We start from the raw sequence: 57,671 nt of genomic DNA, 5'->3' as shown, positions 1-57,671 counted from the left end.
CCCTCGCCCGCTGCATTGCGCGGCTGGAACGGCCCACCGCCGGCCAGATCCTGCTGGACGGAAACGACGTCCTGAAACGGGACCGGTTCCAGGCATCCAAGGAATACCGGGCACAGGTGCAAATGGTGTTCCAGGACCCCTTCGGCTCGCTTAACCCGGTCCACCGGATCGAACACTTCCTGACGCGTTCCCTCACCCTGCACGGAAAAGCCGGGACCCCGGACCAGCTGCGGACCAGGCTGGACGAACTGATGACCACCGTGGGACTCACCCCGGACATGCTCAATTCCTACCCGCATGAGCTCTCCGGCGGCCAGCGCCAGCGCGTGGCCATCGCCCGGGCGCTGGCCGTGGAACCCGAGGTGATTTTGGCCGATGAGCCCACCTCCATGCTGGATGTCTCGGTCCGGATCGGCATCCTCAACCTGCTGCGCGGGCTCCGGGACGAGAAGGGCATCTCCATGCTCTACATCACCCACGACCTAGCCTCAGCGCGGTACCTCGCGGACCGCATCGCCGTGATGTTTGCCGGCGAACTCGTGGAGGAAGGCGAATCGCTGGAACTCCTGGCGAACCCGGCCCACCCCTACACCCGGCTGCTGGTATCGGCTGTTCCGGACCCTGCCCGCACCGGATCCTACGATCCGTCCGAGCGGGCCGAGCTGCGGGCGGCGGTGATGGAACCGACGTCGTGCGCTTACGACGGCGACCCCCAGCAGCTGTGCTCCGCCGCCGAACCCGTGCGGCACCAGGTGGGCGATCCTGCCCACAGGCACTGGGTCCGCTGCCATCTCTACCGCCCGCCAGCCGCTGCATCCAGCCACGCGTTGGCCACCGACCCCCTGGAAGAGATGGCTTCCGCATGACCGGCCTGGCCCATCCACTGGCCACCGTGCCGCAGGACGAACTCGTGATCCGCGCCGAGGCAGACCCGCACCGGCCCCGCTTTCACTTCGTCTCGCCCGCGGGCTGGCTCAACGATCCCAACGGGGTCAGCCAGTGGAACGGCACTTTCCACCTCTTCTACCAGTACAACCCGGAGGGCGCCTTCCACCACCGCATCCTCTGGGGCCACGCCACCAGCACCGACCTGGTCACGTGGACGGATCAGCCGGTCGCGCTGGAACCCACGGACGGGCCGGACTCTCCGGACGCTGACGGCTGCTGGTCCGGCGTGCTGGTGAACGACGCCGGCACGCCCACCCTGGTGTATTCGGGCCGGCGCGGCGAACGCGAACTGCCGTGTGTGGCGGTCGGCTCGCCGGACCTGCTCACCTGGACCAAAGCGCCGGAAAACCCGGTGATCGCCGCCCCGCCGGCCGGGGTGGACGTCACCGCCTACCGTGACCATTGCGTGTGGCGCGAGGGTTCCCGCTGGCGCCAGCTGGTGGGCTCGGGCATCCGGGGCCGCGGCGGCACGGCGTTCCTGTATGAGTCGGCGGACCTCCGGACCTGGAACTACATCGGGCCGCTGTTGATCGGCGACGCGTCCGCCGGTGATCCCGCGGCGACGGACTGGGAGGGCACCATGTGGGAGTGTGTGGACCTGTTCCGTGCCGGCCCCGGGTCGCTGGGGGATGCAGCGGCGCCGCTGGGGGACGGTGGCCCGGCCGACGACGTGCTCGTCTTCTCCGCCTGGGACGACGGCGACACCCGGCACCCGCTGTACTGGACCGGGCGCTATTCCGGAGACTCCTTCGAGCCCGCCGCGCTGCGCCGCCTCGATTACGGTGGGCGGTATTTCTACGCACCCCAGTCGTTCGCCGACCACGCCGGCCGCCGTGTGATGTTCGGCTGGCTGCAGGAGGGCCGGACGGACGAGGCCATGGTGGAGGCCGGCTGGTCCGGCGTGATGAGCCTGCCGCGCGTGACGACGCTGGATGCAGACGGGGAACTGGCCTTCACCCCCGTGCCGGAGATCGAGTCGCTCCGCCGGGACCACGTCAGGATCGGGCCCCGGGAAGTCGCCGGCAGCAGTGTTCTCGCCGGCGTGTCCGGCAACCAGCTGGACCTGGAACTGGACGTTGAACTGGAGCCGGGGAGTGTCTTCCGGCTCGGGATTCTGGCTTCCGGCGTCACTCCGGCCGGAACCCGCCCCTGCCCGGCCGAGGAGACGGTCATCGAGGTGGGCCGCGCCGCCGGAAGCAGCGGGGAGTCCTGGCTGCGGTTGGACCGTTCGGGCAGCAGCCTGGACCGCTCTGTGGACGCGGAGGAGCGGTCGGGGCCGGTATGGCTCCCCGCCGGCAAGCTTCACCTTCGAGTCCTCGTGGACCGCTCGGCGTTGGAGATCTTCGCCAACGGCAAGCCCCTGACCGCTCGCGTCTATCCCACCCTGGGCGGGACTGCCGTGCGGCTGTCCGCCGACGGGAACGTGCGCCTGCGGCAGCTCGACGCCTGGCGGATGGAAGGGATCTTCGGCGAACCGCGCCCCCTGTTCCCCTAGATACCGCTGCAACCTATTTCCATGATCAAAGGTGATCTGAATGTCAAAGAGACTCGTTGCAGGAATCACTGCCGCCGCCCTTGGGCTCGGCACGCTCGCCGCCGGGGCCGTGCTGGCACCGGCAATCCTCGCCGGTCCAGCGCAGGCTTCCGCTGGCGCGCCCATCACGGTGAACAGCACCACCAGTCCTATTCCCGATGCCGTGGGGCTTGGCGGATCCTGGACGCGGAATGTCCAAGGCGGCTACACCGCCGTGGTGCCGTCGGGGCAGAATGCCGCCGCCGTCAGCGAACAACTGATCAATGGGACCGGCCGGTACACGGCCGAAGTGTCCGTGGACCCCGGCAGTCCCCACGGTGTGGGCGCACTGCTCTTCCGGGCCGCCGCTGATGCCAGCAGTGGCTATGCGGCGACGATTGACCCCAATCTTGACCGGGTCAGGCTCTTTGACCTTGCCACCGGCGAAGACGTGGTTCCGCCGGCCGCCCTGCCCCTGGACACGGGACAGAACTACTCGGTTGACGTCCACGTGGACGGTCCGCGCATCAACGTTGTGGTGGACGGAGTGGAACGCCTGGATGCGATGGACCAGCGGTATGAAAGCGGACACTTGGGCCTGCACGCCTACAACGGCGAGGTGCACTTCGGGCAACCGTCCGCCCGCTCCATCGAGGCGAACGTCACGGGCTGGACCGCCTCCGGCGCCGGCTGGCAGGCATCCGCCACAGGCCTCCGGGGCGTGGCGGCTGCCGGTGCGAATCTCACGGCCATTGCTGGTGACCAGAGCCCGCAGGTCACGGATTTCACCACGGATGTCCAGATAACTTCCGCCCATGCCGTGGGAGCCGTCCTGTTCCGTAGCAACAGTGCAGGCAGTGCGGGCTATGCCGCGGAGGTGGATCCGAATGCGGGGCGGCTGCGACTGTACCGGATTGAAGACAACGCCACGCTCGGCGTCTTCACCACCCCTATCGCCGCCAACCAGGTCTACCGGCTCCGGGTGACGGCCGACGGCGGCCGGCTCGCCGTCCACTGGCAGACCGACTTCCTGGACCCGGACGGCTTCGCCCCGGTCATCACCGCGGAGGACGCAGCCCATGGCTCCGGGCACGTGGGAGTCCTCTCCTACAACGGGGAGTCCGTCTTTCAGAGCCTCACGCTCAAGGGGCTGGAAAGCTCCCTCCAGGGCTGGCGGACTGCCTCCGGCGGCTGGGAACCCGACGCGAGAGGCCTGCGCGGCGCCGCGGATGGGGCGGAAGCCGCGCGCTTCATCCCGGCAGTGGCGTCCGACGTCGTGGCGTCCCTGGACCTGGACGTCGCCGCCCCGGCGACAGCCGCCGTCGTGGTCCGCAGCGGTGCCGACGGCAGCGGCGGTACAGAACTGAGGATCGACCCCGGGGCACGGACCGCGGTCCTGAAGGAGCGGACCACCGGAACGGTGCTCGCAAGCGGCCCCCTGCCGCTGGACAGCTTCGCCGTCGGCCAGCTGAACCGCATCCAGCTCACCGTCCGGGGGACGGAGGCCACCGCCCTGATCAACGGCATCCAGGTTGTCAGCGGGCCGGCCGGGAGCGCCGCGGGCAGTGGCTTCGGGCTGCGTGTCAGCGGTGGCGGCGCCTATTTCCAGAACGTCCGCGCCGATGACGTCGTCGCCTACATGAACGGCCTGTACCAGCCCGGATACCACTACAGCCAGAACTCCGGCAACAGCTCGGATCCCAACGGCCTGGTCTATTTCGACGGCGAATACCACTTGTTCCACCAGGACCGCGGCCGCTGGGCCCACGCCGTGAGCACGGACCTGTTGCACTGGAAACAGTTGCCCATCGCGCTGCCGCACCTGGCGGCCGGGGAATCCTGGTCCGGTTCGGCCGTGGTGGACACCACCGACGCCAGCGGGCTCTTCGGCGGGGGACAGGGCCTGGTGGCCTTCTACACCAGCTTCAACCACGACGCCCCCAACGGAAACCAGTCGGTGCGGGCTGCGTACAGCAAGGACCGCGGGCGGACCTGGGCGGTTGTCCAGGATGCGCCAGCGGTGGAGAATCCCGGCGGGCCCGACGGCGGCTGGGACTTCCGGGACCCGAAGGTCACCTGGGACGCTGTGGCGGGACAGTGGATCATGGTGGTGGCCGCCGGCGACCACCTGCGGTTCTACACCTCCGCCAACCTGCTGGAATGGACCTTCGCCAGCACGTTCGGCTATGGCCAGTGGGTGCGCGGCGGAGTGTGGGAATGCCCCGACTTCTTTGAACTTCCCGTCGACGGCCAGCCCGGCGTGAAGCGCTGGGTGCTCTGGTGGAGTACCGGGGCTGTGCGGTCCACTAACGGTTCGGCGGCCCAGTATGTCACCGGTGCCTGGAACGGGACGGCGTTCACTCCCGATACCGGCCCGGAGCAGGTGCTGCAGGCCGATGCGGGCCGCGACTACTACGCGGCGATGAGCTTTTTTGGTGCTCCGGACGGCCGCCGCATCATGCTGGGCTGGATGAGCAACTGGGACTACGCCTTCAGCCCGCCCACAGGCCGCTGGAACGGCCAGCTGAGCGTTCCCCGCGAAGTCAGCCTCAAGGACGTGCCGGGACGTGGGTTCAGACTCGCCCAGGAACCCGTACCGGAACTCACCAGCCTGCGGACCTCCACCTGGCAGGCCACAGATGTCACGGTCACTCCCGCGTCGGCCAACCCGCTGGCAGCCGCTGCCGGGCGGTCCTTTGAGCTTGATGCAGAGGTGGGCATCCCCTCGGCCGGCGGCGCGTCGGCATTCTCCTTCGGACTCCGCAAGGGGACCGGCGGGAGTGCCGCACAGGAGACCCTCCTTCGCTACGACGCCGGCGCCGGAACACTGACCGTGGACCGCGCCGCGTCCGGCCAAAAGGACTTCACAAAGTATTTTGCCGGGAATCCGGCTGATAACTCCGGCACGCTGTGGCATTCCTCCACTGTTGCGTTGGCCGGCGGCGGTACAGAACGCCGGATCAAAGTGCGGGTCCTCGTGGATTCGTCCTCCGTGGAAGTCTTCGGGGGTGACGGCACAGAGGCACTGACCTCGCTGATCTTCCCCGACCCGACCGCCACGGGGTTGTCCTTCAGAGCCAGCGGCGGCACGGCCCGGCTGGTATCGGCGAAGGTCCACCAGCTCGCGGACACGTCCCGCCTGACCACAGCACCGCCGTCGCAGGTTTTGCCGGCACCAGCAGGCGCGGCACGCCACAACCTGGGTTCCTACTCCGTGGTTCCAGGGGGCCGCTGGGAAAGTACGGGAGCCGGGCTGGCAGGAACGTTTGACAAAGATTCCACAGTGCTGAGCGCTGGAACGTACGCCAACGTGAAAGTCGAGGCGACAGTCCGTTTCGGCGGCCAGCCATATGGCGGAACACTGCTCAACCGCGACAGGGCACCCGAACGCGGCTATGGGGGTGCCGGCTCAGTCCTGCTCAGGTCGTCAGCCGATGCCTCCACCGCCTACTACGTCAACCTGGATCCGAACCTGCGCCTGGCCCGCATTTTCAAGCTGGAGAACGGCTCCTTCAACCCCACCACGAGTGTCCTGGCGAGCGTTCCACTGCTCCTCACGCACGGGGTGAGCTACCGGCTGGAAGCGCAGGCAGAGGACGGCCAGCTTACCGTGAGCCTCGACGGCGCCCGGCTGATCAACGTGGTTGATACCGCTGTAGCTTCGGGAAAAGTAGGGCTGAACGTTTTCGACGGTCGTGCCGCGTACCAGGACGTCAAGGTCACCGCTCTTCCCTGATGCCTGCGCCGGCGCCGCGGCCGGTGCAGGGCGAGCAGCAGGCAAACGGCGCGTGAATCTTGTCACTAAGACAGATTCGAAACTGCAACATTTGACGCAGCCACGCCGATATGAAACGCGCGCGTACTGAGAAATGTAAGCGCTTGCACAAATCGGCGCCCGCAGCGGTTAATGGCTACTGAAACACGGTTTGGCAGGCCCCCGCAGGGTGCATAGCGTAGAGGTTGGCCAGACAGCAGATATCGTTCCTGGCCACGCACGGGGCCCTACCCAGCCCCGTATCCCCTCGATACAACGACGTCCTCGATGACGCCTGTTGTGTCTTCGGGTCGCCGGAGTTTCGGGGAACAGGGCATTAGCCCGTCTTCCACGAATAGTTACAACTCCGCGAGAAGAGCAAAAAATGCACAAGCACCCCCAATCACCCCGGATGCTGCGGTGGCGCTCTGTCGCCGCAGCACTGGCGGCAGCTGTGGCAGCCTCGGTCTTCCTGACCGTTCCCTCAGCACAGGCCAACGAGCCGTCGGATCCTCCGGCCGTGCAGCAGATGCCCGCCCCAACACCAGGGTTCCCCCTGCCCACCCCGCACAGCCAGCAGGCATATGACCCGGCGTCGGACTTCACCTCGAAGTGGACCCGTGCGGACGCCAAGCAGATCATGGCGCAAAGCGATTCCACGGTTGCTCCCGGCACGAACTCCATGAGCCCGGACGTCACCATGCCGGAGATCCCCGAAGACTTCCCCACCATGAATGACGACGTCTGGGTCTGGGACACCTGGTCGCTCACGGACGAAAACGCGAACCAGATCAGCTACAAGGGCTGGGACGTCATCTTCTCCCTCGTCGCCGACCGCAAGGCGGGCTACGGCTTCGACCAGCGCCACTGGAACGCCCGGATCGGCTACTTCTTCCGGAAGACCAACGCTGACCCGGCCAAGGACAAGTGGAACTACGGCGGCCATGTCTTCGCCGACGGCGCCTCGATCGGCAACACCGAGTGGTCCGGTTCCACCCGCCTGATGCAGGGCAACAAGGTCAACATGTTCTACACGGCCACCACGTTTTACGACGTGGCCGAGCGGAACGCGGGCGGCGGCGGCATCGCCCCCGACGCTGCCATCGCCAAGGCCCTTGGCAACATCCACGCCGACAAAAACGGCGTCAGCTTCGATGGCTTCACGCACACCAAGCTCCTTGAGCCGGACGGCAAGATGTACCAGAACAAGGCGCAGAACCCCGGCTTCGCTTTCCGCGATCCGTACACGTTCGAGGACCCGGCACACCCCGGCAAGACCTACATGGTCTTCGAAGGCAACACCGGCGGTACCCGTGGAGAATACGAGTGCAAGGCCGAGGACCTCGGCTACCAGCCGGGAGATCCCAACGCCGAGAACCTCGACGAGGTCAACAGCATCGGGGCCTACTACCAGACCGCCAACGTTGGCCTGGCAGTGGCGGACAACAAGGACCTCACCAAGTGGTCCTTCCTGCCTCCCCTCCTTTCGGCCAACTGCGTGAACGACCAGACGGAACGCCCGCAGATCTTCATCCAGAACGAAGGCGGCAAGAACAAGTACTACCTGTTCACCATCAGCCACCAGTTCACCTACGCGGCCGGAATGCGCGGCCCCGACGGCGTCTACGGCTTCGTGGGCGACGGCGTGCGCTCGGACTACCAGCCGATGAACAACAGCGGCCTGTCCCTTGCCTCACCGACGGACTTGAACCTGCCGTCCGAATCCCCGGAGCGGCCAACCCCCAGCCAGAATGGGCGCCAGTTCCAGGCCTATTCGCACTACGTGCAGCCGGGCGGCCTGGTGCAGTCCTTCATCGACAACGTGAACGGTGTCCGCGGCGGATCCCTGTCACCCACCGTGAAGATCAACTTCCGCGACGGAATTTCACAGGTTGACCGCACGTTCGGCCAGAACGGCCTTGGCCCGTTCGGCTACCTGCCCACCAACCTCAACGTTGGCGGTGCTGGCCACTACAAGTGACCTGCACCATCGCTAGCGAGCACCATGGCTAGCCAGCACCGCCCCTGATCGGGGCGAAGTCAGTAAACGGGGACGTCCGTGACATTCACGGGCGTCCCCGCCTCAATTTTTAGGAACCCCGTGTTCTTCTTCGCCGCTTCCCGGCCGCACCAGAGCAGCCCGGGCAGACGCAGGTCCGGCAGGCCGGCGCTGGCCGCCGCCGCCCTGCTCCTGGCAGTGGCTGCTGTTGGCTGCACCGCTGATTCGCGCAGAATCAGGGCGGGAATCCCGACGCCGCCCGGGTGAGGGTTCCGGCCAAAGTGCCGGAACGTCGTCGGCCAATGACCCGTGGCGACTGGCCGCGCACCTGGGGCACTGACAACACCTCGGGGCTGGGCAGCAAGGCCCAGCCGGCCATGGTGGCCTTATATACGAGCGCCTAAAAGGACAATGCCCCGCTACCCAAAGGCTCCCAGGCCCAGTCCGCCGCGTATAGCCAGCCGCTGGGGGAGGACTTCGCCTCACGGTCCCAGCTCCTCGATGTTGAACTGACGCCGGGCAGTGCCCTGGATGCAGGCATCGAACTGCGCGGGCTCACGATCAGTTACCAGGCGCAGTCCGGCACGCTGACGGTTGACCGGTCAGCGGCAGGGAACTCCAAATTTTCCGACACGGACGCTTCGGTGTTCAGCGAAACCGGTAAAGCCGGATTTTCGCTGATCGGCCGGAAGCTGTCCTGACTCGCCGCAGATTCCCGTGCGTTCCACAAGCAGGGGATAGGGTTGGGAACAACAGAAGGGGAAGTGTCTGATGGAATACCAGAACCCACAACCCGATGCGGGCGTCGAGCGCCGGCTCGCTACCAGCCAGGTTGCTACCAGCCACCATGCCGCCAGCCTGGCGCCCGTGCCCGGACACGGCCGCACCGTGATCGCTGAGACCGCCGTGGCAAAGGTAGCCGGCATCGCTGCCCGTGCCGTGCCCGGCGTCTACTCGTTGGGCTCGGCCCCGTCACGGGCGCTGGGAGCCATCCGGGACGCCGTCGGCAGTTCGGACCATGCTGCCGGTGTCCGCGCCGAGGTCGGCGAGACGCAGGTGGCGGTGGACATCAGCCTGGTGGCCTCCTACGGCACGCCCCTGCATTCCCTGGCCGATCAGGTCAGATCAGCCGTTTACCGCGCGGTCGAGGAACTCGTCGGCCTGCAGGTCATTGAAGTGAATGTCGAAATAACCGATGTCTACGTGGCGCCGCCGGCGAAGGCCGGAGCCCCTGCCGTCGCCGAGAGGGAGGCACTGCTGTGAATCTGACCGTTGTGGGCATCGCCATGGGCGCGTTCGTAGCGTTTATGTCTTTCCAGTTCGGGCTGTGGGGCTTCCTGGTCTCGCTTCTCTTTATGGCCATCGGCGCCCTCCTGGGCCGCGCTGCGGAAGGGAAACTGGACCTGCGCGGCGTCCTGGATGCCATCATCGGCCGGCGCTCCTCGTCATGACGTCAGCGCCACCATCCATCCAAGGGCGGGTCCAGAGCGGACACAACCGCATCAGCACGCAGGCCCTGACCAGCCTTGCCAAGACAGCGGCCGCGGAAGCCCTCGGTGTGGAGCCCCACGATGTCCGGGCGGAATGGGCGGACGACGACGGCCTGCTGGCGTTGTCGCTGGTGTCACCTATCAGGATCCCGCCGCTGGCCACCGTGCTCAGGGACGCAGGCCGGGTCGCCGCGTTCGGTGGATCCATTTGGGACCGGACGGTCGATGCCAAAGCCAGGATCCTTTCGACGGTAACGGCCCTCAGCGGCGCCCGTCTGAGCAGGGTGGATATCCGTATCAGCGGGGTCAAGCCGATTGAGGGAGGCAGGGTTCAGTGAGCGGCGGAACAGTGGACGGAGACGTGGCGGATTCGAGGCCAACAAGCCGCGCCCGGGCCCGGCCGGAACCCAACATGCGCCGGGTCGTTTACCGGGAAACACATTCCTCGCGGGCTGCGGTGGCAACGGTGGCGGCCGTCCTGGTGATGGGGCTGGCTGGCTACGGTCTCCTCGAGGCGGCCGTGCACGCCATTGGGCAGCCGGCATGGCTGATCGAACCCCAGTTGGCGGCGGAGCGCATCGTTGCCCTGCCGGCGGGTATCCCGCCGTTGCTGCTCGGGGCCAGCGGCGCCGTACTAGCCATGGTGGGGCTGTTTTTCCTGCTCAACGCCGTCCTGCCGGGAAGTCGTGCCCGGCACGTGCTGAACGGCACCGGAAGTTCGTCCGCCGTGGTGGTCGATGACGAGGTCATCGCCTCCGCCCTGGCGCGCAGCGCCCGGCTCGCCGCCAATGTCACCCCGGAACAGGTCATGGTGGTGGTGTCCCGGCGGCAGGTCATCGTGAACGTGCGCCCCACGTCAGGTGTTCCAGTGGCCGAAGCAGCGGTGCTGTCCGCGGTCCAGGAAGAGCTCGGCGGGATGTCGCTTGTCCCGGTGCCTGACGTCCGCGTCAACATTTCCACCGTAGGAGTGATTGGCGCATGACGGCCACACCCTCGCTCCTCAACAGGATCCTGCTGGGTATCCTCGGACTGAAGCTGCTCGCGGTGGGCATCCTGCTCGTCCTGCTGGCAACCGTTCCGCCCCTGGGCACCTGGTGGCATGCCTGGTCCGGCGCGGCCTGGCGCAGCGTCAACCAGTCCTTCGACAACACCCGCTTTCCGGGACGTCCGGAAAGCTGGCTCTGGATTGTGATGGCGGTTGCCCTGGTGGTTCTGATCGGCCTGATGGTCGCCTGGATCGCCCAGCAGGGCAAAGGCCGGAGCAACCTGCTGGTGGCCGAGTACGATCCCGGGACAGTAGCCGGAGACGTGCGAATCAGTGGGGGAGTGGCGGAGCAGGCATTGAAGCACGCCTTGGCTGAACGGCCCGATCTGGCAGGTGCCACGGTCGCAACTTACGATGTGCAGGGCAGCCCCGCCTTGAAAATCCGGCTCCAGCCGCGTCAGGGCGTGGCGCCGCATCTCCTGGCGGCCGAGGTCTCGGCCTTGGTGGATGCGCTGGACCAAGTGGTGGGAAAACGGACGCCCGTCCTGATCCACATCGGTGCCGGTGCCAGGACACGGTTCAGCCGGGCCGAACGCGTCCGTTAGTGTGATGCGGGAGATATCTGATTGTGCCGATGCCGGCGGACATCGCCTGGTAATAGGCCACCACTACTGTCCGGATGGAATAACCGGGGAATCTAGGAGAACACCATGGGCGAGCACGTAACTGGCAGCGGAGCGGCAAACGAAGGCGTCGAAGGCGCGGCAGCAAAGGCCAAGGAGTTCGCGGGCGAAGCTACGGAAAACGTGAAGGAGTTCACGGGCGAAGCTACGGAAAACGTGAAGGAGTTCGCCGGCGAAGCTGCGGAGAACGTGAAGGAGTTCTTCGACGGTGACGTGGCTGAGAACGCCAAGGAGCTCGCCGCTGACGTGGCCGAAAACGCGAAGGAACTCGCTGGCGATGTTGCTGGGAACGCGAAGGAACTGGCGGGCAATGTGACCGAGAACGTCAAGGGGTTTGGCGCCAAGATCGCCGGTCTGTTCAAGGGCGGCAAATAGGACCATCCCTGGGGCATGCCCCACGATGCCTACACGGGCGCCGCGATCCCTCGGGAGCGCGGCGCCCTTCCGTCGTGCGGCCGTGGCAGCATAGCCGCACGTCCAAGGCTCCCCGCCGGTTGGGACAACAGCGCCGCCGCGCCCAACCCTCCCGGGCCGGGGCCTAGATCTCCTTTCGGACACAACCGTGTGTAAACGCTTGCATTTCTTGCCGGGGCCTGATTAGTGTGTGGTGCATACCACGTGAAGATGTCGGTCACCTTTGTCTCACCTGTTGAAGTTCTGTAACTCATCGAGGAGTCCTCAGCATGAAAAACCGCAAATACCTGCTTCCGGTAGCTGCCACCGGAATTCTGGCACTGTCCCTGACGGCATGTAGTTCCGGCGGGGGCGGTGGCGGCACCACCACCACTAGCGATTGCTCCGCCTACTCGAGCTACGGCAAGCTCGACGGCAAGACCATCTCCGTCTACTCCACCATCGTGGACACGGAAGCCACGAACCTGGAAACCGCGTTCAAGCCCTTTGAGGACTGCACCGGAGCCACCATCAAGTACGAGGGCAGCAAGGAATTCGAGACCCAGATCGGGGTCCGGGCCAAGGCCGGAAACGCCCCGGACGTCGCGATCTTCCCGCAGCCCGGGCTCATGGCCGACCAGGCCAAGGCCGGGAACCTGAAACCGGCTCCCAAGGCGGTCTCGGACCTGGTGGACAAGAACTGGTCCGCTGACTGGAAGAAGTACGGCACAGTTGACGGGGTTTTCTACACCGCGCCGATGCTGGCAAATGTTAAGGGCTACATCTGGTACGCCCCGAAGACCTTCAAGGACAAGGGCTGGGAAGTTCCCAAGACCTGGGACGAGATGCTGACGCTATCCAACAAGGTTGCCGATGACGGCGCCATGAAGCCGTGGTGTGCAGGCTTTGAATCCGGCGAAGCAACCGGCTGGCCGGGCACCGACTGGGTCGAGGATGTTGTGCTCCGTGCCCAAGGCCCCGAAGTCTACGACCAGTGGGTGACCCATCAGATCCCCTTCAACGATCCCAAAATCGTTGATGCGTTCAACAAGACCGGCGAGATCCTTCTTGACTCCAAGTACGTCAACGGCGGCTTTGGCGATGTGCGCTCCATCCTGACAACCGGCTTCGCGCAGGCAGGACAGCCAGTCCTTGACGGCCAGTGCGCCATGCACCACCAGGCCAACTTCCAGGCCGCCAACTGGCCGGAAGGCACCAACGTTTCCCCTGACGGCGATGTGTGGGCCTTCATGGCGCCGCCAATTGACGCCAGCAAGGGCCAGGCCATCACTGGCGGCGGCGAGATGGTGGGCGCTTACAAGGACACCCCCGAAGTCCAGGCGTTCCTGACCTACATGGCCAGTGCCGACTTCGCCAACAACCGTGTCAAGCTCGGTGGGGCGATCAGCGCCAACAAGGGACTGGACCCGGCCAGCGCCCAGACGGAACTCGACAAGCAGTCGATCGCCCTGTTGCAGGATCCGAAGACGGTCTTCCGCTTCGACGGCTCTGACCTGATGCCCGGTGCTGTAGGTTCCAACTCCTTCTGGAAGGGCATCGTTGCATGGATCAACGGCGCTCCCGCCCAGCAGGTTGCCGACAGCATCGAAGGCAGCTGGCCTAAGAGCTAACCTCCTCACATTGCGCCCTTGGGACTCCGAGTCCCAAGGGCGCAATGTTGACCCTGAACGAATTGATCCACGCACACCACGGAGGTTGGGCAATGGAGTTTCTTGGAGGAAAGTTTCTTCAAGTTTTTATCGCCTTAGCGGTTTTTGCCGCACTAATTGGGCTGATCATGCTGATTGTGGACAGGGCTCCCAAATCAGTCAAAGACAAACTAACGATCGTTGGCTTTTTGGCGCCGGCGGTAATCCTGATGCTCGTCGGCCTGGTTTATCCAGCCGTGCAGACATCGATCCTGGCGTTCACGAATGCCTCCGGACAACCAAACGGAGTCGATAACTTCGTTTGGATGTTTACCCAGCCCGAGGCGCTGGTGACGCTGCGCAACACCGTCATATGGACGGTGCTGGTGCCGTTGCTTTCCACCGGTTTCGGCCTCGCTTACGCGGTGTTCATCGATAAAGCCCGTGGCGAAAAAGTACTTAAGGCCCTGGTCTTTATGCCGATGGCCATCTCATTCGTTGGCGCCGGCATTATCTGGAAGCTCGTCTACGACTACCGTGGCCCGGGCATCGAACAGACCGGCGTTATTAACGCCCTGCGCGTCATGCTGGGAATGGATCCCAAGCAGTTCCTCCTGGATGCCCCGGAAAACACCATCTTCCTGATCATCGTGATGGTTTGGATCCAAACAGGCTTTGCCATGGTGATCCTTTCTGCTGCCATCAAGGGTGTTCCCATGGAACTGGTTGAGGCAGCTCGCCTCGACGGCGCCAACGCCTGGGAGCAGTTCCGCAACGTGACCGTTCCCGGCATCCGGGGCTCTTTGGTTGTGGTGCTAACAACCATCACCATAGCCACGCTGAAGGTCTTCGACATTGTCCGCACCATGACGGCGGGCAACTACGACACCTCAGTGGTCGCCAACGAGATGTACACGCAGGCCTTCCGTGCCGGCGAACCGGGCAGGGGCGCAGCACTGGCCCTCATCCTGTTCCTCCTCGTCCTGCCAATCGTGGTCTACAACGCCCGCGTACTCCGTCAGCAAAGGGAAATCCGATGACCGTCATGCCAGCGCCGGATGAGGCGGCCAACGCTTCCCGGACCCAGACGCGCAAAGACAAGGCCCGCCCCGCGACGCCGGAGGATTCTGCGCCGATAATGCGGCGGGTCAAGACCAAGCTGACCTCACGGTGGGCCACCGCGGCCGCCGTGATCATTGCGACGATCTGGACCGTGCCTACGTTCGGTCTCCTGGTATCCTCCATCCGTCCGGCGGCCAAACAGGTGGGCCCGCGTTCGGATGGCTGGTGGAACTTTTTCGCGGACTGGGATTTCACCTTCAAGAACTACGTCGATGTCACGGCCGCGGCAGGATCGCAGTCTGCGAACCTTTCGCAGTACTTCGTCAACTCCCTGGCAATCGTCATCCCCGTCACCGTGTTTGTCCTGGTGCTCGCGTCCATGGCGGCCTACATGTTCGCATGGGGCAATTTCAAGGGCCGCGAGTGGGCGTTCATCATCGTTTTCGCGTTGCAGATCATCCCGCTGCAGATGGCCCTTATTCCGCTGCTGACGCTTTTCACCCAGGTGCTTCAGATTCCGCCCGGATCCTATACCCAGCTCTGGATCGCCCACACCATGTTCGGGCTCCCATTGGGTATCTTCCTGCTGCATAACTTCATCTCGGAGATCCCGGGCGAAGTTATCGAGGCCGCGAAGGTGGACGGGGCAGGCCACACCACCATTTTCTGGCGGATCATCCTGCCGTTGTCCGTGCCGGCCTTGGCGTCGTTGGCCATCTTCCAGTTCCTGTGGGTCTGGAATGACCTGCTCGTGGCGCTGGTGTTCTCCGGTGGAACAGCAGACGTAGCGCCCATCACCCAGCGGCTCGCCGAGATCTCAGGTACCCGTGGAAACAGGGACTACCTGAACCCTGCGGCTGCGTTCGTGTCGATCATTGTGCCGCTCGCTGTGTTCTTCGGGCTGCAGCGCTACTTCGTCCGTGGCCTCCTGGCCGGCGGCCTCAAGGGCTGACTGCTCGCCAGGCTGACCCGCATACGGGCTGGTCAGACGCAAGGTGGCGGGCAGACAGGTAACACTGTGACGCCGGGCGGCCCGCCACCTAGCATGGCTTGGGGGCAATTGCATAGCGGATATAAAGTTTGAGCCCATGAGGGGAACGGTGGCGCGGATGGCTGAGAGGTCTCAACGGGGTGGCCACAGCGGCGTCAGCATTGAGGACGTGGCAGCGGCCGCCGGCGTATCCACCGCCACCGTTTCCCGGGCCGTGCGCGGGCTGCCCAGGGTTTCGCCCGCAACCCGGGAGAAGATCCTTGAGGTGGCGAGTGCCCTGGGCTACGTGGCATCATCGTCGGCGTCAGGACTGGCCACCGGCCGCACCAAGACCATCGGCGTCCTGGCGCCGTTCGTGAGCCGCTGGTTTTTCTCCAAGGCCATCGAGGGAGCGGACCGCGAACTTCACGCCCGCCACTACAACCTTTCCCTTTTCAACCTGGGAGGTCACGGCAGCAACCGTGAGCGCCTGTTCAGCAAGACCATGGTGTACAAACAGATTGACGCCCTGCTTGTCCTTTGTATGGCGCTCAGCCACGAGGAACTGGACCATCTCCAGAAGATTGATATCCCGCTGATCGTGGTGGGCGGCCATGTGGAGGAGTGCGCGTACATCGGCATCGACGACTACGCCGCTGCATCCGCCGCCGTCCGGCACCTGATCGACCTCGGTCACCGCGACATCGCCCTCCTGCACGGCGACGACGAAACAGACCTTAACTTCGACGTTCCCCGAGTGCGGATCCTGGCTTTCAAGGACGTCATGGCAGGAGCAGGGCTGCCCACCCGCCCCGAGTGGGACGAATGGGGCGATTTCACGGTCCGCAGCGGACAAGAAGCCTTCCGGCGCCTCTGGGCCCTGTCAGGCCCCAAGCCAACCGCCATCTTCTGCGCCTCCGACGAAATGGCCATGGGCGTCATCTTCGAAGCCGCACGCGTAGGCGTGCGGGTCCCTGAGGACCTTTCGGTGGTGGGGATCGATGACCACGATTTCGCCGACGCGATGGGCCTGACCACGGTGGGACAACGGCCCGACGAACAGGCCGAGCTGGCCACCAAGATGCTCATCGATGAGCTGGACGGCACCGTCGGAGCGGTCCAGTCCGCCGTCGCGCCCCATCAGCTCATTGTCAGGCGTACGACGGCGCCGCCTCCTTCCTGAGGAGGCGCTGCGTCGCATACGGTCCAGGAAGCCTGGGTCAGGACGCGCGGGCGAGTTGCCGGATGGGAATCCAGCGGGAGGCCAGCCTGCGGTAGGCCGCCGCGGCGCCCGTCATGTCGCCCTCTGCCAGGCATTCGATGCCCAGCCGGATGTCCATGGGCGACTCGTCCGGGTAGACCTTGTCCGCCACGGCGCCGTAGTCGAGTTCCACCATGGAATTGACGTGGAACAGCTCCAGCCATTCGGTCAGCTGCGCGAGGTCGTCCAGCATGTCCAGGTCCGGGGCGGCCAGCGCAAGGTGGGCCACAGCGTACCGTGCGCGTTCCATGGCTTCGGTGATGGGAGCCCACACCCTCACGGTGAGGATGCGGCCGCCTGATTCCACCACGTCCTTATGGTCGCCTTCCATAAACAGCGAGAACCAGCTGAAGGGGATGCCCCAGGTGGAGGCACGCGTATGCACGCGGATGGTGCCGTCACGTGCCTTGACCTGGTCAATGCGTTCCTGGTGTTTGTCCCGCTGCTCCTCCGGAATCAGCATCTCGGCCAGCGGGCCGTGGATGCCTTCCATGAGGGCATTGGCGGCGAGGCCGGCGCGCAGGACCAGCTGGCTGGGGCAGTACAGCAGGGTGCGCCCGGCTCCAGCGTCCCGCGCGCCGTCGCCCCCAGTGTCGGGCCCAAGGCGGGTACCGTCGCCTATCTCGGTACCCAGGCCGGACTCGGCACCCGGGCCGGCGGCAGCACCGGCGTCGGGCGTTCCTGCCTCCGGGGTCCGGCCCGGGGGTACACCGGGAATGCTGGTGACCCGGACCAGGTCCGTCCGCCCGGTGGGGAAGGGGTCCCCGCCGGAGCGGGTGATCCGGCCCAGCGAGGCCAGCAGTTCGGCGTTTTCGACGGCGGCCCGGGAGGCCGTGCGGGCCCCGGCGGTCCGGATGGCGTCCCGTTGTCCTTCCGGGAAGGCATCCAGCGGTTCGTAGACGCGCAGGGTAGAGGAGAACGGCAGGCCGGCTTGGCCCCGGTAGAGGTTTCCCGTCATTACAGTCTCCCTTCCTGGGCCCCGGCTGCAGCCATCAGTCCGCCAGATCCACCAGGACGGGGGCGTGGTCCGAGGCGCCCTTGCCCTTGCGTTCCTCGCGGTCGATCGAGGCGCCGGTGACACGGGCAGCCAAGGCCGGGGAGCCAAGGACAAAGTCAATACGCATCCCCTCCTTTTTGGGGAAGCGCAGCTGGGTGTAATCCCAGTAGGTGTACACGCCGGGACCGGGTGTGTACTGGCGTGCCACGTCGCTGAAGCCGGCTTCTTCGAAAGCGTGGAAAGCCGCGCGCTCCGGCGGGCTGACGTGCGTATGGCCTTGGGACAGGAAGAGGTCGATGTCCCAGACGTCCTCATCCAGGGGCGCGATGTTCCAGTCGCCCATGAGGGCAACCTGTGCGTCCGGGTTCGCGGCAACCAGGCTCTGGGCGTGGTCCTTGAGGGATTCGAGCCATTTGATCTTGTACGGCATGTGTTCGTCATCCAGGGATCGGCCGTTGGGCACGTAGAGGCTCCAGACCCGGACGCCGCCGCACGTGGCGGCCATGGCGCGGGCCTCCTGGACGGGGTCCTTGCCTTCCTTGCCGAATGCGGGCTGGTCCAGGAAGGTGCGCTCCACGTCCTCGAGGCCAACCCGGGACGCGATGGCCACGCCGTTCCACTGGCTGACGCCGAAGTGCGCCACCTCGTAGCCCATGCGTTCGAACAGCTCCCAGGGGAAGTTTTCGTCTTTGCATTTGGTCTCCTGGATCGCCAGGACATCGCAGTCGCTGCGCTGCAGCCAGGCCTCCACACGGTCAGCGCGGGCACGGAGGGAGTTCACATTCCAGGTAGCAATCTTCACAGTCCCTAACTTACCGAACTTGTTGCCCTGAGGTGTTGCCGCGGCGGGAAGGTGCCCGTAGAAACGGGGCGCCATGGCGCGGACACGCCGTTGAATCGTGTTGCTGCGCCCCGGATGCGGGTCAAAGTGCCCCGGGGCGGTTGCCGTTACAAAATGACGGGCGACGGCGACTGCGTGCGCCACGAGCGTTCGCGGCAGTATGGAATTTAGTAGGAAGTCCGAGTATATTCGCTTGCAGAGATGACCTGGATCACATGCGAAGGAGCATTGCATCATGGTGCGCGAACTATCCCATTACGTAGACGGCCAACGGGCGACCGGGACCTCCGGCCGGTTCAGTGACGTTTTTGACCCCTGCACGGGCCAGGTCCAGGCGCGCCTGCCGCTGGCCAGCGGGGAGGAAGTCCGGAACGTGGTGGCCGCCGCGGAGAAGGCGCAGGTCCAGTGGGGCGCCATGAACCCGCAGCGCCGCGGCCGGATCCTCCTGAAGTTCGTTGACCTCGTCAACGAGAACATGGATGAACTCGCCACGCTGTTGTCCTCCGAGCACGGGAAGACGTTCGCCGATTCCAAGGGCGATATCCAGCGAGGCATTGAAGTGGTGGAGTTCGCGGCCGGTGCCCCGCACCTGCTCAAAGGCGAGTTCTCCGACGACGCCGGTGCAGGCATCGACGTCCACTCGCTTCGCCAGCCACTCGGGGTGGTCGCGGGCATCACCCCGTTCAACTTCCCGGCCATGATCCCGCTGTGGAAGTCCGGACCCGCCCTCGCCGCCGGCAATGCCTTCATCCTCAAGCCCTCCGAACGGGACCCCTCGGTTCCGTTGCGCCTGGCCGAACTGTTCACCGAGGCCGGGCTGCCGGACGGGGTGTTCAACGTGGTCAACGGGGACAAGGAAGCCGTTGACGCGCTGCTCGAGGACCCACGTGTGAAGGCCATCGGCTTTGTGGGTTCCACGCCCATCGCACAATACATCTACGCCACCGCCGCTGCCCACGGGAAGCGCGCCCAGTGCTTCGGCGGGGCCAAGAACCACATGGTGATCATGCCCGACGCGGACCTGGACATGGCAGCCGACGCCCTCATCGGCGCCGGCTTCGGCTCCGCCGGCGAGCGCTGCATGGCCATTTCCGTGGCCGTCCCCGTGGGGGAGAAGACCGCGGACGCGCTGGTAGCCAAGCTGACCGAACGCGTCAAACACCTCAGGGTGGGCCACAGCCTGGACAAGGACTCGGACTTCGGGCCGGTAGTGGCGGCGAGTGCCAAGGAACGGATCGAAGGCTACATCCAGTCCGGCGTCGACGAAGGCGCCAGCCTGCTGGCCGACGGGCGCGGCCTCACGGTGGATGGCTACGATGACGGCTTCTGGGTGGGACCCACGCTCTTCGACCACGTCACCAAGGATATGAAGATCTACAAGGAGGAGATCTTCGGACCCGTCCTCAGTGTGCTCCGTGCCGCCGATTACGACGAAGCCCTCCGGCTGTGCTCCGAGCACGAATTCGGCAACGGCGTGGCCATCTTCACCCGCGACGGCGACGCCGCCAGGGACTTCGCCAGCCGGGTGGAGGTGGGAATGGTTGGCATCAACGTGCCCATCCCGGTGCCCATCGCCTATTACACGTTTGGCGGCTGGAAAGCGTCCGGGTTCGGTGACCTGAACCAGCACGGCGCCGATGCGTTCCGTTTCTACACCAAGACCAAGACAGTCACCACACGCTGGCCGTCCGGGATCCGCCAAGGCGCCAGCTTCATCATGCCGGAAGGCAGCTGATGACGGAGGTTCTGTTCGAGAAGCGCGGCCACCTGGGCGTCATCACGCTCAACCGGCCCAAGGCAGTCAACGCGCTGAACGCCGGCATGGTGGACGCCATGCTGGAACAGCTCACCGCCTGGGTGCACGACGACGGCGTGGCCACCGTCCTGGTGCACGGCGCCGGCGAGCGTGGCCTCTGCGCGGGGGGCGACATTGTGGCGATCTACCGGGACATTCTGGGCGGCGGCACGGAAACGGCTGACTTCTGGCAGGACGAATACCGGTTGAACTCCCTGATTGCCGCGTACCCCAAGCCGTATGTGGCCTTTATGGACGGCCTGGTGCTGGGCGGCGGCGTGGGAATCTCCGCGCACGGCTCGGTGCGGGTAGTCACCGAACGGACTCGGACGGGAATGCCGGAGACCACCATCGGGTTTGTGCCCGACGTCGGCGGGACCTGGTTGCTGGCGAAGTCACCTGGAGAGACCGGCACCCATGCCGCGCTGACCGGAGCCCACCTGACCGGGGCGGATGCGCTGTTCTTGGGCCTCGCGGACCACTTTGTCCCGTCGGAGAGCCTGCCGGAGCTGGCGGCGGTGCTCGAACACGAAAGTGCGGAAGCCGCCGTCGTACGTTTTGCCCAGGGCCCGCCGCCCTCCGGGCTGGAGGCGCAGCGCGACTGGATCGATGCCGCCTACGCCAGCGATGACGTGGAGGACATTGTCCGTCGGCTGCGGACTGCGGAGGGGGAATCGGGGGGCGCCCCGGGCGCGGAGCTTGCAACCGAGGCAACCGAGGCTGCCACGACCATAGAGGCGAAGTCGCCCACGGCCGTGAAGGTGACCCTGGAGTCGCTCCGCCGGGCCAAGGGACTGACGCTGGACGAAGCGCTGGCGCAGGAATACCGGGTGGGGCTTCGGTTCCTGGTTGCGCCGGACTTCCGCGAAGGGATCCGTGCGCAGGTAGTGGACAAGGACCGGACGCCGCAATGGAAGCCGGCCACGCTGCACGAGGTGCAGGCGGCGGACGTGGAACGGTTCTTCGCGCTGCTGGGGGACCGGGAGCTCAACCTGCACACAAAGGAGCCGGACAATGCCTGAACAAACCACCATCGCTTTCCTGGGCCTGGGCCACATGGGCGGGCCCATGGCGGTGAACCTGGTCCGTGCCGGCTACGCCGTGGCGGGCTTCGACGTGGTCCCCGCCGCCCTGGACGCCGCCCAAACACACGGCGTCCCCACGGCGGCAAGCCCGCTGGACGCCATCGCCGGTGCCGACGTCGTGCTGACCATGTTCCCCAGCGGCCAGCACGTGCTGGACGCCTACCGCGGCGCGGAGGGACAGCCGGGCCTGCTGGCCGAAGCCAAGCCGGGCACTATGTTCCTGGACTGCTCCACCATCAACGTTGACGAGGCACGGGAAGCCTCCGCGCTCGCCATCGCGGCCGGCCACCGTGCCGTGGATGCGCCTGTCTCCGGCGGCGTGGTGGGCGCGGAAGCCGGCACGCTGACCTTTATGGTGGGCGGCGAGACGGAGGACTTCGAGGCCGTCCGGCCGCTGCTCGAGGTGATGGGCAAACGCGTGGTCCACTGCGGCGCGCACGGCGGCGGCCAGGCTGCGAAGATCTGCAACAACCTCATCCTGGGCGTCTCCATGATCGCGGTCAGCGAGGCCTTTGTGCTGGGTGAGAAGCTGGGCCTGACGCACCAGGCGCTGTTCGACGTCGCCTCCAACGCCTCCGGGCAATGCTGGGCCCTGACCACCAACTGCCCTGTCCCGGGTCCCGTCCCCACCAGCCCCGCCAACCGCGACTACCAGCCCGGCTTCGCCGGAGCGCTGATGGCGAAGGACCTGCGGCTCGCGCTGAATGCACTCGAAAGCACAGGGGTGGCCGCAAGGCTGGGACCGCTCGCCTCTGAAATTTACGATACGTTTGCCGCTGAAGGCGGAGCCGGCCGGGACTTCTCCGGAATCATCACGGATATCCGCGACAGATCGCAGCATTGAGCACTATCTGCGGCACGCAACACCCGCAGGACGCAACATCCACGAACAGCTGAAAGGTCGGGCATGACGGAGTACACGAACATCCTGGTGGAACAGCGCGGCCGGGTAGGGCTGGTCACGCTCAACCGCCCTGAGGCGCTCAACGCCCTGGACAAGGCCACCATGGACCAGCTCGTGGCAGCCGTCACCGCCATGGACGCCGACCCCGGCGTGGGCGCGGTGGTGGTCACGGGCTCGGGCAAGGCGTTTGCCGCAGGTGCCGATATCAAGGAAATGGCGTCGCAGGGCTACATGGACATGTATGCCGCCGACTGGTTCCGGGGCTGGGAGGACTTCACCCGGCTGCGGATCCCTGTCATCGCGGCGGTATCCGGCTTCGCCCTGGGCGGCGGCTGCGAGTTGGCCATGATGTGCGATTTCATCATCGCAGGGGACAACGCCAAGTTCGGCCAGCCGGAGATCAACCTCGGTGTGCTGCCGGGCATGGGGGGTTCGCAGCGGCTCACCCGCGCCGTGGGCAAGGCCAAGGCCATGGACATGATCCTCACCGGGCGCTTCATCGGCGCCGAGGAGGCTGAACGCTCCGGCCTCGTCTCGCGCGTGGTGCCCGCGGAGGATGTGGTGGAGGAGGCGCTGAAGGCCGCGGAGGTCATCGCGTCCAAGTCCAAGCCGGTGGCCATGCTCGCGAAGGAAGCCGTCAACGCAGCCTTTGAAACGGGACTCGCCCAGGGGGTCCTGTTCGAGCGCCGGATCTTCCACTCACTCTTCGCCAGCGAGGACCAGAAGGAAGGCATGGCCGCCTTTACGGAGAAGCGCCAGCCCGGGTTTAACCACCGCTGACCCGCCGTATCGATAGGTTTCCCTGTGGGCGGTGACGTCTGCCGCCAGTTCCTCCGCCACCGGATGGTCTCCTAGACTCGTAGGGCGGGAGCATGGGAATCGGCACGGACGTGGCTACGCAGTGGAACGGGGACAGGCAGATGTGGGAAACGGCCGTTGCGGCAGCAGGCTCAACTGACAACCTGGGCGGCCTGGTGGGCGTCGCGGCGCGGGGGATTGAAAATCTCGGCGAGTGGGGCGTGGGACTGTTCACCCTCGCTGAGACGCTCCTTCCGCCCATTCCCAGCGAAGTGATCCTCCCACTGGCCGGGTACCTGGCCAAGCAGGGATCCTTGAACCTGGTCCTCGTTTTCGTCACCAGCACGCTGGGCGCCTACCTCGGTGCGCTCCTGCTGTATTGGCTCGGAGCCAAGCTGGGGCTCGAACGTTCCATCCGGGGCTTGTCGAAGCTTCCGCTGCTGGACCGGGAGGATTTTGAGAATGCCGCGGACTGGTTCCGCCACCACGGCCGGTCATCGATCTTCTTTGGCCGGCTGCTCCCCGGTGTGCGGAGCCTCATCTCCCTGCCCGCCGGAGCATCCGACATGCATCTGGCCACCTTCAGCCTCTACACCCTCGCCGGGAGCGGACTGTGGAACGGCGCCCTCATTGGCCTGGGCTACGCGCTGGGCTCGCAGTACCAGGTGATCGAACAGTATTCACGTTTCCTCAATTACGCCGTCTACGCCACGCTGGTGCTGACCGTGGGGTGGCTCGTTGCCAGAAGTGTCCGGCGCAGCAACGCCGCCAAACGCTAAGGGCTTCAGTCCGCAAAGTCCCCGGCATTCCGGCGGAAGGTGCCCAGGATGCCGATCAGCTGGTCCACGTCGGCCGCGTCGAAACCTGACTGGCCAAACACCTCGGTGTTGAGTACCGCCGTCGCGCGTTTAGCCACGGTGCGCCCCTCCGCGGTGAGCTCGATCAGGGTGGTGCGGCCGTCCGTAGGATGCGGCGAACGGGCCACGAGTCCCGAGCCTTCCAACCGGTCGACGGCGTTGGTCACCGAGGTGGGATGGACCTGGAGCAGGGCGCTCGCCTTGTTCATGGGCAGCGCGCCGCTGCGGGCGAAGCTGAGGAGTGCGAGCAGCTCGTACCGGGCGAAGGTCAAGCCGAACGGCTTCAGCGCTCCCTCGATCCGGGCGAGCAGGATCTGCTGGGTGCGCATGATCGCGGTGATCGCCGCCATGGGCGCGGCGACGTCGGCCCAGCCGTGCTCCTCCCAGTTCCGTTGGGCGTCGGCGATGGGGTCCCGGGGCAGTGGAGCGGCCATCCTCAGCCCTTCAGCCCGGGGAAATCCGCCTCGGAGTACTCCACACCGAAGCTGTCGGGATGCGTGCCCCCGCCGTGCCGGAGCTCCTCATGGTGCCGCAGCTCCACACGGCGGATTTTGCCCGAGATGGTCTTGGGCAGCGCCGCGAATTCCAGCCGCCGGATCCGCTTGAACGGCGCCAGGTGCTCGCGGCAGTACCGCAGGATGTCCTCCGCCAGCTCGGGCCCCGGCTCCAGTCCGGACGCCAGGACAACGTAGGCCTTGGGGACGGAGAGCTTCAGCGCATCCGGCGACGGAACCACAGCAGCTTCAGCCACGGCCGGGTGCTCCAACAGCACGCTCTCCAGTTCGAACGGCGAGAGCCGGTAATCGGAGGATTTGAAGACGTCGTCGTCGCGGCCCACGTAGGTGATGACGCCGGACGTGTCCCGGCTGGCCATGTCGCCCGTGTGGTAGTAACCGCCGCGGAACGCCTCGGCGGTCCGCTCCGCGTCCCCGTAGTAGCCCTTCATCAGCCCCACCGGCCGGGGGTCCAGGCGGAGGCACAGCTCGCCGTCGTCGGCTTCTTCCCCGGTGTTCGGGTCCACCAGCACCACGTCGTAGCCGGGAAGCGGCCGCCCCATGGCGCCGATGGTGACCGGCTGGCTGGGCGTGTTGGCCACCTGGACCGTGGTTTCGGTCTGGCCGAAGCCGTCCCGGATGGTCTGGCCCCAGGCGCGGTGCACCTGGTCAATCACTTCGGCGTTCAGCGGCTCGCCCGCGGAGACCACCTTGGTGGGCGGGGTTTTCAGCACCTTCAGGTCTGCCTGGATCAGCATCCGCCAGACGGTGGGCGGGGCGCAGAAGCTGGTGACGTGCTCCCGGTCCATCTGCTCCATCAGGGCACGGGCGTCGAACCGTTCGTAGTTGTAGACAAAAACGCAGGCCTCCGCGATCCACGGGGCGAAGAAATTGGACCAGGCGTGTTTTCCCCAGCCCGGCGAGGCCACATTCAGGTGGACATCGCCTGGTTCCAGGCCAATCCAGTACATCGTGGAGAGGTGCCCGACCGGGTACGACGTGTGCGTATGCTCCACCAGCTTGGCCTTGGACGTGGTTCCGGAGGTGAAATACAGAAGCAGCGTCTCGTCAGCCTGGGTGGGGGCGTCGGCCGTGAAGGTGGCTGCCGCCGTCGTCGAATCCGTGTACTGGAGGGCGCCGGGGGTTCCCGCTGAACCGTCACCGGCGCCGATTTCAATCAGGCGGTAATCGCCGGGGACGCCGGCAAACTTACCGATGTTGGAACGCCCGACGGCGGCCCAGCCCGCCTCGCCGCGCTCCACGCGTTCGGCCAGGTCCTCGGGACCCATCAGGGTGGTGGTGGGGATCAGGACAATGCCGAGCTTGATGCCGGCCAGCATCAGCTCCCAGAGCTCCACCTGGTTGCCCAGCATAACGATCATGCGGTCGCCGCGGCGCATGCCCTGGCTTCGCAGCCAGTTGGCCACCTGGTTGGACCGGGCGGCCAGGTCCGCAAAGCTCCGGCGGGTGGCCGAGCCGTCCTGCTCCACGATGACCAGGGCCGGGTTGTTGGCCCTCTCAGGATCGGCGGCGATCTGATCGAACCAGTCGAGGGCAAAGTTGAATTCCGTGAAGCGCGGCCACACGAACTCGCGCCTGGCCTGGTGGTAGTCGGAGTGGAGGGCCAGCAGGCGGTCGCGTGCGGCGCGGAAGTCATCGGTGACTGACAAGGGGACACCTTTCGTCCAGTGATGCGCATCACTAAAGATCCATCCTGTGCAATATACTAGGACATCCAAGGGTTTGGAAGACCGAAGGGATATGAAGCGTGCAGCCACAAGGACGTGAGCGTGTTGTGACCGAAGCCCCGCCCTTTCCCGAGGCGGACCTGATGCACATCGTGGATCTCCTGCCCGCGGCGGAGCGTGTGCGCTATCTGGAGATCCGGGAATTCCTGCAGTCCAGGGTGCGGCAGGCATCCATCGACTACTGGAACCGCGAGGAATTCCCGTTCGGGCTGCTGGCGGAGATGGGCAAGCACGGGCTTGGCGCCTTGCAGACGGACGGCACGTCCAAGCTCTTCAAAGGCCTGATGTACGTCGAAGTTGCCAGGGCGGACGTTTCGCTGTCGGCCCTGGTAGGGATCCACAACGAACTGATCGTGGGGATGATCGACGCCCTCGGTTCCGAGGAGCAGAAGCAGCGGTGGCTGCCCGGCCTGAAGAACTTTACCCAGCTTGGCGCCTTCGCCCTGACCGAACCGGAGCACGGCTCGGACATTGCGGGCGGGCTGGAAACATCCGCGCGGCTCGAGGACGGTGAGTGGGTGATCAACGGCGCCAAACGCTGGATCGGATCCGGGACCATCGCGGACTTTGCCATGGTGTGGGCACGCGACGAAGCGGACAGGCACATCAAGGGCTTCATTGTGGAGACGGACCGCCCGGGCTACCGGGCCACCAAGATAGCCAACAAGATCGGCCTGCGGATCATGCAGAACGCGGACATCGTGCTGGACAACGTCAGGATTCCGGCGTCCAACATGCTGCCGGGCGCCACCGATTTCTCCAAAGCCAACGACCTGCTGCGGGACTCGCGAGCCTGGGTTGGCTGGCAAGGTGCCGGGATCCAGCTGGCCGCGTTCGACGTCGCCCGTTCCTACTCCCTGGAACGCAGGCAATTCGGCAAGCAGCTGGCATGCTTCCAGCTGGTCCAGCAGCAACTGGCGGAAATACTCGGCAACGCATCCGCGTCACTGGCGCTGATGGCCCAGCTCGCCCGGATCCAGACGGACGGCAAGCTGGAGATGGCGCAGGCGGCCATGGCAAAGTCCACGTGCACCCGGCTGGCCCGCGCGTCGGTGGCGATGGGACGGTCGCTGCTGGGCGGCAACGGGATCAGCTCGGACTATGAGATGGGCAAGCTGTTTGGTGATGCCGAAATCCTCTACACCTATGAAGGCAGCTACGAAATCAATTCGCTGATTGTGGGCCGGGCCGTCACCGGAAAATCGGCCTTCGTATAGACATTCACGGGTACTACGGAACTTAACAAAAAACTGCCCTGGCCATGCTTTGCAGCACGGCCAGGGCAGTTGATCAGAACCTTAGAGCGGGCGAATGTTCTCTGCCTGCGGGCCCTTGGGACCTTGGGTCACATCGAATTCGACTTTCTGGTTCTCGTCCAGTGAGCGGTAGCCGCTGCTGGAGATTGCGGAGTAGTGCGCGAAAACATCGGCGGATCCGTCGTCCGGAGCGATGAAGCCAAAGCCCTTTTCAGCGTTGAACCATTTAACTGTGCCTGTTGCCATTGCTAACTTCCTTTGTAACCCTTTTCTGGTCCTGCTCGGACGGCAGGCAGACGCGGAGTCTGTAGTCCGCTGTCTCAAACCTAGGGGCTGCGCGGTGGGCGTGCAATAGCTACAGTCATCAAGTGTCACCCCTGTTACAGAAGTGGTACACGGGAATTGGTCCTATTCGGGCCGCCGAAGTCAGCTGCCACCGGCTCCGGGGCCGTGTTTCCCGGCTGCCCAGGGCTACCGCATACCTTCCCGGCGGATGGCTGTGGCGATGGCCGCGGCGCGTGTCTCCACCCCGAGTTTGGCGTAGATGTGCGCCAGATGGGTCTTGACCGTAGCCTCGGAGATGAAGAGCCGCTGGCCCAGCTCGCGGTTGCTCAGCCCCTCGGTCAGCAGGCTCAGCAACTCCGCTTCCCGGGGCGTCAGGACCTCGTCCGGGTTGCGCAGCTGCTGGAAGAGCCGGGAGGCCACGGGGGCGCTCATCACGCTTTTCCCTTGGATGGCACCGCGGATGGCGGCGAAGATTTCGTCCGGGGCGGCGTCCTTGAGGAGGTAGCCCATGGCGCCGGCGTCCACCGCCCGGACAATGTCGGCGTCCGAATCGTATGTGGTGAACACCAGGATTGCCTGCCGGTTGTTGCGCTGGCGCAGCTGCTTGATGGCTTCGATCCCGTCCATCCCGGCGCCCATGGCCAGGTCCATCACCACCACTGCCGGGGAGTGCTGTTCCACCAGCTCCAGGGCCTCCTCGCCGGAGGCGGCCTCGGCCACCACGTCAAAGTCGGGCTGCGTGCCCAGCAGTGCCTTGAGTCCGCTCCGGACCACCAGGTGGTCGTCCACCAGGAGGACGGTGATGCCGGTCATGCGTCATCCTGCGTGCTCTGCTGCGCAGCGGGCGCTGACTGCATCCGAACCGGCACTTGTGCGGCCACGATGGTCCCTTCGCCGGGGGTGCTTTCCACCGAGAATACGCCGCCCAGCTGCTCCACACGCTGGCGCATGGCCCGCAGCCCGTATCCTCCGGCGTCCGACGGCGGTGCTGCCGCCAACGGGTCAAAGCCCGTTCCGTCGTCGTAGATGTCAAGCGTGACCGAGCCAGGAAGGAACCCCAGCGTCACGGTGGTGGTGCTGGCGCGCGCGTGCTGCTGGATGTTCGCGGCCGCGCTCTGGACCACACGCAACAGGGTGTGCCGGACTTCGGCCGGGACGTCCCTCGGTTCTCCGGTGACCAGGAGCCGGGCATGCGGGACGTACTGGGTGGCCGCCTGGTGCAGGGCCTCGGGAAGCGGTGACGCGTCCAGGCCCGGGGCGGCGAGCTCGTGGACCAGGCTGCGGGTCTCGGAGAGGTTCCGGCGCAGCAGCTCCGTCGCCTGGCTGAGCTCCTGGCGCGATGCCTGGCCTGGCCACGAACGGTCAGCGGCCTCCAGGAGGAGCAGGCTGCTGGCCAGGCCCTGCGTCACGGTGTCGTGGATCTCGCGCGATACCCGTTCGCGTTCGGCGATGGTGCCGGCCCGGCGCTCGCTGGCCGCCAGCTGACCCTGTGCCAGCGATACCTCGGCATGGAGACGGCGCTGTTCCGTGGCGTCGTGCTCGATCCGGTCATAAATCAGGGTCAGCATCACGCCGACAGCGAGCGGCCCCAGCAGCATCGCGAGGTCCGTGCCGTCGCTGAGCCGGAACAGACCGACGGCGGTGGCGGCCGCCGTCGCGCCCGCCGCCACGTAGCCCACGGCGCCGGTGAAAGCCGTGCGGCAGAGGAAGAAGATCGCAAAGGAACACCACGCAAAGCTGGGTGCGGCAACGACCAGCACAGCCCAGACGGCCACAAACACCAGCATCCAGACTGCCCACGGGCGTCGCTGCCGGGCCAGTACAGCGATCACGGCGTACAGGGCGCACACCGCTGCTGCCAGGCCGAGGACCAGCAGGTTGTCCGGCAGGCTGTGCCGCATGACGTAGCGGACGGCCGACGCGACAAGCAGGAGAGCGAAGCCCAGATGGACGGCGGCGTCGATCCGGCCGAACCGGCCAGTTGCCGGAGCAGGGTCGGCAGGCAGCGCGGACCCGGTGGTCAGTGGGGATCCGGCTGTCAGGGTTTCACGGGGAGTGGCAGGGGAAGGCATGGGGTCCGGTTCAGGTCAGGGAGAGTTCCTCTCCCATGCTATTGCCCGCGCCGTTGCTGGTCTCTCAGCCTTTTGGCTGATGCTGCTGGCTTTCCGGGGGAGTGAGGCGCAGCCGAAGGCCCGATGTTTGTTCCGGCTGGCCTGGACAGGATAGAGGGAGCCAACGCCCATCAGAATCAACCCAAGGAGATCACCATGAAGAAGTCCAACAAGATTGCCGCCGCCGCTGCCGCCGGGGCATTGCTGCTGACCGGAGGGCTGACCGTTGCAGCCAATGCCGGTACCCGCCAGGCTGCCGCCTCTGCCGCCGTGCCCGCCCTTGCCGCCGCCCCGGCTGCGGTACCCGCCGTCGATATCCCGCAGGCGCCGGAGACTGTGGTGGCACAGAACCGCATCACCGTAGGCGCCTCGTCTGACGCTGTCAGCGCAGCGCTCGCCAAATGCCAGGCGGACAAACTGCCGTTCGTCACGGTCGCCCTGGTGGACAGGTTCGGCACCGTCCAGGCACTCCTGCGCGGCGACAACGCCGCCGAGCACACGATCGAGGCAGCCAAGCAGAAGGCCTACACCGCGGCCGCGTTCGGTGCACCCACCAGTGAGCTGGCCAAGCGCGTCAACGGCAACGGGCCCAGCATTGCGGACCTCCCCGGCACCCTGTTCCTTGCCGGTGGCGTCCCGCTCAAGGTGAACGGTGTCTCCGTGGCAGGCATCGGCGTGGGCGGTGCCCCCGACGGCAACCTGGACGAGGCCTGCGCCACCGCCGGGGCCGAGGCCATTGCCGCGCTGGCAGCCAGCCCGGCCAAGTAGGCTCGGCTCCATGAGGCGTTTCAGGAGTTGGCGGGTGAAGAGCCGGCTCCGGGCACGCGGGGCAGCAGCCATGGTCATCGTGGCGACTGCAGTGGCAGGTTCCCTGACTGCGTGCCAGGCGGGTCCCGGTGAGCCGCAGCGGCAGGAGTCGCCGTCGTCGTCCTCGTCCGAACCGACACCGCCCACTACAAGTGCGCCGGTTACTGCCGCGCCGGTCACCTCTGCGCCGGTGACTGGTACACCGGCGGCCACTAAGCCGCCAGCCATGTCAGCGGAAGCCGAAGGCAGGCTCAACCAGGAGCTGATCGCCGCCGCGAAGGCGAACAACGTGGCGCTGGTAGGTGAACTCATCGGCCGCGGCGGCAACGTGAACGCCAAGGACGCCATCCAGGATTCCGCGTTCCTTTACGCCGGAGCCGAGGGATTCAACGAGGTGCTCCGGCTGACGCTGGCCGCCGGTGCGGACGTTGCCAGCACCAACCGGTACGGCGGGACGGCACTGATACCCGCCAGCGAGCACGGCCATGTGGAGACGGTCCGCATCCTCCTGGCCGCCGGGGTGCCCGTGAACCACGTCAACAACCTGGGCTGGACCGCCATGCAGGAGGCCATCCTGCTCAACAACGGCGGGCCCAAGCAGCAGGAAGTGGTCCGGCTGCTGCTCGAGGCACGCGGGGACCCCAACATCCGGGATCCCCAGGGGCGGACCGCCTTGGAGAACGCCGAACGCCTGGGCTTTGTGGAGATCGCAGCGCTGATCCGCGGCCGGTAACTGCCCGGAAAATCCAACGTGGGGTCAGATACGGCCCGATAATCCTGTCCGGAACGGCAATATCTGACCCCGCGTTGGTTTACTAGACGGCCTCGAGGACGCTGACGTAGTTGGCGATGCCCACGCCGCCCATGTTCTGGACGGCGGCACGTCGCGGATTCGCCAGCTGCATGCCACCCGCGGTGCCGGTGAGCTGCATCGCGGCGATGACGTGCTGGGACACGCCGGTGGCACCGACGGGGTGGCCCTTGGCCTTGAGTCCGCCGGAGACGTTGATGGGCAGCTTCCCGTCCTTGAACACCCAGCCTTCCTGCACGGCGCGGGCGCCCTGGCCCGGTTCGGTCAGTCCCATGGCCTCGTACATCAGCAATTCGGCGATGGTGAAGCAGTCGTGGACTTCGGCGAAGTCCAGGCCTTCAAGCCCGACGCCGGCCATCGCCAGGGCGCGCTGCCAGGACACTCGGGTGGCTTCGAAAGCCGTGGGGTCCCGGCGTTCGGCAGGGAAGAAGTCGTTGGCGTGGCCGAACCCGGCGAGCCGGACCGGCGCAGTGGCCCCTCCGGTCGGTGAGACGGACAGCACGACGGCGGCGGCGCCGTCGGACACGGGGGAGCAGTCGGTGCGGCGCAGCGGATCGGCCACCATGGGGTTCTTGTCCGAGATGGTGCGGCAGAACTCCTCGCCGAGGTCCTTGCGGAGCTGGGCGTAAGGGTTGTCCACGCCGTTGCGGTGGTTCTTGGCCGCGATGGAGCCCAGCACGTCGCCCAGCTGTCCGTCGCCGCGACCGTAGCGCTTTTCGTAGTGCTTGGCGACGTCGGCGAACAGGCCTGTAAAGCCGGTGGTGGACGTCTGGCCGGCCATGTCGTAGTCGGCGCCCAGCAGGGCGGCCCCCACAACGTCGGCGCCGGCGTGGGTCATCTTCTCGGCGCCGATCACCAGGACGGTTTTCGCGGTGCCGGCCAGCAGCGACTTGGTGCCCTGCTGGAAAGCGGCCGAACCGGAGGCGCAGGCGTTCTCGACGCGGGTGGCCGGGACGTTGGCCAGGTCCGGTGAGACCTGCAGCGCCAGGGACGACGGGAAGGCCAGCGGCATCATGCCGGAGTTGAACTGGCCCAGGTAGATCTCGTCGATCTGGCCGGGCTCGATCCCGGCGTTGCTGATGGCCTCGGTGGCCACCTGGACGATCAGGGACTCGAGGGTCTCATCGGTCAGTTTGCCGAACCGGCTGTGGCCCCAGCCGGTGAGCAGGACGTCCTTGCCGAATTGTTCCTTGAGGCTCATGCCGTGGCTCCTTCCAGGGTTGCGTCGTTCAGGACTGCTTCGTCCAGGGCTGATTCCAGGGCGACAGTGAACACAGCGTCGGTTTTTTCACGGATTTCCTCCTCGGTGACCCCCGGCGCCAGGCGGGTCAGCGTGAGCTGCCGCCCGCCGTCGTCGTCCGCTTTTTGTTCGGTCTTGACGATGTCAAAAACCGCGAGGTCGCTGATGATCCGGTCCACGCAGCGCAGGCCCGTGAGCGGCAGGGTGCATTCGGTGACGATCTTGGCAGTGCCATCCTTGGCGTTGTGCTCGGTCAGGACCACCACACGTGGCGTTCCAGCCACGAGGTCCATGGCGCCGCCCATGCCCTTGACCATTTTTCCGGGGATGGTCCAGTTGGCGAGGTCGCCGTTGCCGGAAACCTGCATGGCGCCCAGGATGGCGACCTTCACGTGCCCGCCGCGGATCATGCCGAAGGACGTGGCGGAGTCGAAGATGCTGCCGCCGGGCAGGACCGTGACGGTCTGCTTGCCGGCGTTGATGAGGTCCGCGTCCTCGTCTCCGTCATAAGGGAACGGGCCCATGCCGAGCAGGCCGTTTTCGCTCTGCAGGACCACCCGGACGCCGTCGGGCAGGTTGTTGGCCACCAGCGTGGGGATGCCGATTCCCAGGTTCACGTAGTCGCCGTCGTTCAGTTCCTCGGCCGCGATGGCAGCCATTTCATCCCTGGTCCAGGCCATGGGGTTCTCCTTGGGGTTCAAAGTTTGGGGGGGGGCTTAAGTGTTCGTTCGCGCTGCGGAGTGCGGGGTCGGGCCGTAGTGCGCGTTCAGGCGGGGACCGGTGCCGCTTCCCGGGTGCGGACGGTGCGCTGTTCGATGTCCTTCACCCGGCCGATCGCCTGGACCAGGTGCTGGACGTACACGCCCGGCGTGACGATGTGGTTCGGATCCAGTGCGCCCGGCTCCACAATGACTTCAGCTTCGGCGATGGTCACCACGCCGGCGGTGGCCACCACGGGGTTGAAGTTCCGGGCCGTGAAGCGGTAGATCAGGTTCCCGTCCGTGTCCGCGGTGTGCGCGTGGACCAGTGCGACGTCGGCGCGGATGGCGCGCTCCTGGACGTACGTTTCGCCGTCGAACTCTGCCAGCGGTTTGCCTTCGGCGACCAGTGTTCCCACACCGGTCTTCGTGTAGAAGGCGGGGATGCCGGCACCGCCGGCGCGGAGGCGCTCGGCCAGGGTGCCCTGCGGCGTGAACTCCACCTCGAGCAGGCCCGCGAGGTACTGCTCGGCGAAAAGTTTGTTCTCGCCGACATAGGAGGCAATGACCTTGCGGACCTGGCCGGCTTCGATCAGCACACCCAGGCCTTTCCCGTCCACGCCCATGTTGTTGGACACCACGGTCAGGTCGCGCACACCGGAATCGCGCACGGCCTCGATGAGGTCCGCAGGGATGCCGCTCAGACCAAAGCCGCCGACGGCGAGCGTCATGCCGTCCCGGAGCACTTCCGCCAGGGTAGCGGCTGCGTTGGATTTCAGTTTGGACATCCCGTCTCCTCGTCATCGAGCATGCAAAGCGTTTCGGATTATCCACGTTGTGGACAACCGGCCTGATATTGGAGCCTAGGGCGCTTGCGAAAGCTGGTCAACGTCGCAATCCGCCCCATAGGGCAGATATTTCACAGCGTGGACGGTAGGCTTTGCGGTGTCCACATTGTGGAGGATTTTTTGAGAGTTGGTGGTCTGAATGGCAAATCCAGTCCAAGGAACGCAGGTCGTGGGGCGCGTGGCCTCACTGCTCCGGCTCGTCGGCCGGAAGCCCGAGGGCAGCTCGATTTCCGGCCTGGTCCGGGAGTCGGGGCTGACCCGTCCCACCGTCCACCGGCTCCTGGCCTCCCTTGCCGCGGAGGGCCTCCTGGACCACGATGCCCGCAGCGGAAACTGGATCCTGGGCCCGGAGATCTTCCTGCTGGGATCCGTGGCCGCGGCCCGCTTCCCGCTCGAGGACCTGGCGCGGCCAAGCCTTCGCCGGCTGGCGGAGGAGACCGGCGAGAGCGCCTTCTATTCCATCCGCAGGGGCCAGGAGACAGTCTGCGTGCTGCGGGAAGAGGGAAGCTTCCCGGTACGCTCGTTTGTGCTGCACGAGGGAGTCCGTTTTCCGCTGGGCGTGGCCTCGGCCGGGACTGCGATCATGGCCTTCCTCCCGGACGAGGAACAGGACGCCATCCTGTCCGGCTGGGACCAGCACGCCGGTGGTTTCGCAGCAGGCCACGGACTGGACGTGGTCCGCCGAAATCTGGAACGGACCCGGCTGCATGGCTTCGCGGTGAATCCCGGCCTGGTGCTTGAGGGCAGCTGGGGAATGGGGGCTGCCGTGTTCGACCAGCTGGGCAGACCGGTCGGCGCGCTGTCACTCACCGGCATCGAACCCCGGTTCCGGCCGGAACGGCAGGAGTTCCTCGGCAAACTGCTCATGGAGGAAGCGCACCGGATCACATCCACACTGGGCGGGAGCGGTTCGACGCGCGGGCGCTGAGTCTCCCCGGTTTAGGGAAGGTACGCCGACGGCGCGCCGCCCGTTCGCGGCGACGCGCCGTCGTCGTGCCCCAAAGGTGGGGAATTCCAGCGATGGGCGGCGCCTATTTCCACCACGTATCGAAGATGGTGACCGGGACGGTGCGCTTGTGGCGGGTGCGGAGGTACTTCTGCTCGATCTGCTCGGCGGCCGCCTCGGGGATTTCCCGGCCTTCCAGGTAATCGTCGATCTGGTCATAGGTCAGTCCCAGTTCGTCCTCGTCGGTGCGTCCGGGCTTGCCGTCCAGGAGATCGGCGGTGGGAACCTTTTCCCAGACCCGGGCAGGGGCGCCCAATTCGCCGAGCAGTTCGCGGTTCTGGCGCTTGTTCAGGCCGAACAGCGGCAGGATGTCCGCGCCGCCGTCGCCGAACTTGGTGAAGAACCCGGTGACGGACTCGGCGCCATGATCCGTGCCGATCACCAGGTAGTTGTGTTCCCCGGCCAGCGCGTACTGGGCGATCATCCGCGTGCGGGCCTTGGTGTTTCCCTTATGGAAATCGGAGATCTCGTTTCCAACGGTCTTCTCGAACTCGTCCTCGAAGCCATCCACAGCGGCGGAAATGTTGAAGGTCCACTCCGTCTTGGCCTGGATGAAGTCAAGGGCGGCCTGGGCATCTTCCTCGTCGTGCTGGACGCCGTACGGAAGGCGGACCGCTACGAAGTTGGCCTCCACACCCTCGGCCTCAAGCTCCTCCACAGCCAGCTGGGCCAGCCTGCCGGCGAGCGAGGAATCCAGTCCGCCCGAGATGCCCAGGACAAAGCCCTTCGTTTGGGTAGCCCGGAGGTAATCCTTGAGGAAATCCACCCGTTTGCGCACCTCCCCGACGGGGTCGATCCGGGGCTGCACGCCCATTTCTTCGATGATGGTGGCCTGGAGTTCGCGCATGTGATCCAGCCTAGTCAGCGCTGTCAACAACGCTCAACTATGTCCACGCGAACCACGAACGTTTCGGCGCGAACGGACACTTCAGCACCTCAGCACGAACGGACACCTCGGGCCCGGGGCTACCGCGTTCCCGGTGCCGCTCCGGTTGAACCGCGGACCGTGAGATGCGTGGGCATCAGTGAACGGCTGCGGCTGCCTCCGCCCGCCAGCGGGTTGAGCTGGGCCAGGAGCATGGACACGGCGACGCGGCCTGCCTGTTCGATCGGGGAAGCCATGGTGGTCAGCGGGGGATTGCAGAAGTCCGCGCCGAAGATGTCGTCGCAGCCCACCACGCTCATGTCCTCCGGGACCCGAATGCCGCGTTCGCGCAGCCGCTGGAGCATGCCGATGGCGATGAGGTCGTTAAAGGCAATGCACGCGGTGACGCCGGAGTGCACGGCGGCGTCTGCTGCGGCGGCACCCGATTGCGTCTTGGGGGCGAACGGGCCCAGCCTGCGCACGTCCACGCCGCGGTCCTCGGCGGCGGCGGCCAGGGCTGTCCAGCGAAGAGTGCTGGATTGGGACGTGAGCGGGCCGGCCATGTAGGCGATGCGGGTGTGGCCCAAAGAAATCAGGTGGTCCAATGCCTGGCTGGTGGCGGACGGCGTGTCAATGACGACGGCAGGAACGCCGGCTACGTCGCGGTTGACGGTCACCATGGGGATCTTGGCAGCAGCGGCCAGCAGCGCCTCATCAGTGAGCCTGGATGCGGCGACGATGATTCCGTCAGCGCTCTTGCGCAGCTGCTCCATGCTGGAGGCCTCCACCTCGTCGGATTCTTCGGTGTCCACGAGCAGCTGGGTGTAGCCCGCTGCCTTGAGCTGCAGCTGGGTACCCCGGATGAGGTCGAAGTAGAAGGGGTTGGTGATGTCAGGCACCAGGACGCCGACAGCACCGGTGCGGCCGGAGCTCAGTGCTTTCGCCTGGCTGTTCGGCGTGTAGTTCAGCTCGGCTGCCGCCGCTTCGATCCGTGCACGGGTGCGGATGTTGACCCGGTCCGGAGTGGATAGTGCGCGGGATACGGTGGAGGCGGCCACGCCACAGATCGCGGCGATGTCGTGGATGGTGGCAGGGCGGTCTGTTCCGGCTGCTTGCATCGCCATGGCGCGCTCCTCACTGAACGGGATGACAGGGGGCTTGTGACGGTTGCCACAGCCCTGTAGCTCCTAGATTGCCACAGAATGCAATCAATTGGCAATCGGTTGTCATTGACGGTTGACGTGTCTAGACTTAGGGCAGCACTTTTTTGTGAACTGAGTCACCCGCGCGCCGGAGCGGCACCAAGGCTGTCCCGTCGCGGGCATACCCAAGGAGATTCCCGTGACCGAAGCAACAACTGAAACAGCAACCGCCGTCTGGACGCTCTCAGGATTCGGCGACGAGGTGGATACGGACCCCGCCATCCAGGCCGCTGTCATGCTGGCACTCGGCGCGAGCTACATCGAAGTACGCAGCGCCTGGGGTGTGAACGTCTCCGAGCTGACGCCTGGGCAGGTCTCCGAGCTCAAGGAACTCCTGGACGCCAAGGGCCTGAAGGTCTCAGCCGTCGCAAGCCCCATCGGCAAAGTGGACATCAGTCTGCCCGTGGAGCACGAGGTGGAGCGCCTCCGCCAGATCATTTCCGTGGCCAAGGGCCTGGATACCAAGTACATCCGGATTTTCTCCTTCTACCGGAGTGAAACCCAGACGCCGGAGGGAATCCGCGACGACGTCATCACGCGCATGCGGGCACTGGCCGCTGAAGCGGAAAGCGCCGGCGTCGTACTCCTGCACGAGAACGAAAAAGACATCTACGGCGATACGCCGCAGCGCGTCCTGGACATCATGGAGTCCGTGGACTCTCCCGCATTGCGCGTCGCCTGGGACAACGCCAACTTCGTCCAGGTCGGCGTCCGGCCCTACACCGACGGCTACGCCATGCTCCGCCCCTACCTCGAATACCTCCAGGTCAAGGACGCCATCATGGCCACGGGTGAGGTTGTGCCTTCCGGCCACGGCGACGGCGAACTGGACGCCACCATTGCCGCCCTGAAGGCGGACGGTTACGCAGGCTTTGCCTCACTCGAACCGCACCTCGCCAGCCACCACGAGCTGGGTGGTTTCTCCGGGCCGGTTGCCTTCGGCACGGCTGCGCGCGCCTTCGCGGTCCTTGCTGCCAAGAACGGAATCGAACTTTCGTGACCGGCCTCAAGGCCGCAGTTATTGGCTGCGGTGATGTGTCGGCAGTTCACTTTGAGGCCATTGCAAAGCTCGACGGCGCGCGGTTGGCTGGGGTCTGCGACTCAGATCCCGGCCGCCTTGCGGCTGCTGTGGCTGCCTATGGCGTCCCGGGGTTCCCCGATCACCTCAGCCTGATCGAGGCTATCGGCCCGGATGTTGTACACATTACGACGCCGCACAACATGCATGCCTCCATCGCGGCGGACTGCCTTGAGCACGGCGTGAACGTGATTGTGGAAAAGCCGCTGGCGCACACGCTCGAGGAGGGCCGCCGTCTCGTGGAGGCTGCCGCAGCGTCCGCTGCCAAGATCGCCGTCTGCTTCCAGAACCGCTACAACGCCACCGCGCAGGCGATGCATGCACTGCTTTCCTCCGGCGAACTGGGCGCGGTAGTCGGGGCTTCGGCCACGGTGCTGTGGCACCGCGACGCCGACTATTACCGCAGCCGGCCGTGGCGCGGCACCTGGGCAGGTGGTGGCGGCGGGCTCATGATGAACCAGGCCATCCACACCGTTGACCTGTTGCAGTGGCTGGTGGGCGACGTCGTTTCGTTGTCCGGCAACGCCGCAACCAGGTTCCTGGGCGAAGCCATCGAGGTGGAGGATACGGCGGAATTTGTTGCCGAGCACGCCAACGGTGCCCGCAGCGCCTTCTACGCCACCCTGGCCAACGCCGTCAACGCGCCGGTCACTTTGGACATTGTCACGGAAAAAGCGACTCTCAGCCTTCGCGGGGATTTGACCGTCACGTATGCGGACGGCCGCGTGGACGTGGTCCCGGAGCGAGTGGTGGAGTCCGGCGGCCGCGCCTACTGGGGTGTCTCGCACGAACTGCTGATCGCCGACTTCTATGCGCGGCTGGGTGACGAGGGCCCGTTCTGGATCAATCCTGATGAAGCCGAGAAATCCCTGAGGATCGTCAAGGAGATTTACCGCCAGAGCTACCCGGACACGGCGGCGACTGTTTCCTGACCGCCTCATGGCAACCGGTTGATAGCCATTAGAACTTCTTATTAGCGGCCATTTCCGCCAACATTGCAACAATTCTGACAATCGGTTGCCAAAGTTGGCAATCCTGCGTATTGTGAATCTCACAAGCCGGTGTGGCCCACGCCACACCGGCACACGAAACAGTCCCGTTCCACGTATCAAGGAGCCAACAATGAAGTTAGGTCCCAAGGCGGCAGCAGCCGCCCTTATCACCAGCGCGGCCCTCGCGCTGACAGCCTGCGGCGGCGGTGGCAGTGCGGGCACCAGCAATTCCGGTGCCCCTAAGACAACGTCCCTCACCCTTGGCACCGTCAGGGACCTGGCTTCGTGGGACCCTGCGCAAGCGCATGTGGGCCACGTCCTGCAGCCCTATCAGGTGGCCTATGACTCTCTGCTCCTGCGGGAACCGAATGGCAAGCTGAGCCCCATGCTCGCCACCGAGTGGAAGTACAACGAGGCGGAGACCAAGCTCACCGTAGACCTCCGCACAGACGTCACGTTCAGCGATGGCGCCAAGTTCGACGCCGAGGCAGCCAAGGCAAACTTGGACCACTTCAAAAAGGCCAACGGCCCGCAGATGGCCCAGCTCACCGCAGTTGCAGACGTGGCCGTGGTTGATGCGGACACCATCGAGCTCAACCTGTCAGCTCCCGACCCCTCCCTGGAGTTCTACCTCAGCCAGGCAGCCGGCCTGATGGGCAGCCCCAAGGCGCTGGGTACTGAAGGCATTAAGACCGAGCCGGTGGGCAGCGGCCCGTACGTCATGGACAAGGCCGCTACGGTCAAGGATTCACAGTCGGCGTTCACAGCCCGGAAGGACTACTGGAACAAGGATCTCCAGAAGTTCGAGAAAGTCACCTTGAAGATCCTGACTGACCCGACTGCCCGGACCAACGCTTTGGTGTCGGGGCAGGTGGACGGCACGCTGCTGGATCCCAAGACCGGCAGGCAGGCTGAGGGCGCGAAGATGAAGTTGGTCACCAACCAGGTGGACTGGCAGGGGCTGTTGCTCCTGGACCGCGACGGCACAAAGAACCCCGCACTCCAGGACGTGAGGGTCCGCCAGGCAATCAACCATGCTTTTGACCGCAAGACGATCCTCGACCAGGTATTGCTGGGTCAGGGAACGCCCACGTCCCAGCCCTTCGGCAAGGAGAGCGGCGCTTGGGTAGACGAACTTGAAGACAAGTACCCGTATGACCCGGCAAAGGCGAAGGCCCTGCTGAAGGAAGCCGGCCACGAAACCGACGTGGTCCTTGAGGTCCCCTCGGTTCCGGGCTTCGAAACCCAGCTCGCGGTGCTCAAGCAGCAGCTGGCAGATGTGGGAGTAACCTTGAACGTCGGCGCAGCGATCACCAGCACGTTCACGAGCGACGTCGCGGCCCAGAAATTCACCAGCATGTACTTCTCACTCTTCCAGGGTGAGCCCTGGGTGGCTATCAACCAGATCGTCTCCACCAAGGCGCTGTACAACCCGTTCAAGAACACCACCCCTGAACTGCAGGCCAAGATCGAGGCTGTGCAGAACGGCGGCACGGACGCAGGCAAGCTGGCCCAGGAAGTGAACAAGTTCGTGGTGGAACAGGCATGGTTCGCTCCGCTGTTCCGGGTCAACCAGATGTACTACCACAACGACAAGATCACCGTAACGCCCCAGATTCAGCAGGCAGTTCCGTCGATCTACAACTACTCGCCCGCCAAATAAGGCTCGGGTCAGCCAGCACCATAAACCGGCGCAGGTCCGGCAGCCCGACCACCACGGTGGCGGGCTGCCGGCCCGGGCTGCCGGACCAGGCAGTCAAACCATGTCAGTTCAACGGAGCCAGCCATGATCAGATTCATCCTTAAACGCCTCGGCAACGAACTAGTGGTCCTGTTCGTTGTTTCGGCCCTGACGTTCTTCCTGCTCTACCTCTCCAGCGGCAGCGTCGCCCGGAACATCGTCGGCGACCAAGCCACCCCGGAGCAGGTGGCGCTGAAGCAGGCAGAGCTCGGGCTGGACCAGCCCATTCTCACCCGCTATTTCGACTGGGTCATCAATGCGCTGCAGGGTGACCTGGGGAGCTCCTGGTTCACTTCCGAACCCGTGGCCGCCGCGCTTTCCACGCGGATCCCCGTCACCATGACCATGGTGTTCGCGGCCATGATCCTGATTGCCATCATCGCCACCGTCATCGGTGTTGCCGCAGCAGTGAAGCGTGGCTGGGTGGACCGGGTGGTCCAGATTGGCGCCATTATCGGCGACTCTATTCCCGGCTTTGTCATCGGCATCATCCTGGTCACCATCCTGGCCATCCAGATGGGCCTGTTCCCTGCCACCAGCACCATTTTCCCCGGTGCAGGAGCAGAGGCCTGGGTGCTCTCGCTGACCTTGCCCGTCATAGCACTCCTGATCAACGGCGTGACCGGCGGTGCGCAGCAGATCCGCAGCGCCGTGATCAAGCAGTTGGAACGCGACTACGTGCGGACTCTCCGCAGCCGCGGGATCCAGGAGCGGGAAATCCTTTTCAAGCACGTCCTGCGGAGCGCCGCCCCGGCAGGCCTGACAGTCCTGAGCCTGCAGCTGATCGGCATGCTCGGCGGCGTGGTCATCATCGAGACGATCTTTGCCCTTCCCGGCATGGGCCCCCTCGCCGTGGCCGCCACCAGCCAGAGCGACCAGCCCGTGGTAATGGGCATCGTTATGTACACCGTCGCCGTTGTCATTGTGGTCAACCTCATCGTTGACCTGCTCAACGGCTGGCTCAACCCGAAGGTGCGTGCCTCGTGACCGAGTCCGTCGAAACCTCAGCCCTGACGCCCCTTCCTGGTACCTCCGGCCAGACCGGAACCGTTGTCCGGTCCACAGCGCTCAAGCGCCTGTTCAAGAACCCCCTTGGCATTCTATCGATGGTCATCCTGGTGGCCATGGGTCTCCTGGCCGCGTTCGCCGGTGTCCTGGCGCCGTTCGAGGAGAACTTCGCCAATATCTCCAAGACACTCGCAGCCCCGGACTCGGTCAACATCCTGGGGACCGACAGCTCGGGACGCGACGTCTGGAGCCGGCTTCTCTACGGTGCCCAGCTGACGCTTCTTTCCGCACTGCTATGTGCCGCCGTCGCCATCGCGATTGGCCTGCCCGCAGGCCTGATTGCCGGGTACTACGGCGGCAAATTCGAGGCCGTCTCCAACTGGATAGTCGGGATCCTCATGAGCCTCCCGGGCCTCATCGTCCTGCTGACCATCCGCTCGTCCTTCGGGCCGTCGGTCTGGATAGCCATGATTGCCTTCGGCGTCCTCATCAGCCCGTCCTATTTCCGCCTAACCCGTTCAGCAGTGCAGTCAGTCCGCAACGAACTCTATGTCGACGCAGCGCGGGTATCAGGCCTGTCTGACCTCAGCATCATCACCCGCCACATCTTCTCGGTGGTGCGAGCGCCGATCATTATCCAGACGGCAGCCATCGCGGGCGTTGCAATCGCCATCCAGTCAGGCCTTGAGTTCCTCGGCTTGGGTGATCCGGCCAAGGCATCCTGGGGCGTGATGCTCAGCGAGGGATTCAAAAACGTCTACCTCACGCCCAGCCTGCTCTTCTGGCCGGCATTTGCCATGGCGCTCACCATCGGTGCGCTGGTGCTCCTGGGGAACGCCATCCGCGATGCTTTGGAAGACCAGGAGAAGGTCAAGCACAGCAGGAAGAAAGTACATGAGGCCGAAGACGCTGCCTCAGCCAGCGCCGCCAAGGCAGCACGCAGGACCGTCGCCGCCGTCGAAGCCGGGACAGAACATCACCTGGTCAAGGTGACCAACCTCGGCGTCGGCTATCCCCAGTCCGATGGATCGGTCAAGAAAGTGGTCGACGACGTCTCGTTCCATGTTGACCGTGGCGAGATCCTTGGCATCGTGGGCGAATCCGGCTCCGGCAAGTCCCAGACGGCATTCTCGACCCTCGGCCTGTTGCCCGACACTGCGCGGATTGTTGCCGGTGCCATCCAGTTCGATGGCAACTACACCGTGGCACCGGGTGAGGACAAGGTGAACCAGGACCGGCTCTCCAAGCTCCGTGGCAAGCGGATCTCCTACATCCCGCAGGAGCCCATGAGCAACCTGGATCCCGCCTTCACCATCGGCTATCAGCTGGTCACTCCCATGGTGCGCGTCCTGGGCATTTCCAAGGCTGAAGCCACCCAGCGGGCCATGAAGCTGCTCGCGGACGTCGGCATCGTCCACCCCGAACGGACCTTCAAGGCCTACCCCCACGAGGTCTCCGGTGGCATGGCCCAGCGTGTGCTCATCGCCGGCGCCATCAGCTGCGAACCGGACCTCATCATTGCCGATGAGCCCACCACGGCACTGGACGTCACTGTGCAGGCCGATGTGTTGGACCTCATCCGCGACCTCCAGCGCCGGCTCGGCGTCGGCGTCATCCTGGTGACCCACAACTTCGGCGTTGTGGCTGACCTCTGCGACCGCGTTGTGGTGATGCAGAACGGGCGGCTTGTTGAGGAAGGCCCCGTACGGGAGATCCTGCGCGAACCCAAGGAACGCTATACGCAGACTTTGTTGGCTTCGATGCTGGAAGGCAAAGAGCCGATGACCATGCTGGTTGCAGCTGCTTCGTCATCAACTGCATCGTCAATTGCGAAGGAGAACCTACTGTGACCGAAACTGCAGCCTTCAGCGCCGCGGAATCAGCGCCGGCACGCGAAGAACTCCTTCGGGTGGAAAACCTGGTGGTCGAGTACCCCGGCAAAGGGTTCCGTGCACGGAAATTCCGGGCACTGACGGACATCAACATCAGCATCGGCCAGGGCGAGACCCTCGGTCTTGTGGGAGAGTCCGGATCGGGCAAGACCACCCTGGGCCGCGCAGTCCTGGGACTCGCGCCCGTAAGCGGCGGCAGGATCACTTTCGAAGGCCAGGACATCAGCCATGCCTCCCGGAAGCAGCGCCGTGTCCTCAGCCGTGACATGCAGGTGGTCTTCCAGGATCCCTACACATCCCTGAACCCGGCCCTGGAAATCGGGGCCATCCTGGCTGAACCGCTGGGCGTGCAGGGCATGGAGCAGGCAGCAGCAAAGAAGCGCGTGAAGGAGCTCCTGGACCAGGTTGGCCTCCCGTCGGACGCCATCCACCGGCTTCCGCGCGAGTTCAGCGGCGGCCAGCGTCAGCGCGTGGCGATTGCCCGCGCCCTGGCGCTGTCTCCCAAGCTCATCGTCTGTGATGAGCCGGTCAGCGCATTGGACCTGTCCACCCAGGCTCGTGTCCTGGATCTCTTCCTGCAGATCCAGAAGGACACCGGCGTCTCCTATCTGTTTGTCTCCCACGACCTTGACGTGGTCCGCCACATCAGCCACCGTGTTGCCGTGATGTACCGTGGCGAAATCGTGGAGCAGGGGCCGGCGGAGATCGTCACGCGCAACCCCGAGCACCCCTACACGCAGCGGTTGCTGCTCGCTTCCCCGGTGCCGGATCCGGACCGCCAGGAGAAGCGCCGTTCCGACCGTCACCGGCTGCTTGACGTCCAGCGGCAGCAGAACGAACAGGCCGCTTCCCTCGCCTAGAGGGCTGCAACCAGAACCAATGAACAGATACAACAGGAGGAATAACGTGGCCAAAATTGGCGTACAGGCAATGATGCTCAAGGACAGCTTCACCGAAATCGGGGCGTTCGAAACGCTCCGCAAGGTCAGCGACATCGGCTACAACGCCGTCGAAATCTCCCAGATTCCGATGACACCGGAAAACGTCGCCGAACTGGACCGCTCTCGCAGCGAGCTGGGCATGGACATCGCGGCCCTGTCCGTGGCCATGGAGGCCCCCAAGGGCCGGCCCGGCGATTCCCTGGCGGAGCACTTTGACAAGATTGTCGATGACGCCAAGCGCCTGGACTCGAAGCTGCTGCGGATCGGTATGCTGCCCTTCGAGGCAATGACGTCCATCGGCGCGGTGATTGACTTCGCGAAGAAGGCCAACGAGTACGCCGAGCGTCTGCACGAGCAGGGCTTGGGCCTCTACTACCACAACCACCACATCGAGTTCGCGAAGTTCGACGGCAAGTACATGCTGGACATCATCGCCGAGAACTCCCCGGCCATGGGCATGGAAATCGACGTGCACTGGGTCCAGCGCGGCGGCCTGGACCCGGTTCGAACGCTGGAAAAGTACGCGGGCCGCACTGCCATGGTGCACCTCAAGGACTACCGGATCGGCCAAATGCCGGAGTCGGCCATGGGGCTGCTGGATTCGGGGGATTTCGTTGGATTCATGACGGAGTTCAAGAACGTTGTCCAGTTCGCCGAAGTGGGCGAAGGCAACCTGGACTTCGCCTCCATCATCCCGGCCGCGCAGGCCGCCGGCGCCCAGTACCTTCTGGTGGAGCAGGACGAACTCTACGGCCGCACGGTTTGGGAAGCGCTGCAGACCTCCTACGACAACCTGGTTGCACTGGGGCAGTCCGAGCTTTTCTAACCGGACCCACTTCGACACAAGCTCAACCAACGAAAAAGGAAATTACTGTGAGCAAGAAAGTACGCCTCGGCATCATCGGCCTGGGCCAGCAGGGCGGCGCTTACGCCAAGTTCATCACCGACGGCATGGTCCCCAACATGGTGATCGGGGCTATCTGCGACACCGATCCGGCCAAGAAGGAACTTGCCTCGGCAACGTACCCGGACGCCCCCTTCTACGACGACTACATCGCCATGCTGGAAAGCGGTGACGTTGACGCCGTCGTGACCTGCGTGCCGCACTTCCTGCACCCCGAAATGGGCATCGAGACCCTCAAACGCAACATCCACGCGCTGGTGGAGAAGCCGGCCGGCGTCTACACCAAGCAGGTCAAGGAACTGAACGAGTTCGCTGCCTCCAAGCCGGAACTCTCCTTCGGCATTATGTTCAACCAGCGCAACAACCCGCTGTACAAGAAGCTCAAAGAGATTGTGGAAAACGGCGAAATCGGTGCGATCCGCCGCAGCAACTGGATCATCACCAACTGGTGGCGTCCGCAGGGTTACTACAACTCCAGCGAGTGGCGCGCGACGTGGGGCGGCGAAGGCGGCGGTGTCCTGGTCAACCAGGCGCCGCACCAGCTGGACCTGTGGCAATGGATCTGTGGCGTGCCGAAGTCCGTCTACTCCAAGGTTGCCTTCGGCTTCCGCCGCGACATCGCCGTCGAAGATGAAGTTACCGCGGTGGTTGACTACGGCGACGGCGTTACCGGTGTATTTGTCACCGCCACGCACGATCTGATCGGGACCGACCGTTTCGAGATCCTGGGGGACCAGGGCAAGATCGTCGTCGAAGGCAGCAAGACCGCCACGGTCACACGCCTGCACAAGCCTGAACGTGAGCTCAGTAACGGCATGGACATGAACGATGTCCGCAAGCTGTTTATGGGCGAGCTGAACCCGGAGCAGTACTACACCACCGAGGTCATCGAGTTCGAGTCCGTCTGGGGTGGGCAGCACGCCGGTGTCCTGGAGAACTTCGCCGCCAACATCCTGGACGGCACGCCGCTGCTGGCGCCGGGCTCGGACGGCATCAACGGTGTCCGCCTGGCCAACGCCATCCACCTCTCCGCCTGGACCGGCAAGGAAGTTGGACTGGACTTCGACGAGAACGAGTTCCTCGCCGAGCTCAACAAGCGCATCGCCGAAGAGGGCAAGTTCGCGCAGCGCACATAACCTCCCGGGTGAGCAGGGGAGCTGAGCAGCAGCTGTGGCCGTTTTGGACCATCAAAACGGCCACAGCTGCGACCTGCTGATGTGCTTTCATCGTTAGGATGGGGCGGTGACTGAACCCCAAACGCCGGACACCGCCCCCTCAGCTGGTTCGGTCAAAAAGCACCGCCGCGACGGCAAATCCAACGCCACCATCTACGACATCGCCAAGATGGCCGGCGTCAACGCGTCCACGGTGTCCCGGGCGCTCAGCAAGCCGGGCAGGGTCAGCTCCAAAACACAGAAACTCATCGAGGACGCGGCCGCGGAGCTGAACTACCAGGTGAATCCGTTTGCGCGCGCCCTTCCCACGGGCAAGACCAACACGTTCGGCCTCATCGTCGCGGACATTACCAACCCGACGTTCTTTGACATCATCCGCGGCGCCGAGACCACCGCAACCAGCCGGGACTACACGCTGGTGCTCGCCGAGTCGGCGGAGTCCTCCGCAACTGAACTGACTGCCGCCCGGCGGCTTATGGCCACAGTGGACGGCCTTATTCTGGCGAGCCCGCGCATGGATGATGACAACATCCGCGCCCTTGCCCAGGACAAACCCGTGGTGGTCATCAACCGCGAAGTGGAGGGCGTGCCGTGCGTGGTCCCGGACGTCAACAAGGGGATCAGCGAGGCGGTCCGCAGCCTGGCCGCCAACGGCCACACGAAGGTTGCCTATGTGGCGGGCCCGCCGGAATCCTGGATGTCCGAACGCCGGTGGGAGGGTGTGCAGGCAGCCTGCGACTGGTCCCAGCTCGAGGCAGTGCGGCTCGAATCCACCAAACCAACGGTCGACGGCGGCCGGAAGACTGCGCGTGATGTCCGCGCCAGCGGCGCCACCGCGGTCCTGACATACAACGACCTGCTGGCCATCGGGCTCATGCAGGAGCTCCAGGCTGCCGGCGTGGTGGTGCCGGACCACATCAGCATCATCGGCTTTGACGACATTTTCGGCGCGGATTTCACCACGCCACCGCTCACCACCGTGCGTTCGCCGCTGGGGGAGTGCGGCGAGGCAGCCGCCAAGCGCCTGCTGGACTTTCTTCACGGAAGCGGGGAACAGGCCGGCACTTTGAGTGTGGAGACTGAGCTGGTGCTTCGCGGGTCCAGCGGTAGGATCCTGCCCGCGAAGTGAGCCTTGGACGGGCCGATTCCAGCACTTGGCAATTTATGGCAACCGGTTGACAAAACAAGGCGCCAGGCAGATTATTGATCTATGTCACAGTCGATTGCTGCCAACCCAGACAGGCTCCTGCCCGCCGACCCAGGAACGCGGAGCATTGCGCGGGACCTCCTGGCGCGCGTACAGGACCTCCCCATCATCTCCCCGCATGGCCACGTTGACGCCGCCGTCATCGAGCACAACACGCCGTTCCCTGACCCGGCAGCGCTGCTCGTCAGCCCGGACCACTACGTCACGCGCCTGATCCATGCCAACGGCGCCTCCCTGGACAAGCTGCGGGCCGGCGGGCCCGACGCGTCCGGGTCGCGCGAAATCTGGCGCACCTTCGTGGATGCCTGGCCGCTCTTCGAGGGCACGGCCTCCGGCTACTGGCTGCGCAATCAGTTCGACAGTGTCTTCAACCTGGGCGCAGACCTGGGCGAGATGTCCGCTGATGCCAGCTATGACGCCATCGCCGCCAAGCTCGTGGAGCCCGGTTTTCGTCCCCGCCAGCTCTTCAAGGACTTCAACATTGAGGTCCTGGCCACCACGGACGATCCCCTGGACAACCTCGCCAGCCACAAGGCCATCGCCGAGGACGCCAGCTTCAACGGCCGCGTCCTGCCCACGTTCCGCCCGGACGCCTACCTGAACATTGCGCACCCCACCTGGAGCGCCAACGTTGACCGCCTGATTGAAACCGCCGCTGACGGTGCCACCGGCTACGCGGGCTACATCACCGCCCTGGAAAACCGCCGCCGCCACTTCGTGGAGCACGGCGCAGTCTCGGCAGACCACGGTGTAGCCACCCCGGCGACGCTCAAGCTGGACCGCGCCGAAGCCGAGCGCATCTTCGAACTCGCCCGAGCCGGCAAGGCCACGGCGGAGGATCGCAACACCTTTGAAGCCCACATGATGTACCAGATGGGCCGTATGTCGGTGGAGGACGGCCTGGTCATGACGATCCACCCGGGTTCGTTCCGGAACCACCACACACCCACGTTCGAGGCCTTCGGCGCGGACACCGGCCACGACATCCCGTTCGCCACCAACTACACCGAGGCCATCCGGCCGCTGCTGCAGGACTTCGGCACGGCCAAGGACTTCCACCTGGTGCTGTTCACCCTGGATGAGACCGTGTTTTCCCGCGAGCTCGCACCGCTGGCCGGCTTCTACCCATCCGTTTACCTCGGCGCACCCTGGTGGTTCCTGGACGCCCCGGACGCCATGCTGCGGTTCCGCTCCGCAGTGACCGAAACGGCCGGTTTCTCCCGCTCCTCCGGCTTCATCGACGACACCAGGGCCTTCTGCTCCATCCCCGCCCGCCACGATGCGTCCCGCCGGATCGAGGCCTCCTTCCTGGCCCGCCTCGTGGCCGAGCACCGTGTCAGTGAAGACCGTGCCCACGAAATCATCGTGGACACCGTCGACTCCTCCCCGCGAAGGGTTTTCAAACTGTGAGCATCGAACAGGCCGACGCCACAGGCAAGGCCGCGGAATCCCTTCCGCAGCTGAACCGGACCGTCCACGCTTCCGCCAAGCCGCCGGTGCGGATCGTCCACCTGGGACTCGGTGCCTTCCACCGCTCGCACCAGGCCTGGTACACAGGCCAGGCCAGCGACGCCGCGGACTGGGGCATTGCCGCTTTCACCGGCCGCCGCCCGGACGCTGCCCTGGCTCTTGCCGAGCAGGACGGCCTCTTTACGCTCGTGGAGCGGGCTGACAGCGGCGACTCGTTCGCCGTCGTCGGCAGCATCGTCGAGGCGGTAGACGGTGCGGACGTGCAGCGGCTCGCAGAGCTCGTTTCGGCGCCTGCCACCGCCATGGTCACCCTGACGGTCACCGAAGCGGCGTACCGGATAGGTGCCGACGGACAGCTGGACACTACAGCGTCCGACGTCGCCAGCGACCTTGCGCTGCTGGCTTCAGGAAGCGGAAACCCGTCCACGCCGCTGGGCCGCCTCGTCTACGCCCTCGCCGCGCGCCGCACAGCCGGAACCGGGCCGCTCGCCGTTGTCTGCTGCGACAACCTCGCCAATAACGGCACGGTGGCCCGCAATGCCGTGGCGGGCCTGGCGCAGGCCTGGGATGGGGGACTCGCTGCCTGGGTCGAGGAAAACGTCAGCTTTGTCAGCACGTCCGTGGACCGCATCACGCCGCGCACCACGGAAGCGGACATCGCGGCCGTCGAGGCCGCCTGCGGGTACCGCGACAACTCGCCGGTAGTGGCTGAGCCTTTCACCAACTGGGTGCTCAGCGGCGACTTCCCCGCCGGACGGCCCCGCTGGGAGGAGGCCGGCGCGGTCTTCGTTGACCATATCGAACCCTACGAGAACCGCAAGCTGTGGCTTCTGAACGGCGCCCATTCCCTGCTGGCCTACGCCGGCCAGCTCCGCGGACACACCACGGTGGCGCAGGCCCTCGCGGACCCGCAGTGCCTGACCGCCGTCGAAAACTTCTGGGATGAGGCCGAAGCGAATCTCTCCGGCGCCGCGGCCGATGGTGCGGACCTGCAGATCCCCGCGTACCGCGCTGCTCTGCTGGCCCGCTTCGGCAACGCGCGCATTGCCCACCACCTGGCCCAGATCGCCATGGACGGTAGCACCAAGCTGCGCATGCGCGCAGTGCCCGTCCTCCTGGCCGAACGGGCCCAGGGCAGGTCCGGTGCCGCGGCGGCGCTGATGATCGCTGCCTGGATTGATTTCAGCGCCGCGGCCGAGGAGTTCCACGATCCGCTGGCAACTGAGGTGTCCGCGGCCAACAAGCTGGCAGGCGCGGAGCGCGTGCGGGCTGTCCTGGCGCTGGTGGATCCTGCCATTGCAGGGGACGATGCCGTCGTCGAGCTCGTTTCCGGCCTGCTCGGCACATTCTCGGCGGACGCCTAAGCATCACGCCCGACGGCGCTTCTGCTTCAAGAAAAGCACTGCCCGGTCCAGGCTCCTGGGCCGGGCAGTGCTTTTCAGCGACGTGCAGTTTCATGAAGGTTCAACAGAAATTTATGGCAACCGCTTGCCATTTTATTGCCAAGTGACTAGGGTTAGAGCTACGGGAAACACGCGGCGGTACGCCCGCCGGATGCGGATTCTGCGGAATCCGGCGGCACCAAAGACTTACTGCTTCATAGCATTTCAATAAATTTTCGCTGGCCTACACGGCGGCAAGGGTAAAGGAGCCCAATTCATGAAAAAGCTAAACAAGCTCAGCATCATCGGCTATGGCGCCGGCGATGCAGCCAACAACCTCGCGTTCACCACCGCCACCATGTTCCTGCTGGTGTATTACACGGACGTTGCCGGCATCTCCGCAGCGGCCGCCGGAACCCTGCTGCTTGTGGTTCGGCTCTTTGACGCTTTCGCTGATGTGTTCGCCGGCCGGATGGTTGACCGGACCTACAGCAAGCGCTTCGGCAAGTTCCGTCCCTTCATCATGTTCGGCTCCATCCCGCTGCTCCTGCTGAGTGTGGCAACGTTCTCCGTCCCGCAGCTGGGTGAATCCGGCACACTGCTGTACGCGTACGTCACCTACGCTGCCTTTGGCCTTGCTTACAGCCTCGTGAACATTCCGTACGGCTCTCTGGCCGGCGCCATGACGCAGGATCCGGGGGAGCGCGCCAAGCTGGGCTCGGCCCGCATGGTGGGTGGCCTCCTGGTGGGCTCGTCGCTGGGTATCTTCGTTGCACCACTGATCAAGCCCGGCGCCGACCTCCAGTCGATGTTCACCACCATCACCCTGGTTTTTGTGGTCATCGGAGCGGCGCTGTATTTCTTCACCGCGTTGACCGCCAAGGAACGCGTGCACCGCGACGTCCCCAAGGTGACCTTCAAGCAGAGCGTGGACACGCTTAAGGGCAACAAACCCCTCCTGATGCTGTGCCTGAGCTCCTTCTTCTTCCTCTCCGGCTACCTCGCCCTGACCTCCGTGCAGCTGTACTACCTGCGCGACGTCCTGGGCCGCCTGGACCTGTACCCGGTACTGTCCATCATCCAGCTGGCGCTCACCTTCTTCCTGGCTGCCTTTATGCCCAAACTGGTCCGTAACGTCGGCAAAAAGAGCGTCTACATTTACTCTTCGCTGGTCACTGTCCTCGGCGGCGCAATGATCTTCTTCGCCCCGGCCGGGCAGGTCTGGCTCGGCTTTACCGGCCTCGTGATCAGCCTGGTGGGTGTCCTCGCCGTCAACATCGTGGTGTGGGCCCTGGAAGCCGACACGGTGGAGTACGGCGAATGGCGGACCGGTATCCGCACCGAAGGAATCACCTACGCCCTGTTCTCCTTTACCCGCAAGTCCGGCCAGGCTGTGGGCGGCGCCCTGGCGGCATACGCCCTGGCACTGGGCGGCTACAAGTCCGGCGCGGCCCAGACCGCGGACGCCCTGTTCGGCATTCAGATTGCGGCGGGCGCGATCCCTGCCGTGCTGACTATCCTTGCCGTATTAGTAATGTCCAAGTACACCCTGACCGATGCCAAGCACGCGGAGATCCTCAGGGAAATCCAGGAACGCCGGACCAAGACTGTGGACGCCGGCGAAGCCGCTGACGCCACCGCCGCTGCCACCGGCACCACCGCCGACGCCGGGACGCCGGTTGGTGCCGGCACAACTGCCGGCCACTAACTTCCAGCACCATCATCTGACCAGAAGTCCCCGAAAGGATCTGCCGTGAAAATCATTGCCGCTGAAGTCTTCGTGACAAGCCCGTCACGTAACTTCGTGACCCTGCGCATCACTACGGACGACGGGGTCACCGGCATCGGTGACGCCACGCTGAATGGCCGCGAACTGGCTGTTGCCGCGTACCTCAAAGAGCACGTGGCCCAGCTGCTGATCGGCAAGGATCCGCACAGGATCGAGGACACCTGGCAGTTCCTGTACCGCAGCTCCTACTGGCGCCGCGGGCCGGTCACCATGGCGGCAATCGCCGCCGTCGACATGGCCCTGTGGGACATCAAGGGCAAGATGGCGAACATGCCGGTGTACCAGCTCCTGGGCGGTGCGTCACGCAATGGCCTGCGCGCTTACGGCCACGCGTCCGGCGCCGACCTCGACTCGCTGTTCGACTCGGTCCGTGAGCACCTGGAACTCGGCTACAAGTCCATCCGCATCCAGACCGCTGTCCCCGGCATCAAGGCAGTCTACGGCGTGGCCGCGCAGGCCCAGGCCTCGGGCGAACGCTACGACTACGAGCCCGCCGGCCGCGGCGCGTTCCCGCAGGAAGAGGACTGGGACACCCGCGCCTACCTGCGCCACCTGCCCACCGTCTTTGAAGCCGTGCGCAACGAGTTCGGCCCGGAAATCCCGCTGCTGCACGACGGCCACCACCGCATGACGCCCATCCAGGCCGCCAAGCTCGGCAAGGCCCTGGAACCGTACGACCTCTTCTGGCTCGAGGACTGCACCCCGGCCGAAAACCAGGAGGGCCTGCGCCTGGTCCGCCAGCACACCACCACCCCGCTGGCCATCGGTGAAATCTTCAACACCGTGTGGGACTACCAGACGCTGATCAAGGAACAGCTGATCGACTACGTGCGCGCAGCCTCCACCCACTTCGGCGGCATCTCCCCGCTGAAGAAGGTCATGGACTTCGCCGCCCAGTACCAGATCAAGTCCGGCTTCCACGGCCCCACGGACATTTCCCCCGTGGGCTTCGCGGCGCAGCTGCACGTGGGCCTGGCCATCCACAACTACGGCATCCAGGAATACATGCAGCATTCGGACAAGACCAACGAGGTCTTCGAGCAGTCCATGACCTTCAAGGACGGCTACCTGCACCCCGGCGACAAGCCCGGCATCGGCGTCGAATTCAACGAGGAAGCCGCAGCGGCGTACCCGTACCAGCAGGCTTACCTGCCGTACAACCGCCTGGTAGACGGAACGGTGCACGACTGGTGACCGCCGCTGCATCTTCCTCCCCAGCCGGAGAAAATACCGGTCCCCGCGTCATCGTGATGGGTGTCTCCGGCTGCGGCAAGACCACCATCGGTGACCTTGTGGCCCGCGATCTGGGCGTCGAGTTCCTCGACGGCGATTCCCTCCACCCGGTGGAGAACGTCGCCAAGATGGCAGCTGGCACTCCGTTGACCGACGAGGACCGCTGGCCGTGGCTCGCCACGGTGGGCTCTGAACTGGCAGCTGCCAAGGGCGGCCTGGTGCTGGCCTGCTCGGCTCTTCGGCGCAGTTACCGCGACGCCATCCGCGCCCAGGCGCCGGACACGGTGTTCCTGCACCTGCACGGCAGCAAAGAGGTTCTTAGGGCGCGGACTGAAGGCCGCTCCGGGCATTTCATGCCGCCCGCGCTGCTGGAATCCCAGCTGGCCACCCTCGAAGCACTGGAGGCTGATGAGGCAGGCATTGTTGTGGACATCGCCGCGCCGGTGGACCAGGTCGTGGCCGACGCGTTGGCGGGCATCGCAGCTGCGGTGACTGCCGCCGTTGGAAGCTCCACCGCCGGTGACGGAACTGCCAACGCTGGTGCGGTGGGCACCGCACTGCGCCAGTTCGACGTCGACCTCCAGGCCGCGCCGTTCAACCTCGACGACGCAGCGATCACCTGGGTGAACACCATCCTGGAATCGATGACGCTTGAGGAGAAGATCGGGCAGCTGTTCATCAACCACAACAACGACTACTCCCCGGAGTACCTCGATGGTGTGCTGGAGAACTTCCACGTGGGCGGCATGCGTTACCGGCCGGGCCCGTCCGCTGCCGTGCAGGAACACATCCGGCACGCGCAGTCGAAGTCCAAGGTGCCGCTGCTGGTGGCTTCCAACCCGGAAATGGGTGGCGCAGGCAGCTGCGATGACGGCACTTTTGTCTCCACGCACCTGCAGGCAGGTTCGCACCCGGACAAGTCCATCGCACGCCAGATGGGGCAGGTAGCCGGCGTTGAAACCGCGGCCCTCGGCTGCAACTGGGCCTTCGCCCCGATCGTGGACATCCACTACAACTGGCGGAACACGGTCATCTCCACCCGGGCCTTCGGCAACACGCCGGAGATTGTGGTGGAACGGGCCAAGGAATACTTCGACGGCATCAGTGAATCGCCCACCGCCTGTGCCATGAAGCACTTCCCGGGCGACGGCATGGACGAGCGCGACCAGCATGTGGTCACGTCCTACAACACGCTCGGCTACGACGAGTGGAACCGGACCTATGGGCACGTTTACCGCGAAATGATCGGGCACGGCGTGCAGTCCATCATGATCGGGCACATCGGCGCGCCGGAGCTTTCCCGGCACTTCCGCCCGGGCCTGGCGGACAAGGACATCCGTCCCGCCACCCTGGCACCGGAACTGCTCCAGGACCTGCTGCGCGGCGAACTCGGCTTCAACGGGCTCATCCTCACGGACGCTTCGCAGATGATCGGGCTCACCCAGGCCATGAAGCGCAAGGATCTGGTTCCTGCGACCATTGCCGCGGGGTGCGACATGTTCCTGTTCTTCCGCAACGCCGACGAAGACTTCCAGTACATGCTGGACGGCTACAAATCCGGCGTTATTACTGAGCAGCGACTGCATGACGCCCTGCGCCGCATTCTGGCCCTCAAAGCCTCGCTGGGGCTGCACCTGAAGGCACGCAACGAACTGGTTCCTCCGGTGGAAGCCTTGGCAAAGATCGGCAGCGACGCCCACCGGGCAATCGCGGCCGAGATTGCAGACAAGACCGTCACATTGGTCAAGGACACCGCCAACAACCTGCCCATCCGGCCGGAAACGCACAAGCGGATCCGCCTGTACGGCATTTCCGGCGGCTCGGACTTCACCCGGGCGGACCCGCTGGCGTACCTGGACACAGTCAAGGACGAGCTGGAGAACGCCGGTTTCGAGGTGCACCTGTTCCGCACGGCGGACCAGCGCGAAGCGGCAGGGGAGACCGGTGTGAACTTTATGTCGGTCATCTCCGAGGAAGCCACCGGCGACTACGCGGAGAAGTATGACGCCGCGTTCGTCTTCGCCAACGTCAAGGGCTTCGCACAGGAAGCTGCCATCCGGATCAAATGGTCCACCCCGATGGCCGCGGAAATCCCGTGGTACGTCACCGAGGTTCCCACGGTGTTTGTGTCGCTGAACCAGCCCAACCACCTCATCGACGTGCCGATGGTCAAGACCGCCATCCACGCCCATGCGGGAACTGTGGAGGCCATTCGGGCCACCATCGGGAAGATCATGGGCGAGTCCGAGTTCCAGGGGACGTTCAACGAGAACGTCTTCTGCGATTCCTTCGACACCCGGCTCTAGGGTTTTTGCTGCGGTTCAGACTGACGACTCGCAGGTGGAATGGCGCTACGCGGATACGCGTAGCGCCATCCCGTTTCTGCGTCACAAGGCCATTTCCGCGTCGAGGCCTCCAGTAAACTGGAGACCATGACTGCCACCCCTGATGCTGCTTCCAACACTGCTGCCCGTGCCCGCCTGCTGGAACTGATCAAGGAACTTGCCGTGGTCCACGGCAAGGTGATCCTCTCCAGCGGTGCCGAGGCCGACTACTACATCGACCTGCGCCGCATCACCCTGCACCATGAAGCCTCCAAGCTGGTGGGCCAGGTCATGCTGGCACTGACGGACGACGCCGGGATCGACTTTGCGTGCGCCGGTGGCCTAACGATGGGTGCTGACCCCGTGGGCACCGCCGTTATGCACGCCGCCGTGGATGCCGGCCGCACCGTGGATGCGTTTGTGGTCCGCAAGGCCCAGAAGTCCTACGGCATGGGCCGCCAGGTTGAGGGCCCGTCGGTTGAGGGCCGCAACGTTCTGGTGCTGGAGGATACGTCCACCACAGGAGGCTCCGCCCTCACCGCTGTTGAGGGTGTCCGGAAGGCCGGCGGCAACGTGGTTGCCGTGGCCGTCATTGTGGACCGGGACACCGGCTCCAAGGAAAGAATCGAAGCCGAGACCGGCGTGCCCTACCTGTTCGCTTTCGGCAAGGACGAGCTGGGCCTCTCCTAGCAGGTTCGGCCCCTCCGGGCGGGAATGGCAGCGGCCCCCGTGCAACGCTCCCCGGCCCCGGGTTTGCAGCGGTGGCTTCCGCTGTGGCTACGGTAGAGGTGTGCCGTACAGGGAGGAAGCAGAACCGCAGGAACAGCCTGGTGCTCATCATGCCCGGCTGCTGGCCAACGCCGCCGCACTCAAGCGGTTTTCGCGCCGCGGGTTCCTGGCCGGCACGGGAGCCTCGGCACTGCTGGCAGCGGACATGCTGGTCACGCGCCGCGTCCAGGCGGAGCGGCGGGTCAACAGGATCCTGCCAGTCGCGGACGACTTCGCCGACGCCTACTACCCGAACGCCAGCTGGTTCCTCTTCCCCGGTTACAAGACCAGCTGGGAAGAGGCGCTCTGGATCCTGAACGCGATGCGCGGTGCGCTGAACAAGCGCGGCCAGCTCGCCGCCGTCGGCTATTCCAACCAGGGGCTGGACATCGATGAGGTGGTGATCGCCGTC

The 57,671-nt window shown here is 65.2% G+C and carries 51 protein-coding genes (2 of these 51 only partly in view); 39 read left to right on the top strand and 12 right to left on the bottom strand.

Annotated elements, in window-relative coordinates; genetic code table 11:
- From ACZY0Q_RS14775 to ACZY0Q_RS14710, 14 genes are all read left to right on the top strand, one after another.
- A protein-coding gene (locus ACZY0Q_RS14775) for an ATP-binding cassette domain-containing protein (protein ID WP_463917952.1) crosses the window boundary here: on the top strand, positions 1-866 show its 3' portion. 187 nt of this gene lie to the left of the window's left edge; the window shows 866 of its 1,053 coding nt (coding positions 188-1,053); its start codon lies beyond the left edge, outside the window; its stop codon occupies positions 864-866.
- A complete protein-coding gene (locus ACZY0Q_RS14770) occupies positions 863-2,443 on the top strand; it encodes a glycoside hydrolase family 32 protein (RefSeq protein ID WP_463917950.1) in 1,581 nt (526 codons plus the stop codon). Before ACZY0Q_RS14775 ends, ACZY0Q_RS14770 begins: the two co-directional genes overlap by 4 nt.
- Before the next feature lie 40 nt (positions 2,444-2,483).
- Complete coding sequence (locus ACZY0Q_RS14765) at positions 2,484-6,197, top strand: glycoside hydrolase family 32 protein (protein ID WP_463917948.1); 3,714 nt, start codon at positions 2,484-2,486, stop codon at positions 6,195-6,197.
- 403 nt (positions 6,198-6,600) lie between these two features.
- Positions 6,601-8,196, top strand: coding sequence for a glycoside hydrolase family 68 protein (locus ACZY0Q_RS14760; RefSeq protein WP_463917947.1), 1,596 nt, complete (start codon positions 6,601-6,603; stop codon positions 8,194-8,196).
- Between the two features lie 789 nt (positions 8,197-8,985).
- Complete coding sequence (locus ACZY0Q_RS14755) at positions 8,986-9,477, top strand: Asp23/Gls24 family envelope stress response protein (RefSeq protein WP_463917945.1); 492 nt, start codon at positions 8,986-8,988, stop codon at positions 9,475-9,477.
- Positions 9,474-9,665, top strand: a complete 192-nt coding sequence (locus ACZY0Q_RS14750; RefSeq protein ID WP_111907359.1) for a hypothetical protein — start codon at positions 9,474-9,476, stop codon at positions 9,663-9,665. The genes ACZY0Q_RS14755 and ACZY0Q_RS14750 overlap by 4 nt, the downstream gene beginning before the upstream one ends.
- A complete protein-coding gene (locus ACZY0Q_RS14745; RefSeq protein WP_463917943.1) occupies positions 9,662-10,042 on the top strand; it encodes a hypothetical protein in 381 nt (126 codons plus the stop codon). Before ACZY0Q_RS14750 ends, ACZY0Q_RS14745 begins: the two co-directional genes overlap by 4 nt.
- A gap of 74 nt (positions 10,043-10,116) precedes the next feature.
- Positions 10,117-10,686, top strand: a complete 570-nt coding sequence (locus ACZY0Q_RS14740; protein ID WP_463918663.1) for a hypothetical protein — start codon at positions 10,117-10,119, stop codon at positions 10,684-10,686.
- Positions 10,683-11,294 (top strand): hypothetical protein, encoded by a 612-nt coding sequence (locus ACZY0Q_RS14735; RefSeq protein ID WP_463917941.1) that lies wholly within the window; start codon positions 10,683-10,685, stop codon positions 11,292-11,294. The genes ACZY0Q_RS14740 and ACZY0Q_RS14735 overlap by 4 nt, the downstream gene beginning before the upstream one ends.
- Positions 11,295-11,399: 105 nt before the next feature.
- The gene (locus tag ACZY0Q_RS14730) at positions 11,400-11,747 is read left to right on the top strand and encodes a hypothetical protein (protein WP_463917940.1); all 348 of its coding nucleotides are present in this window, start codon (positions 11,400-11,402) and stop codon (positions 11,745-11,747) included.
- Between the two features lie 308 nt (positions 11,748-12,055).
- Positions 12,056-13,396 (top strand): ABC transporter substrate-binding protein, encoded by a 1,341-nt coding sequence (locus ACZY0Q_RS14725; RefSeq protein ID WP_463917938.1) that lies wholly within the window; start codon positions 12,056-12,058, stop codon positions 13,394-13,396.
- A gap of 92 nt (positions 13,397-13,488) precedes the next feature.
- Positions 13,489-14,454 carry a carbohydrate ABC transporter permease gene (locus tag ACZY0Q_RS14720; protein WP_463918662.1) on the top strand — a complete coding sequence of 322 codons (966 nt, stop codon included), beginning with the start codon at positions 13,489-13,491 and terminating at the stop codon, positions 14,452-14,454.
- Positions 14,451-15,428, top strand: coding sequence for a carbohydrate ABC transporter permease (locus ACZY0Q_RS14715; RefSeq protein WP_463917936.1), 978 nt, complete (start codon positions 14,451-14,453; stop codon positions 15,426-15,428). Before ACZY0Q_RS14720 ends, ACZY0Q_RS14715 begins: the two co-directional genes overlap by 4 nt.
- Positions 15,429-15,576: 148 nt before the next feature.
- Positions 15,577-16,629 (top strand): LacI family DNA-binding transcriptional regulator, encoded by a 1,053-nt coding sequence (locus ACZY0Q_RS14710; protein ID WP_463918661.1) that lies wholly within the window; start codon positions 15,577-15,579, stop codon positions 16,627-16,629.
- 37 nt (positions 16,630-16,666) lie between these two features.
- On the opposite strand, the gene ACZY0Q_RS14705 is transcribed toward ACZY0Q_RS14710, so the two are convergent.
- On the bottom strand, positions 16,667-17,665 hold the full coding sequence (locus ACZY0Q_RS14705) for a DUF8083 family protein (RefSeq protein WP_463917934.1): 999 nt from the start codon (positions 17,663-17,665) through the stop codon (positions 16,667-16,669).
- 34 nt (positions 17,666-17,699) lie between these two features.
- Positions 17,700-18,506: an exodeoxyribonuclease III gene (locus tag ACZY0Q_RS14700; RefSeq protein ID WP_463917932.1), complete on the bottom strand. Its 807-nt coding sequence runs from the start codon at positions 18,504-18,506 to the stop codon at positions 17,700-17,702.
- A gap of 274 nt (positions 18,507-18,780) precedes the next feature.
- Here ACZY0Q_RS14700 and ACZY0Q_RS14695 point away from each other — a divergent pair, with 274 nt between their 5' ends.
- From ACZY0Q_RS14695 to ACZY0Q_RS14675, 5 genes are all read left to right on the top strand, one after another.
- Positions 18,781-20,280, top strand: coding sequence for a CoA-acylating methylmalonate-semialdehyde dehydrogenase (locus ACZY0Q_RS14695; protein WP_463917930.1), 1,500 nt, complete (start codon positions 18,781-18,783; stop codon positions 20,278-20,280).
- The gene (locus tag ACZY0Q_RS14690) at positions 20,280-21,362 is read left to right on the top strand and encodes an enoyl-CoA hydratase/isomerase family protein (protein ID WP_463917928.1); all 1,083 of its coding nucleotides are present in this window, start codon (positions 20,280-20,282) and stop codon (positions 21,360-21,362) included. Before ACZY0Q_RS14695 ends, ACZY0Q_RS14690 begins: the two co-directional genes overlap by 1 nt.
- The gene (gene mmsB / locus ACZY0Q_RS14685) at positions 21,355-22,269 is read left to right on the top strand and encodes a 3-hydroxyisobutyrate dehydrogenase (protein WP_463917927.1); all 915 of its coding nucleotides are present in this window, start codon (positions 21,355-21,357) and stop codon (positions 22,267-22,269) included. The genes ACZY0Q_RS14690 and mmsB overlap by 8 nt, the downstream gene beginning before the upstream one ends.
- 63 nt (positions 22,270-22,332) lie before the next feature.
- Positions 22,333-23,109, top strand: a complete 777-nt coding sequence (locus tag ACZY0Q_RS14680) for an enoyl-CoA hydratase (protein ID WP_463917926.1) — start codon at positions 22,333-22,335, stop codon at positions 23,107-23,109.
- A 140-nt stretch (positions 23,110-23,249) separates the two neighbouring features.
- Positions 23,250-23,906: a DedA family protein gene (locus ACZY0Q_RS14675; RefSeq protein ID WP_463918660.1), complete on the top strand. Its 657-nt coding sequence runs from the start codon at positions 23,250-23,252 to the stop codon at positions 23,904-23,906.
- Between the two features lie 5 nt (positions 23,907-23,911).
- On the opposite strand, the gene ACZY0Q_RS14670 is transcribed toward ACZY0Q_RS14675, so the two are convergent.
- Together ACZY0Q_RS14670 and ACZY0Q_RS14665 are read right to left on the bottom strand one after the other, a co-directional pair.
- Positions 23,912-24,418, bottom strand: coding sequence for a MarR family winged helix-turn-helix transcriptional regulator (locus ACZY0Q_RS14670; protein WP_463917925.1), 507 nt, complete (start codon positions 24,416-24,418; stop codon positions 23,912-23,914).
- Positions 24,419-24,420: 2 nt separating this feature from the next.
- Entirely contained in the window at positions 24,421-26,148 is a 1,728-nt protein-coding gene (locus ACZY0Q_RS14665) for an AMP-binding protein (RefSeq protein WP_463917923.1), read from the bottom strand.
- 161 nt (positions 26,149-26,309) lie between these two features.
- Between ACZY0Q_RS14665 and ACZY0Q_RS14660 the strand changes: the two genes are divergently transcribed.
- Positions 26,310-27,443, top strand: coding sequence for an acyl-CoA dehydrogenase family protein (locus tag ACZY0Q_RS14660; protein ID WP_463918659.1), 1,134 nt, complete (start codon positions 26,310-26,312; stop codon positions 27,441-27,443).
- A gap of 81 nt (positions 27,444-27,524) precedes the next feature.
- Here ACZY0Q_RS14660 and ACZY0Q_RS14655 read toward each other — a convergent pair whose 3' ends face one another.
- The 3 genes from ACZY0Q_RS14655 to ACZY0Q_RS14645 all read right to left on the bottom strand — a co-directional run bounded on the left by ACZY0Q_RS14655 (position 27,525) and on the right by ACZY0Q_RS14645 (position 29,839).
- A complete protein-coding gene (locus ACZY0Q_RS14655) occupies positions 27,525-27,728 on the bottom strand; it encodes a cold-shock protein (protein WP_069950491.1) in 204 nt (67 codons plus the stop codon).
- Between the two features lie 225 nt (positions 27,729-27,953).
- Positions 27,954-28,580, bottom strand: coding sequence for a response regulator (locus tag ACZY0Q_RS14650; RefSeq protein ID WP_463917921.1), 627 nt, complete (start codon positions 28,578-28,580; stop codon positions 27,954-27,956).
- Positions 28,577-29,839: a sensor histidine kinase gene (locus tag ACZY0Q_RS14645; protein ID WP_463917920.1), complete on the bottom strand. Its 1,263-nt coding sequence runs from the start codon at positions 29,837-29,839 to the stop codon at positions 28,577-28,579. Before ACZY0Q_RS14645 ends, ACZY0Q_RS14650 begins: the two co-directional genes overlap by 4 nt.
- A gap of 195 nt (positions 29,840-30,034) precedes the next feature.
- On the opposite strand from ACZY0Q_RS14645, the gene ACZY0Q_RS14640 reads away from it, so the two are divergent.
- Both ACZY0Q_RS14640 and ACZY0Q_RS14635 read left to right on the top strand, forming a co-directional pair.
- Positions 30,035-30,646 (top strand): GlcG/HbpS family heme-binding protein, encoded by a 612-nt coding sequence (locus ACZY0Q_RS14640; RefSeq protein WP_463917919.1) that lies wholly within the window; start codon positions 30,035-30,037, stop codon positions 30,644-30,646.
- 34 nt (positions 30,647-30,680) lie between these two features.
- Positions 30,681-31,418, top strand: a complete 738-nt coding sequence (locus tag ACZY0Q_RS14635) for an ankyrin repeat domain-containing protein (protein WP_463917917.1) — start codon at positions 30,681-30,683, stop codon at positions 31,416-31,418.
- A gap of 82 nt (positions 31,419-31,500) precedes the next feature.
- On the opposite strand, the gene ACZY0Q_RS14630 is transcribed toward ACZY0Q_RS14635, so the two are convergent.
- From ACZY0Q_RS14630 to ACZY0Q_RS14620, 3 genes are all read right to left on the bottom strand, one after another.
- Positions 31,501-32,697 (bottom strand): acetyl-CoA acetyltransferase, encoded by a 1,197-nt coding sequence (locus tag ACZY0Q_RS14630; protein ID WP_463917915.1) that lies wholly within the window; start codon positions 32,695-32,697, stop codon positions 31,501-31,503.
- Complete coding sequence (locus tag ACZY0Q_RS14625) at positions 32,694-33,416, bottom strand: CoA transferase subunit B (RefSeq protein ID WP_463917913.1); 723 nt, start codon at positions 33,414-33,416, stop codon at positions 32,694-32,696. The genes ACZY0Q_RS14630 and ACZY0Q_RS14625 overlap by 4 nt, the downstream gene beginning before the upstream one ends.
- Before the next feature lie 86 nt (positions 33,417-33,502).
- Positions 33,503-34,222, bottom strand: coding sequence for a CoA transferase subunit A (locus ACZY0Q_RS14620; RefSeq protein WP_463917911.1), 720 nt, complete (start codon positions 34,220-34,222; stop codon positions 33,503-33,505).
- Between the two features lie 199 nt (positions 34,223-34,421).
- Here ACZY0Q_RS14620 and ACZY0Q_RS14615 point away from each other — a divergent pair, with 199 nt between their 5' ends.
- Entirely contained in the window at positions 34,422-35,210 is a 789-nt protein-coding gene (locus ACZY0Q_RS14615; protein ID WP_463917910.1) for an IclR family transcriptional regulator, read from the top strand.
- Between the two features lie 103 nt (positions 35,211-35,313).
- Here ACZY0Q_RS14615 and nadE read toward each other — a convergent pair whose 3' ends face one another.
- Positions 35,314-36,135 (bottom strand): ammonia-dependent NAD(+) synthetase, encoded by an 822-nt coding sequence (nadE, locus tag ACZY0Q_RS14610; RefSeq protein WP_463917908.1) that lies wholly within the window; start codon positions 36,133-36,135, stop codon positions 35,314-35,316.
- A 119-nt stretch (positions 36,136-36,254) separates the two neighbouring features.
- The gene (locus ACZY0Q_RS14605; RefSeq protein WP_463918658.1) at positions 36,255-37,271 is read right to left on the bottom strand and encodes a LacI family DNA-binding transcriptional regulator; all 1,017 of its coding nucleotides are present in this window, start codon (positions 37,269-37,271) and stop codon (positions 36,255-36,257) included.
- A 223-nt stretch (positions 37,272-37,494) separates the two neighbouring features.
- Between ACZY0Q_RS14605 and ACZY0Q_RS14600 the strand changes: the two genes are divergently transcribed.
- From ACZY0Q_RS14600 to ACZY0Q_RS14525, 16 genes are all read left to right on the top strand, one after another.
- The gene (locus ACZY0Q_RS14600) at positions 37,495-38,355 is read left to right on the top strand and encodes a sugar phosphate isomerase/epimerase family protein (protein ID WP_463917907.1); all 861 of its coding nucleotides are present in this window, start codon (positions 37,495-37,497) and stop codon (positions 38,353-38,355) included.
- Positions 38,352-39,365, top strand: a complete 1,014-nt coding sequence (locus ACZY0Q_RS14595; protein WP_463917905.1) for a Gfo/Idh/MocA family protein — start codon at positions 38,352-38,354, stop codon at positions 39,363-39,365. The genes ACZY0Q_RS14600 and ACZY0Q_RS14595 overlap by 4 nt, the downstream gene beginning before the upstream one ends.
- Before the next feature lie 190 nt (positions 39,366-39,555).
- The gene (locus tag ACZY0Q_RS14590; protein WP_463917904.1) at positions 39,556-41,088 is read left to right on the top strand and encodes an ABC transporter substrate-binding protein; all 1,533 of its coding nucleotides are present in this window, start codon (positions 39,556-39,558) and stop codon (positions 41,086-41,088) included.
- A 123-nt stretch (positions 41,089-41,211) separates the two neighbouring features.
- Positions 41,212-42,153: an ABC transporter permease gene (locus tag ACZY0Q_RS14585; RefSeq protein WP_463917902.1), complete on the top strand. Its 942-nt coding sequence runs from the start codon at positions 41,212-41,214 to the stop codon at positions 42,151-42,153.
- A complete protein-coding gene (locus tag ACZY0Q_RS14580; RefSeq protein ID WP_463917900.1) occupies positions 42,150-44,024 on the top strand; it encodes a dipeptide/oligopeptide/nickel ABC transporter permease/ATP-binding protein in 1,875 nt (624 codons plus the stop codon). The genes ACZY0Q_RS14585 and ACZY0Q_RS14580 overlap by 4 nt, the downstream gene beginning before the upstream one ends.
- Complete coding sequence (locus ACZY0Q_RS14575) at positions 44,021-44,926, top strand: ATP-binding cassette domain-containing protein (protein WP_463917898.1); 906 nt, start codon at positions 44,021-44,023, stop codon at positions 44,924-44,926. Before ACZY0Q_RS14580 ends, ACZY0Q_RS14575 begins: the two co-directional genes overlap by 4 nt.
- A gap of 46 nt (positions 44,927-44,972) precedes the next feature.
- On the top strand, positions 44,973-45,833 hold the full coding sequence (locus ACZY0Q_RS14570; protein ID WP_463917896.1) for a sugar phosphate isomerase/epimerase family protein: 861 nt from the start codon (positions 44,973-44,975) through the stop codon (positions 45,831-45,833).
- A 47-nt stretch (positions 45,834-45,880) separates the two neighbouring features.
- Positions 45,881-47,047 carry a Gfo/Idh/MocA family protein gene (locus ACZY0Q_RS14565; protein ID WP_463917895.1) on the top strand — a complete coding sequence of 389 codons (1,167 nt, stop codon included), beginning with the start codon at positions 45,881-45,883 and terminating at the stop codon, positions 47,045-47,047.
- Positions 47,048-47,153: 106 nt separating this feature from the next.
- Positions 47,154-48,215 (top strand): LacI family DNA-binding transcriptional regulator, encoded by a 1,062-nt coding sequence (locus ACZY0Q_RS14560; RefSeq protein ID WP_463917893.1) that lies wholly within the window; start codon positions 47,154-47,156, stop codon positions 48,213-48,215.
- Between the two features lie 81 nt (positions 48,216-48,296).
- Positions 48,297-49,703: a glucuronate isomerase gene (uxaC, locus tag ACZY0Q_RS14555; RefSeq protein WP_463917891.1), complete on the top strand. Its 1,407-nt coding sequence runs from the start codon at positions 48,297-48,299 to the stop codon at positions 49,701-49,703.
- Positions 49,700-51,127, top strand: a complete 1,428-nt coding sequence (locus ACZY0Q_RS14550; protein ID WP_463917890.1) for a mannitol dehydrogenase family protein — start codon at positions 49,700-49,702, stop codon at positions 51,125-51,127. The genes uxaC and ACZY0Q_RS14550 overlap by 4 nt, the downstream gene beginning before the upstream one ends.
- A gap of 295 nt (positions 51,128-51,422) precedes the next feature.
- On the top strand, positions 51,423-52,853 hold the full coding sequence (uidB, locus tag ACZY0Q_RS14545; protein WP_463917888.1) for a glucuronide transporter: 1,431 nt from the start codon (positions 51,423-51,425) through the stop codon (positions 52,851-52,853).
- Between the two features lie 45 nt (positions 52,854-52,898).
- Positions 52,899-54,128: a D-mannonate dehydratase ManD gene (gene manD / locus ACZY0Q_RS14540; RefSeq protein WP_463917886.1), complete on the top strand. Its 1,230-nt coding sequence runs from the start codon at positions 52,899-52,901 to the stop codon at positions 54,126-54,128.
- A gap of 56 nt (positions 54,129-54,184) precedes the next feature.
- Complete coding sequence (locus ACZY0Q_RS14535; protein WP_463918657.1) at positions 54,185-56,473, top strand: gluconokinase, GntK/IdnK-type; 2,289 nt, start codon at positions 54,185-54,187, stop codon at positions 56,471-56,473.
- A gap of 126 nt (positions 56,474-56,599) precedes the next feature.
- Positions 56,600-57,181 carry an orotate phosphoribosyltransferase gene (gene pyrE / locus ACZY0Q_RS14530; RefSeq protein ID WP_463917885.1) on the top strand — a complete coding sequence of 194 codons (582 nt, stop codon included), beginning with the start codon at positions 56,600-56,602 and terminating at the stop codon, positions 57,179-57,181.
- Positions 57,182-57,281: 100 nt separating this feature from the next.
- On the top strand, positions 57,282-57,671 hold the start of the coding sequence (locus ACZY0Q_RS14525) for an alpha/beta fold hydrolase (protein ID WP_463917883.1). The gene runs 651 nt beyond the window's last position; 390 of the gene's 1,041 nt are visible here — the first part of the coding sequence; it begins with the start codon at positions 57,282-57,284; its stop codon lies beyond the right edge, outside the window.

It is taken from the genome of Pseudarthrobacter lactosi (genome assembly GCF_055412785.1).
This window is presented reverse-complemented; position numbering and strand designations above follow the sequence as displayed.

Excerpts from the sequence above, each read along its gene's own strand:
- ACZY0Q_RS14770 (WP_463917950.1), top strand. The coding sequence starts at position 863 with ATGACCGGCCTGGCCCATCCACTGGCCACCGTGCCGCAGGACGAACTC.
- ACZY0Q_RS14650 (WP_463917921.1), bottom strand. The coding sequence starts at position 28,580 with ATGACCGGCATCACCGTCCTCCTGGTGGACGACCACCTGGTGGTCCGG.
- ACZY0Q_RS14755 (WP_463917945.1), top strand. The coding sequence starts at position 8,986 with ATGGAATACCAGAACCCACAACCCGATGCGGGCGTCGAGCGCCGGCTC.
- ACZY0Q_RS14605 (WP_463918658.1), bottom strand. The coding sequence starts at position 37,271 with ATGCAAGCAGCCGGAACAGACCGCCCTGCCACCATCCACGACATCGCC.
- nadE (WP_463917908.1), bottom strand. The coding sequence starts at position 36,135 with ATGCGCGAACTCCAGGCCACCATCATCGAAGAAATGGGCGTGCAGCCC.
- ACZY0Q_RS14690 (WP_463917928.1), top strand. The coding sequence starts at position 20,280 with ATGACGGAGGTTCTGTTCGAGAAGCGCGGCCACCTGGGCGTCATCACG.
- ACZY0Q_RS14765 (WP_463917948.1), top strand. The coding sequence starts at position 2,484 with ATGTCAAAGAGACTCGTTGCAGGAATCACTGCCGCCGCCCTTGGGCTC.
- uidB (WP_463917888.1), top strand. The coding sequence starts at position 51,423 with ATGAAAAAGCTAAACAAGCTCAGCATCATCGGCTATGGCGCCGGCGAT.
- ACZY0Q_RS14715 (WP_463917936.1), top strand. The coding sequence starts at position 14,451 with ATGACCGTCATGCCAGCGCCGGATGAGGCGGCCAACGCTTCCCGGACC.
- ACZY0Q_RS14625 (WP_463917913.1), bottom strand. The coding sequence starts at position 33,416 with ATGGCCTGGACCAGGGATGAAATGGCTGCCATCGCGGCCGAGGAACTG.
- ACZY0Q_RS14675 (WP_463918660.1), top strand. The coding sequence starts at position 23,250 with ATGTGGGAAACGGCCGTTGCGGCAGCAGGCTCAACTGACAACCTGGGC.
- ACZY0Q_RS14760 (WP_463917947.1), top strand. The coding sequence starts at position 6,601 with ATGCACAAGCACCCCCAATCACCCCGGATGCTGCGGTGGCGCTCTGTC.
- ACZY0Q_RS14730 (WP_463917940.1), top strand. The coding sequence starts at position 11,400 with ATGGGCGAGCACGTAACTGGCAGCGGAGCGGCAAACGAAGGCGTCGAA.
- ACZY0Q_RS14720 (WP_463918662.1), top strand. The coding sequence starts at position 13,489 with ATGGAGTTTCTTGGAGGAAAGTTTCTTCAAGTTTTTATCGCCTTAGCG.
- ACZY0Q_RS14660 (WP_463918659.1), top strand. The coding sequence starts at position 26,310 with ATGCACATCGTGGATCTCCTGCCCGCGGCGGAGCGTGTGCGCTATCTG.
- ACZY0Q_RS14695 (WP_463917930.1), top strand. The coding sequence starts at position 18,781 with ATGGTGCGCGAACTATCCCATTACGTAGACGGCCAACGGGCGACCGGG.
- ACZY0Q_RS14630 (WP_463917915.1), bottom strand. The coding sequence starts at position 32,697 with ATGAGCCTCAAGGAACAATTCGGCAAGGACGTCCTGCTCACCGGCTGG.
- ACZY0Q_RS14735 (WP_463917941.1), top strand. The coding sequence starts at position 10,683 with ATGACGGCCACACCCTCGCTCCTCAACAGGATCCTGCTGGGTATCCTC.
- ACZY0Q_RS14745 (WP_463917943.1), top strand. The coding sequence starts at position 9,662 with ATGACGTCAGCGCCACCATCCATCCAAGGGCGGGTCCAGAGCGGACAC.
- ACZY0Q_RS14670 (WP_463917925.1), bottom strand. The coding sequence starts at position 24,418 with ATGGCCGCTCCACTGCCCCGGGACCCCATCGCCGACGCCCAACGGAAC.
- ACZY0Q_RS14705 (WP_463917934.1), bottom strand. The coding sequence starts at position 17,665 with ATGACGGGAAACCTCTACCGGGGCCAAGCCGGCCTGCCGTTCTCCTCT.
- ACZY0Q_RS14680 (WP_463917926.1), top strand. The coding sequence starts at position 22,333 with ATGACGGAGTACACGAACATCCTGGTGGAACAGCGCGGCCGGGTAGGG.
- ACZY0Q_RS14590 (WP_463917904.1), top strand. The coding sequence starts at position 39,556 with ATGAAGTTAGGTCCCAAGGCGGCAGCAGCCGCCCTTATCACCAGCGCG.
- ACZY0Q_RS14645 (WP_463917920.1), bottom strand. The coding sequence starts at position 29,839 with ATGCCTTCCCCTGCCACTCCCCGTGAAACCCTGACAGCCGGATCCCCA.
- pyrE (WP_463917885.1), top strand. The coding sequence starts at position 56,600 with ATGACTGCCACCCCTGATGCTGCTTCCAACACTGCTGCCCGTGCCCGC.
- ACZY0Q_RS14640 (WP_463917919.1), top strand. The coding sequence starts at position 30,035 with ATGAAGAAGTCCAACAAGATTGCCGCCGCCGCTGCCGCCGGGGCATTG.
- ACZY0Q_RS14585 (WP_463917902.1), top strand. The coding sequence starts at position 41,212 with ATGATCAGATTCATCCTTAAACGCCTCGGCAACGAACTAGTGGTCCTG.
- ACZY0Q_RS14535 (WP_463918657.1), top strand. The coding sequence starts at position 54,185 with ATGGGTGTCTCCGGCTGCGGCAAGACCACCATCGGTGACCTTGTGGCC.
- ACZY0Q_RS14615 (WP_463917910.1), top strand. The coding sequence starts at position 34,422 with ATGGCAAATCCAGTCCAAGGAACGCAGGTCGTGGGGCGCGTGGCCTCA.
- ACZY0Q_RS14620 (WP_463917911.1), bottom strand. The coding sequence starts at position 34,222 with ATGTCCAAACTGAAATCCAACGCAGCCGCTACCCTGGCGGAAGTGCTC.
- mmsB (WP_463917927.1), top strand. The coding sequence starts at position 21,355 with ATGCCTGAACAAACCACCATCGCTTTCCTGGGCCTGGGCCACATGGGC.
- uxaC (WP_463917891.1), top strand. The coding sequence starts at position 48,297 with ATGTCACAGTCGATTGCTGCCAACCCAGACAGGCTCCTGCCCGCCGAC.
- ACZY0Q_RS14740 (WP_463918663.1), top strand. The coding sequence starts at position 10,117 with ATGCGCCGGGTCGTTTACCGGGAAACACATTCCTCGCGGGCTGCGGTG.
- ACZY0Q_RS14725 (WP_463917938.1), top strand. The coding sequence starts at position 12,056 with ATGAAAAACCGCAAATACCTGCTTCCGGTAGCTGCCACCGGAATTCTG.
- ACZY0Q_RS14655 (WP_069950491.1), bottom strand. The coding sequence starts at position 27,728 with ATGGCAACAGGCACAGTTAAATGGTTCAACGCTGAAAAGGGCTTTGGC.